We start from the raw sequence: 55,988 nt of genomic DNA on the forward strand, positions 1-55,988 counted from the left end.
AAACAAACCGGGTCGATCCGGCTCGGCGGGATCGTCCGCCGCAGCGCCCACCCGGCCGCGCCGAACCAGCCGCTTGCCGGCGGGCCCCAGATGGTCGAGATCAGCCGTAATGGTCGGCGGGTCTACCTCACCAACTCGCTCTATAGCGCGTGGGACGACCAGTTCTACCCGGATGGGGTCGGCGCCTGGATGGCCGTGATAGACACCGATCCGGACGGCGGAATGACCATCGAGGAGTCGTTCTTCCCACACGACGAGGACTTTCGAGGTCTGCGGGTACATCAGGTGCGCCTCCAGGGCGGCGACGCATCCTCCGACTCCTATTGCTACCGGTAGTCGGGTCGAGCCGGGACCGCTGGATCTCGACCGCGTGCGCCCGGTCGGCGAAGCGTCCGTACCAGCAGAAATTGCTGGTCCTAGCGTGAGCCGCGACCAATGCTCGACTGCGAACTCGCGCGCTGTCAGCTGGCTGCGCTCCACTCGGCGGTATCCGATGCCGAGATCTGATCAGCCCGAGAGGTGAGCGGCCGCAGCTTGTGTCAGGGCGGGTCCAGCGCAGTTGCCGGGACGCCATAGGGCAGGAACCGCACGCGACGGCGTTCATCGGTATTGTCGCGGTGCGCACGCAAGGCCTCGAGCTCGCTCGGAAAAACCTGCTCGACCCTGGCCTCGCCGATGTCGTCGATGCTGTAGATGACCCATACCCCACTGCCGGTCTCGCCGGTGGTCTCGCCCTCCGGCTGCGGCGGCCGCGTACGCTCCGGCTGAACAAACTGACCGAGCAGCGACGCCAGTGTGCTCCCGCTTGCGCGATCGATGTACTCGCCGGCCTTTCCGAGAAGGTCGCGGAATTCGATCCCCACCTCCCGTAGCGCGCGTTCGAATTCTTCCGGATCGATTCCGAAAGGCCCGTCGGGTGCCATCACATTGCTCCTGGAGACGAATTCGGTGCTACGCCTTCAGTGTCCTCGCGCAACCCCGATTTCGCCACGCCTGGCAATGACCATGACCCGACGTGGCGAACTCGGCTCACCGGATCGGCTGTGTCATGCCGCGTGTCTGCCAGCAATGGAGTGCCGGTCATCGAACCGCAGCCGTACCCGTCACCCCTGGGTGACGTCCAGCGCAGAGTGCTCGACGGCGTCTTGCCACCGGTCGTCTTGTGTATTCACCGTCCGATGGTGTCGCCAACGTAGCGCTGGCGATACTCTTTCGATATCTTTTGCGATACCGATAATTCGGTCACTGGCTTTATCGTCAGGAACTGCATGGACAACTACGGTTGAGATGGCCGATCGATCTCGGAAATTCGTTCTGGTCATTTCGCCCAAAATTCCCACTGATAAAGGAATCCATTGTCCTGGAAACAATTTCGACGTACCGCCTGTGCGATGACAGCAGCGGCCACCGTTCTCGCGATCACAACATCGTGCGCGGAAGGCACCTCCGATGACTCGAATGCGACCACTGCGGCGGAGCCACCAGAACTGCGGAGTGCGCTGGATGATGCTGTTCGGCAGGGGATTCCGGGTGTTCAGGTGGTTATCACCCAGGATGGCCGCCACCGCGCCGTCACCTCGGGCGCCGCTGACACGGCATCCGGCCGCGCCTTCGCACTTGACGATCGGATCCGGATCGCCAGCAATACCAAGTCGTTCGTCGCGACGGTCATGCTGCAACTCGTCGGCGAGGGGAAGGTCGAACTCGATGCGCCGGTCGAGCGCTACCTGCCCGGGTTCGTCCACGGCAACGGGTACGACGGACATCGGATCACCGTGCGAAATCTGCTGCAGCACACCGCCGGATTGGCCGACTATATCGAACCCGAGAAGATGGCGAAGAGCGCAGGAAATTTGCACCGGCAGCCGTTCGACGCCGCCACGTTGGTCGGCGAGGTCCTGGCGACGAAGCCGCCGCTGGCGGAACCCGGCGAGCGGATGATCTACACGAACGCTGGGTATCTGCTGGCGGGCCTGGTAATCGAGAAGGTCACCGGACGCCCCGTCGGGACCGAGATCACCACTCGAATCATCCAGCCTTTGGAACTGGCCTCGACGTACTATCCCGAGCCCGGCGAAACCGCCCTCCGCGGCCCCCATGCGCACGGCTATCTCGTGATCGACGGACAACGCACGGACGCAACGGAACTGGATCCCTACGGGATCGGCGGCGCCGACGGTGCGATCGTATCGACCGGGGCCGACCTCAATCGCTTCTTCACTGCATTGCTCGGCGGCAGGTTGCTGGCGCCGCACCTGCTGGAAGAAATGCAGCGCACTGTACCCGCCGACGCGCTGCAACCAGGCGCCCAGGCCGGTCTTGGTCTCATGCGTATTCCGGTGTCCTGCGGCACAGCGGTCTGGGGACACGGCGGCGCCACACTCGGGTTCGCGACGCGCGGCGGCGTGACGGCGGACGGCGTCGCGGCGACCGTGACCGCCAACCTGCTGCCGCAGCCCACCGAGGCGGCCACGGCAATGAAGGCTGCCTTCGACGCCGCGGTGTGCCCGCCCGAGTCGATCCCGCCCCAGCTGGCTCGGAACTTGGATGAGATTGTCCGGCAGGGCATCCCGGGAACACAGGTGGTCTTCACCGCCGCCGGCCGCGATCGCCAGGTGGCCGCGGGCGTCGCGGACACTGCCTCCGGTCGGCCGTTCGCCCTCGATGACCGTGTCCGGGTGGGCAGCAATACGAAAACCTTCGTGGCGACCGTGGTGCTCCAACTGGTGAACGAGGGCAAGATCGAACTGGATGCGCCGGTGGAGCGCTATCTGCCGGGCACGTTGCAGGGCAACGGATTCGACGGCAATCGCAGCACCGTGCGCCAACTGCTCCAGCACACCGCAGGACTGCCCGACTACGCCGACGAAGAACTGCTGGAGAATTTCGACACCGTCCGCACGCAGCAGCTCGAAGCAGCCGATCTGGTGCGCACCGTGCTGGCGAAGAAGCCGCCGTTGTTCGAACCGGGAACCGGCTGGCAGTACTCGAACACCGGATACCTGCTCGCCGGCATGCTGATCGAGAAGATCACCGGACAATCCGTCGGCGCCGAGATCGCGCGTCGCATCGTCGAACCACTCGGGCTGAATTCCACCTACTATCCGCAAGACGGCGAAACCATCATCCGCGGGCCACACGCCCACGGCTATCGCGATGCCAATGGCACGTTCGTCGACGCCACCGATATGAACACATCCTGGGCCGGAGCCGCGGGAGCACTCGTCTCGACCGCCGCCGATCTGAACCGATTCTTTATTGCGCTACTGGACGGCCGCCTGCTGCCACCGCACCTGCTCGCCGAGATGAAGCACACCGTGGCCGGTCCGCCGGATTCCCGAATGCAGTACGGGCTGGGCCTCATGCGACGGCAAGTGAGCTGCGGTAAGGAAGCATGGGGACATGGCGGAGACCTCGAAGGCTTCACGACACGATCCGTGGTCACCCCCGATGGGCGCGCCGTGCACCTGACCGTCAACCTGCTGACCATGGAAGACCAGCCGCGCGCGGCGATCGATGCCGCCTTCGACACCGCGGTCTGCTCGCAGTGAGGGCCGCGGGTGGCTCGGCGTCAGGCGTCGAGGTAGGCGAGCACGGCCTGGACGCGGCGGTGCACCCGATCCTCGCTGCCCAGATCGAGTTTCGCGAAGATGGCGCGAATGTGTTTGTGCACGGCGGCATTGCTGACCAGCAGGTGTTCGGCGATGGCGGTGTTGTTGTGGCCCTCGGCCATCAGCGCGAGCACCTCGCGTTCCCGAGTCGTCAGCGCCGCGAGCGGGTCGGCGCGATAGCCCCGCACGATCCGCGCGAGCACCTCGGGGTCCAATACCGTTGCGCCGAAAGCGATTCGGCGCAGGACATCAAGGAAGTCCGCCACCTTCTCCACCCGCTCCTCGAGTAGGTAGCCGACGCCGCCCGCACCATCGGCAAGCAGGTCGCCGGCATGCTCAGGCTCGATGCTGCTCGACAGCACCAGCACCGGCAGCCCGGGATGCACCCGCCGCAGCTGGATCGCGGCGCGCAACCCGTCATCGGTGCGCGTCGGCGGCAGCCGGACATCGACGATCACCGCGTCGGGTCGGTCGGCGGTGACCGCGGCGATGAAATCGACGGCATTGTCACAGGCCGCCGTCACCTCCATACCGGAACTACGCAGCAACAGCACGAGCCCCTCCCGCATCAGGGCATGATCCTCGGCGACTGCAACCCGCATGGCGGCTCCGGCGGTTCTCGCGCTCGCGGCCATTACTTGATCAGTCCAACGAGCACGGCGACGGCGTCGGTGCAGTAGTCGAGGTCGATGCCGCCGGGGGCGAACAGCAGCTCTTGCGACAATCCGCTCAGCAGCGCGGTCACGGCGGGCACTAAGCGGGCAGCCTGCTCGGGTGTGGTGCGGGTGCCCGAGCTATCGAGCTGCCGGTCGGTCAGCAGCCGCGCGAGCGCCGTATCGGTCCGCTCGACCATGGTCACCGATGTCAGCAGGTCGCGGTCGCGCATACCGGCGACCATCGTCTCGAGCTGGAACGATGCGCGCACGTTCGCCAGGTCGCCGGTCGCCGCCTCGTAGCTGATCCGCGCCAGCTCGTGCAGTACCTCGGTCAGCGTGAGTTTCGGGTCCGCCAGCCGCTCCAGGACGTCGAGCTGCTCCTCTCTCATGCGCTCGGCGGCGGCGATCAGCAGCCCACGCTTGCTGCCGAAGATCGAGTACACGGCGCCGGTGGTCAGGTCGACCGCGTCGGCAATGGCACCGACGCGAGCCGCTTCGTACCCGTGCTGCGCGATGACGGCCACGGCCGAATCGAGGAGTGCGGCGCGATTGCGCGCACGGGTGACCTCCCGTCGCATCGAATCCGCTCCTCTCGCCCATCCAAACGATAATATGATTATTTCAATAACCAATCTACCGCATGTGAGCGTCCCGGTTTGCTCACCTCTGCCCGCGCCGAAATCTGGGCCAGGCCTGGTGTTCACCGCCGGAACCGCGGTCGGCAGTAGAAGCCCTTCGCGCCGCTAGGTGTCGGTGGGGTGCCGATTGCGGCGATGATCATCGAGCAGATGGCCAACTTCAAGCGGAACCAGGTGCCCGGCACCGGTCTCAGCCCCCGACAAAATGCTGCTCGCCAGTGGCTTCTCCTACGCCGACGCACACCGCGCCGCCTCGGAGTCGACTGCGAGCAGATCCCCGGCAACCGGCGATAGGATTGAAGTCGCAGTCGCAGTCCGCGACGACTCCTTGCCGGGGCGGTGAGATGTGGGGTAAGCGCGAGGACATGATTGTGCGGGGACGGCTGCCGTTCAACGCCGAGCCGCCGCCATCGGTGCTGGCGGGCAGCGAAATCACCGCGGTGGACGCGTTCTATGCGCGCAATCACGGTCCGTTCTCCGACATCCCCACCGAGCAGTGGCGGTTGGGCGTCGATGGACGGGTGGACAATCCGCTCACCGTGACCTACGACCAGCTGACGACCGGCTTTGAGCAACACAGCGTGGTAGCGACGCTGGCGTGTGCCGGCAACCGGCGCGCTGAACTGCTGGCGGTGCGCCCGATCCCCGGCAAGGAGCCATGGGAGCACGGCGCGATCTCGACCGCCGAGTGGGCCGGGCCCAGGCTGGCCGATGTACTGCAGGCGGCCGGGGTGCACCACGATGACCGACTGCACGTCGCATTCGCTGCCCCCGATGTGGCCCAAGAGGCCCGGCCGGTTCAGTCCTACGGCAGCTCCATCCCGCTGACCAAGGCGCTGCGCGAGGAGGTGTTGTTGGCCTGGCAGATGAATTCTCAGCCACTTCCGCGCGTTCACGGTGGCCCGGTGCGTGTGGTGGTGCCCGGCTACATCGGGGCTCGCAGCGTCAAATGGGTCACCGCCGTCACCGTGCAACCGGTCCCATCACAGAACTATTTTCAGGCCCTCGACTACCGCATTCTTCCGCCCGAGGCCGACCCAGGGGCGGTCGCACCGGGCGAGGGCATCTCGCTATCGTCGCTGGCGCTCAACTGCGACATCCTCGTGCCCACCGAGGGCGATCGGATTCCGCGTGGCTCCCGGACTGTTCGTGGATGGGCAATGGCCGGCGACGGCCACGGCATCAGACGGGTCGACGTCTCCGTCGACGACGGCCGCAGCTGGCGGCAGGCCGACCTGCACCCCGCACCCGGCCGGTGGGCGTGGCGGCCGTGGTCTCTGACCGTCGACATGCGACCCGGGCCCCTGAACATCACCGCCCGCGCCTGGGACGACGCCGGAGCCACCCAACCCGAATCCCTGGCATCCGTATGGAATCCCCGCGGATACGGCAACAACGCATGGGCCCACATCAAACTGACGATCCTGTAAGGCATCGCGGTGTGCAGGCCGTAATGGCGTCGCGCAGCAGGCCAGGATGGGTCGTCCCGACCGCCGTAGCGCAACGGCATGCGAGTACTCCCCATCACCCGAACAGGTGAGTGAATGTCTCGGCGACGATGTCCGACACTGACCGCACTGTCACTCGAGCCGCCCTGCGCAGTGTGGGTCGGTGATCGCGACACTGCCAACGCAACGAAGGAAGCAGCCGTCATGCCAATGATCGACGTGTACGCAGTCGAAGGAATCTTCAGCGATACCCACCAACTCGCCCGCGACCTCGCCGGCACCTTGATGGCCATCGAAGAGGTCCCCGACATCCCGCCGCCGGCAAAGCCTGACCGCTGGGAATTCCCGCAGGGGCCGCGAACAAGTGCATGCTGCGACTACACGAAAGCTGTTGCGCCCAACCGCTGACAGCGACTGATTCAGGCCGGATCGGCACAGACCAGACAGGTTCAGACATGGCCACCTCTCGCACGACCGAACACCAGACCCGCCGACTTCTTGTCGCGTTACCCCAAACCTATGAGGAGGCGCTGACGATCTACGAAAAGCTTGTTCCGCCAATGGATCCAGCCGCGTTCGCGCAGGCGGGATCCTGGGATGAAGTCCTCGACACAGCGGCGCTCAGCGCTCCGCACGGGTTCATGCGCTACTACCGCAGCGATATCGGTACCGCCATGGCGGGGTCGCCGTCGAAGTGGCGGGCCACGCAGTACCTGATGGGCAATCACACGATTGCCGAACGCATGTTCCGGCACGACCCAGCGGTCATGCTGCATGCGCCCCTGCGCACCCTGGTGTTCGTCGGCCCGGACGGCGAGACGACATTCGCCGTCGACCAGCCCAGTCTGCTGTTCGCCAGCTTCGACGATCCCATCATCGAGGCGGTCGGTCGTGAACTCGACGGCCTATTGGCCACCCTCATCCGATTGCTCGGCGGTCAGCTGCCGCCGGAGCTGAATGGCGGTATCGACCTCACACGAAATTGACTTGGGTACAGTCGAATTCGTGCCTGTGTCCGCTGCGATAGACGGGAACTCGGTCGTGCGGGCTGCCATCAGAGATTTCCGTCAGGCCCGCACTTGTTCATGGATCCACTGATCGGCCAGCGTGGTCCAGATCGCGGCGTCACCGGCGCCGCGCGCCAGGCCGAGGCTGTGGGGACCGTGCGGGAACACATGCACTGCATGGGGTACATGGTTCGCGGCCAGCGCAGAAGCCAATCGGTAGGTGTGCTCGGGCGCTACGTAGGCGTCCTCTGCGGTGTGCCAGACGAAAAACGGTGGTGATTGCGGCGAAACCAAGGCGTCCAGCGAGGTCGACCGGCGTAGTTCCGGGCTGGCATCCGCACCGAGCAGGATCAGCCGGGCAGGACGATAGGTCTCGGTCTCCATCGACGTGATCGGGTAGCCGAGCACGGCGAACTGTACTGCTTCGTCGGTGTCCGCTCCGGGCGCCAAGGCGGCCAGTCCGGCCAGGTGGCCGCCGGCGGAGAATCCGACGACCCCGACTCGGTGTGCGCCCTCGGCCCGTCGGCGCCGGATCTCGGCACGCAAGGCCTGCAACGGAATCGGGTGTCGGACATTGAGTGGATATCGGAAGACACTCGCCTGAGCGTCGATGGAGCGCAGCCATTCGACAACAGGTTCTCCCTCGTGCGGTGCGTGTTCGGCGTATCCACCGCCGGGCAGCACGATTATGTGCGTCCTGGTCATCAAACCTCCCTCGCGTCCATTCCCGGCCGGTAACCACTTCGTTGGCTGCTGGGCGCTCGACATGTTCTCACCCTGCAGCAGTCGATATAGCTGTCGCACTCACCTGAATGAGTGAGTGCGGCCTCAGCGCACCCGCCGTCACCCCAATCACCCGATCGAGGTGATGCACCTCGTCGTCCCGAACACGTACACATTCAGTGTGACCAGTACGGACCTTCGCCCAGGGAGAATTTTGCCCCCTCGGCTGCCGGATGTGGGCGACGACGGAATACCGGGCGTGCCGATTCACCGCACCCGTTTACCCGCCCGGCTCGAGCAGGACCGGCGGGTGCAGATGCCCGAGCCGGACGCACTGCAGCTTGGCAGCGGGCGTCTGGGGCAGCGCGTCGTGGCGGGCGTGCGCGATCGGCTGAGGGGGCTGTCGGGTTCTGCTCGTGAGGTTGTCACGGTGGCGGCATCGCTCGGGCGTTACTTCGAACTCGATGATCTGGCCGGTGTTCTGGGGTTGCCGGCATCGAGGCTGATCTCACCGGTGGAAGAGCTCCTACAGGCGGATGTTCTGGGCGAGATCGATGGGCGGATCGGGTTCGGGCAGGGCCTGGTGCTGGACGTGGTGCGGTCGTCTGTGCCGCGCTCGATGCGGCGAGCGCTCGATTTGCAGGCCGCCAGGGCGCTGCTCTCGCGTGGATCGCTGTCTGTCGAGGTGGCGATGCAGCTTGCGGATGGTGCGGAATTCAGCGACAACGCGGCGATCCGCACCCTGCTGGATTCGTGCGAGGTGCTGGGATCTGTAGATCCCTCAGCGGCGTCTGTCCTAGGCCGGCGCACGTTGGATCTGGCGCCGTCGCGGCACCCGCTGCGCGGGGCACTGGTCGCGGAAACCGTTGCCGGGTTGCATGGTTCGGGTCGGGTCGAGGAAGCGCTGGCTTTCGCTGACGCCGCGCTGCGTCGAGCATTGCCTCCCGAGCAGGAGGCGACGATTCAGTTGAGCGTTGCCGGGCTCTATTCGTCCTGTTCGGAGCTGCGTTGCGACCGGTCACGGAAGGCATTGGCACTCGACGGAATTCCAAGACATCTGCGGACGCGACACCGGGCGCTACTCGCCCACAACCTGGTGGATGCCGGTCGCGTGGCGGAGGCTCGAGCACTATCCGAAGAAGCCACCGTCGATCAACGAAATCATCCCGATGATCCGACACAGCGGCTGCTGGAGCTGACCGGTTCGAGCCTGGCCTATCTGGATGGCCGCTTCGAGTCCGCGCTGGAGCTCGCCGACAGTGTGGTGACATCCATCGGACATGAGAGACAAGACGCGAGAGTGCATGTCGCCCAGCAGTGGCGCTGCGTGGTGCTCGATGCGGTCGGTCGAGGGGCGGAAGCGGAGGAACTAATCGCCGAGTATGTCTCCGACGCGCAGCGAGACCGTCAGACAGCGGCCGTGCGTCTTTACGAGAGCACTCGGGGGCGACAGTTGCTCCAGCGCGGCCGTCTCGAGGAGGCTGCGGTCGTTCTCGATGCGCACTTCTCGTCATACGCGGGGCACGAACTCGCGAGCGCAACAGAGGCGGCTGCCGTCGTTGCAGGTGAAGTACGCGATCTGCAGCTCGTCCCATGCCGCGTCGTCGGTGTCGGTCGCGAAGGCCGCGCGCGGCTGGCTACGGGCCTGGTCCACGCGTCCGTCGTCGAACAGCACGGCGGCCAGATCAGGGCCATAGGAACTGCGGCGCTGTCGTCCGCCGAAGGGGGTCAACGAGGTTCGCTGATTGCCGGTTTCGACGGTCACTCGTGCCCGGCCGAGCGGGTGTTCACGTGTCTTGGCTGCCCAAACGATGCCGTCGAACTCGACCTGGGCGGTGACGAAGGCGACGCGCCGCCAACGGTCCAAGCCGCCGTGCGCGTCGAGTGCGGCCTGGACGACGTCGTTGTCCGGTGGCTGCGGTGCGCGGGTCATGATCGTCCCTTCCGGTTCACTCGGCATCGAGGAATTCGATGACGTCGGAAGCGAATTGCTCGTGGTGCTGGAAGAGGAACCCGTGGGCCGAATCGGGGTAGATGGTCACCTTCGCGTCGGGCAGCAGGCCGGCGACGAGGTAGGAGTACTTCGGCAGGATCATGGGGTCGCTGTCGCCGTTGGCCACGAAGACTGGTGCGGTGAGCGCGGTGAGTTCGGACAGCAGCGCGATATTCGGGATCCCCCACTTGGCCACGGCGTCGTACTGGGCAAGGCGCGTAGCCCAGTCGGTCGGCGCATCACGGTCTTCGGTGCGCCCGTAGATCCGCGACAGGGTTCCCATCCCGGCCGTGCGGCTGGACTCCGAGGACGTGAAGAACACATCCAGGTATTGCTCGCCGGAGGTCTCCGGCCCGCCGACGGCGTTGATGACGTCCGCGGCCCAGCCGTGCATGCCCGGCGCGCCCTGGGGCGCGGTGGACGCCAGCACCACCTTTCCGACGGAGTCGGGGCGGGTGAGAGCGACTCGTTGCGCGACGAAACTGCCGATGCTGAAGCCGAGCAGGTCGAACTTCTCCAAGCGCAGGGCGGTAGTGAAGGCCAGCACTTCGCGTGCCATCTGCTCAATGGTGTCGGCCGGGGTTCCGGTGCTGCCGCCCACGCCCTGGTAGTCGACGGTGATCACGCGACGGTGTTGTGCCAGGGCGTCGATCAGGACCGGATCCCAGTTGTCGAGGTTGCCTCGGAAGTGCACCAGCAGGACCAGGGGACGGGCGGTGCGGGGGCCGATGTCACGGTAGGCGTAGTCGACGCCGTCGCCGGCTCGGATGCTGAGGTTCGGCGCGGACCCGTAGCTGGTGGCCGTGTGGAGGTCGGTGGCGGTCATCGGTCTTCTCTTTCTCTGGTCGTTCGGATGGTCGGCGGTAGACAGGTTGTGCCTGGTTACGCCTCTCTCCGACTATCTGGTGAAGCGGTCGTGCATGGCATCGCACGAACAGGTGAGGCGAGGGGTGCGGTCACTGGTCACGCGAATGGGTGATGGTCTTTCCCCACCGGCACGCACCACACTCCTCACAGGAGAACCAGTGGACGAGGAGGACAGCATGACGGTGGCCGGTGCGGCAGGGCAGCTGATGCTCGGTGGGCGATATCCGCTGCGCCGGATCGGATACGGGTCGATGCAACTCACCGGGACCGGAACCTGGGGCATGCCGGCGGATCCGGATGCTGCGATCGGAGTGCTGCGGTTGGTAGTCGAACTCGGTGTGCAATTCATCGATACCGCGGATTCCCGGGACATCATCGGAAGCGCACCTGCGCGCGAACGTGGCCGCAGCGGGTCTACATCTGACGCAGGACGAGACCGATCGGCTCGACATCCCGACCTGAGCGCACGACCGACGTCGGGATCAAAGCGTTTGCAGGACAATCGATTACGAATAAACGGGAGCTGATCATCATGCCGGTTTCGAAGGGCACTGCCGAATGGAAGGGCGACGTGCCGACAGGTGCGGGCACGTTCACCGCGGGAACAGCACTCGCGGGCGGATACACCTACAAGTCCCGCTTCGAGGGCGGTCCCGGGTCCAATCCGGAGCAGCTCGTCGCCGCGGCCCACGCGTCGTGCTTCTCGATGGCGCTGAGCAATCTGCTCGCCGAAAGCGGCCACCCGCCTCAGCTCATCCACACCGAGGCCGAGGTGACGTTGCGGCCTGTCGACGGCGTGCCGACGATCACCAGGATCTCGCTGGTCACCCGGGGTATCGTCCCCGGACTGGACGAGGAGACCTTCAAGGAACGTGCCGCTGCGGCCAAAGCAGGCTGCCCGGTGAGCCGGGCACTGGCAGGCGTACCCGAAATCGTGCTCGACGCCGCACTGCACCGGGATTGAGTGCGGAGGAGTCGATATACAACCTTCGCTCACCGCGCAGGCGTGCGGGTTTCGGAGATCTCGCTGGGCAGCGGGAACCTCGGGACGCAGCGGCCGTCCCGCGCCGACCGAGCGAAATCTGGCGGCGTGCTCGACCCGATTCGTCGACGTCGGCGGCAGCGAAGGCCGGCTGACGCACTGATATTCCGGCGCTGGGGCGCGTCGCCTGCGCATCCTTGCCCGCGATCTCGAACTGGTCCCGCCGATCCGACCGGTGCATGGTCGGCGCGCGGCTATCGCTTACTGCGCGCGTAACCTACTCACCAGGAATCGTGCATGTTGACGATGTGCGCGCTCCGGCGATCGGTCACACTTTGGCCAGTGTCGAATCGTGAGGGGTGATCCATGCAGTCGGGATCGTTGTGGGGACGGACCGAGCCCATGACGCGGGCGCTGGCGGTAATACGCGGAGCGCAGCGGCACGGAATCGGCGGGATCGTCGTGATACGTGGGCCGGCCGGGGTCGGTAAGACGGCGCTGACCGCGGAGGTGGGACGGCAGGCGTCCCGGATGGGGCTGAGAGTCATTGCCGGGCACTGTGATCCGGCGCAGCAGGCGACGCCCGGGGCCGCCGTGATCGCGATGCTACGGGCCGGGCGCGAACCGTTGCTCGGTAGCGACGATTACGCGCAACTCGTGCATACGGCTGCGGAACCGCTTCTCGTCGCTGATCGAATCGGGGATCACCTGGCCGCCACCGGGGCAGGCGGGCCGCTGCTGATCGCGCTGGACGATCTGCATCGAGCCGACCCGACCAGTCGATTCCTCTTGCGCACCGTAATTTCGCGGCTGTCCGGACTGCCCATCGTCTGGGTGCTCGCCGGGCGTGACGACAACTTTTTCGGTGAGTTGGCCGGAGCGGACGGTCTTCGCCTCGAACAGGTTCGGCTACGACCGCTGGCCACAGTCGACCTGGTCGCCATGGCCATCGACCGGCTCGGGCACACGCCCGACGAGCGCACAGAGCGGTACCTCGACGCCACGGGCGGCAACCCCCAGCTCGCTGCGCGGATCATCGACAGCGTCGCGCGGGGGGCGATCGAGTCGGTACCGGCCGAGTTCCACGCCGCTGTCAGGAGCCGCCTCGCCCAGCTCGGCGACGCGGCCCAGCATGTTGTGCGGCTGCTGGCCGTGGCCGGCACACCATTGGCGATCGGCGAGATCGACGCACTGCTGCCGGACACCGCCGCCTATCGCGAACACGTGGTGTCCGAGGTCCTCGATTCCGGGTTGACCGCAGCAGCCAGCGGGGGGCTCGCGTGTCGCCACGAGCTGGTCGGCCAGGCGGTACGCGATTGCACGCGTGAGCCGGACGTCAGAAGGCTGCATCGTCGGCTCGCCGAGTACTACCTCACCGATGCCGGACGGCCCATGCAGGCGGTGGCCCATGCGCGTGCGGCTGCCGAGCCGGGAGATGTGCACAGCGGCATGATCCTGCTCGTCGCCGCGGAAGCACTCGCCGACACCGACGCGGAGTGCGCCAGCGAGCTGGCCACGCTCGCCATGCAAACGTTCCCGTGCGGAGACCGGGCCTGGCTGGAACTGAGCCAGCGTTGTCTGGCGGTGCTGTGCCGTACCCAACGCACGGCCGAGGCGATCACGGCGACGGAGCTGATCCTGGCCCGGGTTGATGACGACGAAATGATCGGTGCGGTGGAAACCGATGCCGCCCAGGCGTTCTGGTTGAGCGGGCGCGTCGCCGAGCTCGTGCGGCGCACCGATCGACTGCTCGCCCGGCCGGATCTGACGCCGGTCACCACCGCCCGGCTGCGGGCGGCACGAGCATTGGCCAGCACGCGGATCGCCACCGGCGAGGCTGCTGCGCGCGAGGCGGACGCGGTGCTCGAGCACTCCCATACCGTCGATGATCGCGAGGCCGTACTGCTCGCATTGCAGGCCGCCGGTGAGGCGGCGAAGAACGAGGGTCGCCACGATGTTGCGTTGCGGCACTTCCGTGAACTGCGCGCGATGCGCGGAACATCCTGTCTAGCAGAGGAAATCACCGAGCTGCAGATTCTGGACCGCTACGAGCATGCGCAGATATTGCTGGATCAGTCCGGGGTCAGCGGCCGTGGCGAGGTCGGTATGACGGTCCCCGCGCTGCAGTGCGCACAGATGTGGCAGCACTTCTACCTGGGACGTTTCGGGGACGCTGACATCGCGGCGCAGGCATTGCACGATCTCGGACACCAGCTGGGCAATGCCGAGCACACGCTGGATGCCGTGCTGGCGCGCACGGCCGTGGCGCTGCTGCGCGGGGACGTACCGGCCGCGACCGCGCGAATGCGGGTGGTCGACGAGCTCGTCGACACGACCGACGGTGTGCGCCGCCCCGCGCTGAACATGATCCGCGGCTGGCTGACCGCCGGACAAGGGGATCTCGCGGCAGCCCTGCGGATTCTTCGGCCGGTTGTCGCCGGTGCTGGAGAGCAGTTCAACTACTGGCCGCTGTGGCCGTGCTGGAGCGGATTGTTCTTCGACTTCGGCACCATGGCTATGGACGACCGATTCGCCGCTGACGCAGTGGAAACTGCGGAACTGGCGGCCGCCCGCAACCCGGGGGTTGCCAGCTTCCAGGGCATCGCGTTGAACCTGCGCGGATGCTACAAAAGCGATCTGGATATCCTGGCCCAGTCGGTGCAGGTGCTCGACCGCAGCCCCCGCCCGATCCTGCGGGCGCGCGGAGCCGAATCCTTCGGCCGCGCACTGCTGGCCGCGGGGGAGGTTCCCACCGGGCTCGCCGAACTCGATCGAGCCTGGGATGAATACCACCGGGTGGGTGCGTCGTACTGCTGCCTCGAGGTGCAGCGGACAATGCGCTCGGCCGGCGCGCGGCGCGCGAAATGGTCGAGCGAGGCCCCCACCGGCGTGGCCACCACCGGGTGGGATGCCTTGACACCGACCGAACGTCGCGTGGCCACACTCATCGCGGCGGGGAATACCAACAGATCCGCCGCCACCGAACTCGCTGTATCCACCAACACCATCGGAACCCATCTGCGGTCCGTGTTCGCCAAACTCGGTGTGCGATCACGCGTTCAGCTCGCGAACGTGATGAATCAGCATGCCGCCAGCTGAGTTCGGCTCCGATCCAGCGTGGCTGAGGCACGGAAATGCCGATGAGCGTGCGTGTTTTCCCGTTGGTTAGTAGGGAATGGGTTTGTTCGTCTCGGCCCAGCCGCGCTCGATATCACTGCCGGGCGCGGGCGGGAACAGTCCCGCGATCATCCAGGTGTCCCGGGGCACCTCGTTGACATTGAATTCGAGATGCAACCCGCGGTCGTGGGTGTACGGGGCCATGAGGTCGTGCAGGCGCTCGCTCATGCGCCTGCGCATATCGGGGTCGTCGACTTGGCGTGCCAGATGGTCGATGGTGATTCGCACGGAGGGGGTCGGTACGCCGCCGACGTAGAAGGAATCGGCCGGGACTTCGTGGAAGAGCGCCACCGCATAGAACTCGGGCAGCCCGAAGTGCGCGTAGTAGGCGGTGATGTCCTTGGCGAAGTTCTGTTTGTCTTCGGCCGTGAAGGTGTCGGCGGGGTGATAGATGTGCCACAGCGGCATGATGAACTCCCTTGAAAGAGAAGGATTTTCAGCGAGCGAATGGCAAAGCGAGGCCCTCGACCGGCCCGGACAGCGCAGCCTTCACCTGTCGGGTGAACTCGTCGACGAGCACCTCGGACGCTCCCTGCTCCAGCCCGTCGGCGACCGCCGCGGCGACCTCTGCCGGGCCGATCTTCGGCACCGCGATGGCCTTCACCATGTCGGTGTCGGCGAATCCGAGATGCACACCGACCACCTGTGTGCCCTGCTCCGCCAATTCGATCCGCAGCGAATTGGTGATCGACCACAGCGCGGCCTTGGACGCGCCGTACGCCGCGGCCCCCGAGCTCCAGGACAGCGCCGAGTGCATATCCACCAGCGCCCCACCGCCATTCGCCGCGAGGACCGGTGCGAAAGCCCGTGCGATCCGCAGCGGCCCGAAGACATTCGTCTCGAACGTCTCCACCACATCCGCCATCTCGGTCCGCAATAGCGGGCCCGGCCGCAGCACGCCCGCGTTGTTCACCACGATGCTCACATCGCCGGCCCGCTCCCTCGCTGCGGCGATCGAATCCGGGTCGGTTACCTCCAGCTCGAACGGCACTACCCGCGGATCGTCGCTCGCTTCCGGCTTGCGTGCGGTCACGTACACCTTGGACGCGCCCCGGTTCAGGAACTCCTGTGCGAGCGCGCGGCCCAGCCCGCGCTGCCCGCCTGTCACCAGGGCGATCGCACCTTCGATTGTCGTCATGTCTGCCTCCCTGATCTACTCTTGTGGCTATCTGACTATATATAACTATAGTTAACTAGGTAAGGGCAGGTCGCGTGAAGCTTTCATCCACACCGCCGCTATGGCCGTTGCGCGGCCAGAACGCCCGGCACTGCCCCGTGTGGAACTGCCTGAACTTGCCTTTCCTGATCGCATGGCCCGGATTCACCCTCGAATCGGTGGCCCCTTATCGATCCGGCTCGGGCGTGTCGCAGCGGATCGAGTGTTCCTATCCGGATCGCATCGCAACCCACGATCGCCTGCAGGCTCTGTGCATCGATGACACCCACCTATTGCGCCGGCTGGACTGCAACTCCCAGCTCTTCGGACGGCTCACATCCTGTCCGGCTTGCAACGATCGACGGGATCGCCTTCGCGACTGGCCGGGAGATCGTGCCGCGCTACCCGGATGGCGGCGCAGCATCCCGGTGCTGATCGGAATGACATTCAGCGATATCGAGATCGTCCGACAGTTGAACGCCGGTGGGGGTGCTGCCCGACCGGCACCGACTCGACCCGATCATGTCGGGTCGATCTCTCCTTCCGTCCAGGCGATCAGCTCTGGAATTGGGAATAGGCGGCGGCGAACAACGTGTAGGGATTCCCGTAGCCGGGAAAAAGGCCGGTCATTTCATCGATAACCTCCTGTGCCGAGGACAGTTTGGCAACAGCACGGTCGAATGCCTCGATGTAGGAACGGGATTGTGCGAGCTGCCGTTCGGCGTCGTCGTCGGGCGCGCCGGGATCCCGGTGTCCGGCGATGATCGTGGCGGGGCGCAGGTCGGCGATCTTGTCGATGGTCGCCAACCACGTCCGGCGGCTGTCGGGAGTCGAATTCCACAGCCACATATGGATGTTGTTGTACACGGCGTCGCCGGAGCAGACGGTATTCAACTCTGGAATGTGGACCACGGTATTGAGGACACCGTCGGCGCCCCCGACTTCGACCAAGCGCACCGGATGGCCGTCCACGGTCAGCGTGTCCGAATCCACCGGCTGCGGGAGTGCTGGCCGGCGGTCGAACCGATCGCCGAACCAGGCGATCCAGTTCTGTTGGACCTCGGGTCCGAGGTTGTAGCGCGCTTCCTCGATGACGGTGGTGTTCAAAGCCAGTAGCCGGGCCTGGGGGAATGCCTCGAGGACTGGGCCCGCGCCGAAGAAGTGGTCGCCGTGACCGTGGGTGACGACGATGCTGGTGAGGTTCTTGCCGGTTTCGCTGATCCACCCAGCGAGGCGGCGGCCTTCCTCGACCGTCATGAGAGCGTCGACCAGGATGGCGTCGCGCGCACCGGAGATCAGCGTGGCGGTCGACGCGGGCCAGGTGGCCGCAGTATCCGGATCCCACCCCGGTCCACCGTCGATGGGCAGGTATCCAGTGTTGAAGACATCGATCGTGACAGACATGGAATTAGCTTTCGCTCGCAATGGAGGCAATCGGTGGCCTGGACCACCTGAAAGCCGGATCAAGCTCGAGTATCCAAAGTCGGTCCTGGACGCTCCATCACCTGAATGCGTGACCCTGCTCGGCACTCCTGACCTCGGCGAGGTCGAACCACCGTGATCTGTGATATCCGTTTCCGCATACCGCGCTGACGAACCGGCCCGACACCATTGACCGCCGAGAAGGTGGTGGCCTTCGTCGACGTGCGATGAAACCCGCGGCTGTAGTCGTGCCCGGACGCTTGTGGGTGAGATGGGCGCGGGTCTTCTAGACGAGATCGTCTAAGTCTGTGGCGCGGATGTATTCGCCGCATGGGCAGCCGAGTCGTGTCTTCCGGGCGGGAAGTTCTTGCGGTGCGGAAGTAGCTGCGCTACCGGGATATTCGGGGCAGACAGACAGGTGCGCGCCTCGTGGAAAGGCGCGCACCTGTGGTCGACGGTAGGTCGGGTCAGCTGACCGCCGTGGTGGACGCGGCCACGGCGCCGGCAAAGTCGGGCTGGATGCCGAGTTGGGCGAGCATGACGCTGACGCCGACGTAGCAGTTGAATTCCTTGATCTTGCCGTCCTCGATGTACCAGAAGTCGGCGGTCGGGATGGCCAGCTTGGCGCCGGTGGGCTGGATGGTTCCGGCGGGCGTCTGGAATGGGCCGTTGAAGGTGCCCTCGATGGTCAGTTCGACGGCGACGACGTTGCCCATCACGTGGAACCGGTGCAGGTTGCGATGGACATCGGGGGCGAGCTGGCCCATGAAGACGACCAGGTCTCCGAGGTGTTCACCGCGGTAGGTCTCCCCGGCGACGATGTTGTTGAATACACCGTCCTCGGTGAACAGGTCTTTGAATCCCTGCACGTCCAGGACGCTGCCCTCGGCCGCGTGGTAAGCGGCGCGGACGACGGCTTCGGCGGTGGTGGTCATTGCACTCTCCTTGGGGAAAATCAAACGCTTGATTAAATACTCTGCCGCACAAGAAGGCTTGTCAAGCGATCGTTTGAATTGTTTTGGGGGAGAATTTGTTCGGCCTGGTCAGGCAGTGTGCTCGTGGCCGTGGAAGGCTCCGGCCACCACGGGCACGAGCAACCGCTCGATCTCCTCCGTGGGTGCGGCGGCGAGCTCGGCGCCGATGGGTGCCAGCGCGAGCCAGTTCAAAAGTCCGGCCGCACAACGGGTCCGGAAGATCAGTTCCTGCTCGTCGATCTCGGGCAGGTGGTTCGTGAGCACCCGCAGGCTCTCGGCGCGGGTCCGATCGAACTTCTCGTTCAATCGATCCCACCCCGCCGGCGGGTCGATTCCGACCCGCGCCACTGTCCGCATGACCGCCAGGTCCTGCCCACCGGCGGCAAGCGCGCGAATCATCGGCCGCGTGAACGCCGCGGCCAAGTCCTGAAGCGTCGCAGTGGATTCCACCGCGCCGAGCTCCTGGATCTGTGCGTCCAGGTACCGCTCCAACGCCTGTTCGATGGCCGCATGACACAGCGCCTTCAGTGATCCGAAGTGATAGCTCACCGCCGCCACATTGGCTCCGGCATTCTCGGTGAGCTCGCGCAGTGTCACCCCCTCCTGTCCCCGCTGCGCGAGCAACTCCAGCGCGGCGGCCAGTAACCGCTCGCGCGTCCGTTGCCCGGTCTCCCGCCGCAAATCCGTCTTCTGTTCCCGCACGACGAAAGTCAAGCAGTCGCTTGAATTCCTTGTCAAACGCCTGCTGAAAGCTGTTTCCGCGGTACGAGGCTGGTTACGCCCCCGGGCAGGACTTCGCGGCGGTGCGGATCACGTCGATCACCAGGCCGGGCTGGGACAGCATGGGGACGTGGCTGCTGTCCGCCTCGTAGGTGCCGGCGTCCATGCGTTTTGCGCAGAAGCGCTCCAGCTCCGGATGTACGGTGCGGTCGTTTCTGCCCACGATGTACCAGCTCGGTTTCGACTTCCACGCGGTGCCCGCGACCTGCTGGTCGAAGAGGTCCACGGCGGGTACGCCCTGGGTAGCCAGCAGGAGTTGCTGTTCCTGTTCGGAGAGATCGCCCGCGAAGCATTCGATACCCTCCGGCCGCAACCAGATGCGACCCTCGGCGATCTCGATGTGCGCGAACACATCCGTTGTGGGGAACTTGGCCTGCAGACTCTGCGACGTCTCGTCCGCGTCCGGGGCGAGCGCGGCGATGTAGACGAGCCCCGCGACACGGTCATCGGTCCCCGCGGCCGTAATGACGGAGCCGCCGTACGAGTGACCGACGAGGATGGCCGGGCTGCTGACCCGGCCCAGCGCCCGCTTGACCGCGGCGACATCGCCTTCCAGGGTGTCGAGGCTGTTCTGCGTGGACACCACCTCGTGTCCCGCCGCCTGCAATGCGGGAATCACCTTGTTGAAGCAGGACCCATCGGCCCACAAGCCGTGGGCGAATACGATGCTCGTTGTGGTCGGCGTCGACATGATGCGCACCCTTCCTCGGTACGAATCGGCGGGACCCGCACCGCTCTAGGTTTGTACTCTGTCTGCGATCTATGACGGCGGGGTGGGCCCTCGCCGCCACCATCCTCCTCCCGCGACCCGCATCGGGACCGTGCTCTCGTGAGGTAATCCCGGTCGAAGTCATTGCACCGCAATGATTCTCGATCTTGTTATCGCTTATCGCCGCGCTCGTGGCCGGGCTGGTTGGGGGAGCGGCCGGCACCCGCCGTTGTTGCGGCGGATGAGGAGGAGTTGACGGCGGGCATTGCAGGAGCGCGAGGTCGAGGTGGGCGATCTGCCTTCGAGGCACCGCGCGTTCCGGCGTTCGGCCGCGTCACCAATCATCAAGGCGCATAGTCGGTTTCGCTGAGCGGACTGGCTACCATGCGTGCAATACTGCGCGGATTAGATTACCACAGGGCTGATCGACTGCGCCGATGGTGGGGCAACTATGGATGATGGCACATCGAGAACCTCTACCGCCGGTTCCGCCCGCCGAGCAATTGACCGCCGGGCGTCGGCTGATTGATGGTTGGGCGGAGTGCTCGCAGGACGTTGGCGGCGCAACCGGGTGGCGGGATAGCGCGACCCGGGGCAACTACGCCTACTCGATGCCGAAGTCCTTGATCCTGCGGTAGATAGTCGCCCGCGACATCCCTAGCGCCGCGGCGGCTTCGACCTTGTTGCCGCTGTTCTCCTGCAGGCTGCGCACGATCGCGTCACGTTCCAGTGCTTCGATCCGGCTCAGTCTGCGCCGGGCCAGCGAACGGCATTGTGGTGGCAGGTCGTCGATGTGGATCAGACCGGATCGCTGCTGTGAAATGGTTTCGGCTAATACCCGGCGTAGTTGGGCGACGTTGCCTGGCCACGATAGCTTGTTGAGCTGGCGCATGGCGTCCGGGGCAAGCCGGACTTCGGCGCCCTTGGTCAGCTCGCCCAGCAGGAAGGGAACCAGCTCTTCGAGGTCTTCGATGCGGTGCCGGAGCGCGGGCACGCCGACGGTCTGGCTGAACAGTGGCAGCAGCGAATCGACAGCCGTAGCGGGCGTGGCCGAATGAATTGTTGCCGCGATCCATCCGCGACCGGCGCAGGTCTGGAGTATGTCCGCGATCGGCTCGACCGCCTCGGTCGGCAGGCAGTCCATATCTTTGATGACAACATTGAAATTACTGTTGCTGGTTTCGGCGCGTAGCGCGGCCAGTAGGCCCTCGGTGTCGGCGAAGTCGGCCGTCCGCAGCACCCGGGCCATCTTGCCGGGGCTGACGTGCGCGACGACAGATTTCGCGAGTTTTGTTCGTCCGGAACCCTTTTCGCCATCGATGACCACCCATTCGCGATCCCGGCAGCAGCGTTCGACCTGCTGGCAGCTGCGCCGCCACGAGCTGCTCCTACCGGCGATGCCGGGCAATGCGAGCGTGCCGCGTGCGACCGGGTGGTGCACGGTGCGGTCAACGATCAGCTGAACGTGCAGGACCATGTTGAAGCTGCTGCCACGTATCGAAATACGTTCGACCGCTGTCACTTTCGCGGTCTGACCGCTCGGCAGCGGGGCCAGGAGGGTATCGACGGCCCCGGGACGAACCAGGTCGGTCGAATATTGCAGCAACGCCCCTTGGTCGTGCGGGTCAAGAGCCTGGCGCAGGTAGTGGTTCATCAGCACCACGTCGCCGCCGATCGCGAGCACGCCGAGCGGATACTGGCGGCATTGGCGCAGATACGTCTCCAGCAGCGCGGTCTCGGTTTCGCTGGCGAGCACGCGGAGCCGGTCCTGGATCTGGCTGCTCGCGCTGTTGGCGAGGGCGAGCATCAGCGGATCGGATCTGCTGGCCCAGCAGGTGAGATCGATGACGCCCAGCACCGAGCGCGTCAGCGGGTGGCGAATGGGCGAGCCGGCACATGCGAGCCCGCCGAGGGTGCCGAGATAGTGTTCGCCGCCACGAATGAACGTCGGGGTGGCTGTTTCCAGGGTGGTGCCGATTCCGTTGGTGCCGACGAAGTCCTCGGCATAGCTGTAGCCGGGAGCGAGTTGCACACCGTCGAGTGTGCGCATGATTGTGGCATCGGCGGCGCAGCGCTCGAGCAAGAGTCCATCCGACGAGGTCAGGATGACGCTGACAGCCTGGTCGGCCAGGTCGCTCGCGAGCCGCTGCAGCACCGGCGCAGCGGCGCTCACCAGTGGGGAGTCGAGATTCGGTTCCCGCACATAAGGCAGCTCCACACGGTCGGGATGGATCTGCAGCGCGCGCGATCGGCACCACGAATCGAGCACAGTGTCGCGCACCGGCGGGAAATCGAGCGAACCCACGGTGAGGAATTGTTCGCGCGCCTTTTCTGGGCTCACGGCGACGTCGGCTCGAGGATCCGGCATCTGCTCATACCTCGGTGCTTGCTGCTCAACCCATGGTGGCGGCCGTCTCAATGGATGACGCGTCTCAGATTGAGACCGTCAGTCTATCGCTTCCGCTGTGTCATGGGCACAGGGAGAAGTGCTTGGCACAGCAAAACCAGGAGGAAGACGTTTGAGCCGCCAGAGCCTCAGCAAGGCTGATCGAAAGGTCACCGATCTATCGGGGGAGCCGACCTTCGCAGAGGTACGAACCCGCGCCGAGCTGCCGGATGAGTTCTTCGCACTGTTCCTCGACCCGACCTTCTTCTGGCCCCACCCGGACGACACTTTGGAACGAGCCCAGTTGGCGAAGATCGACCTCGCTCTGGCCCAGTGCGATCTGCGCCCGGGGATGACCTTGTTGGATGTCGGTTGTGGCTGGGGTACGACCATGTTGCGCGCCATGGACACCTACGGGGTGAATGCGATCGGGCTGACTCCCAGCCGTAACCAGTACCGGTATGTGCGGAATCTGCTGGTCGACCGGGTGGTCCGAGGGCGCCCCTATGGTGGGGTGCGGCTGCAAGGCTGGGAGGAATTCGACCGCCGCGCAGACCGGATCGTGTGCATCGGTGCGTTCGACCCCTTCGGACGAGACCGCTACGGCGAGTTCTTCGAATTCGCTTACCGCACACTGCGCGCCGATGGAGTGCTGCTGCTGCAGGCCGTCGTCGGCGACAACCGCGACGACCTGTGTGCCAACGGAATTCAGCACACCGGCATCGATGACGCGTTTATACGGTTTCTCACCGAAACCATCTTCGGCGGCGGCCCGCTGCTGCCCCCAAGCGGACGCGACCCCAAAGGTGTCACCGCATACGCCGAAGACGCCGGATTCACCGTTACCGGCATGCAGTCGATGGGGCCGCACTACGCGACCGCCCTCGATCAGTGGACCGATGCATTGCACGAGCACCGCGACCGCGCCATCGAGCTCGCCGGACCCGACACCTACGACGCCTACATCCGGTACCTGACCGGATGCGCCGACTACGCCCGCCGCGGCCGCATCGACGTCATGCAATTCACCTGCACCAAACCCGGCCCACCGCACTGAACCAGACACATGACCAGCGACGACAGATCGTCATATCGGTGGTTCTTGCTGCCGCAGACCGGGCAGATCCTGGTCAAAGTCCCCAACCGATACCGAGGCCCTGATAGCGGTAGTCGAGCTGGCGCTGGTGCTCGCACTGCGCCCCGCGCACGTGGGGATGATCCCTGGGGGTAGGTCAGGTGCTTGCCTCGATCACCCGCGGCCAGCTGCCGGGGCCTCGGAGTCGCCGACTGGTCCGCGTCGGCCCGGAAAAGTCCAACGGCCCCGGCGAGGCCTGGAATCCGCTCTATGAGTGGGCCCTGGCCGGATCTCGGCCGGAGACAGCGGTATTGACCGGGATGCTCGCCATGCAGACTGAGGCTGGCCGACCCGCCGCCGCCTCCCTGATGGGAGCTGGGATAACCGTCCTCGGTATCGGGCCCATGGAAGGGCGAGGACTCTGGACTCGCGAGCCATCGACGAACGGCTGAGTCCGCATATCCGAAACAGCGCCGGTCCTGTGATTTGCTTTCGCGCCGCGTCCGGTCAGCGTGGTGTGCGGTTAGAGGGTGTTCGCTGATGCTGCTAGTTGAGTGCGAAGGTGTCGGCAGCGACTGCTTGGCCGCAGTGCGCAGACGCGGGGCTGTGGTGGTGTCGGTTCTTGCCGATCAGCTGATGTAGGACAGGAACATTGCCGCCATCGCCGCCGCCATCATCGCTTGCATCGCGCCGGTTCGGCGATGGGCGTGGTCGGTGGGTGCCTGTCGATAGGTGTAGGCGACCCATGCGGCCGTCGTCGCGAGGTAGGCGAGTCCGATCGCCAGGTCGAGGTATCCGGCCCACGATGGTAGCTGCATCGTCATCGTCGTCGGCATGGACATCGTGGTGCCGCCGCCCATATCCATCGTGCTATCACCGGAGGACGTCTGGGTGCCGCCGACGATAGATTCGTCCATCACGGCGTACATCCACACCATTGTCGCCATCTTCAGCGCGTGATAGCCGTTCTCGATGTGGTGCTCGCGCTGGGTGGCGCGCAGCACCAGGAATATCGCCGCCGCCGTGGCGAAGACCGTCATGCCGGCCACCGTGGACACGTTTGGTAGGCGGGGCCACACCATCGCCAGCATCGCCGACGACATCACGATCTGCAGGACCCCGGTGATGCGGCCCGGGATCGTCGCGGACCGCGCGCCGGCCCGCATCGCCCAGAACACTGCCGCCACCACGAACGCGACAGTGGCGGCCCACTTCAGGAAAGGATCGGTGATCATGCTGCCGTCTGCTCCCGTCGCCGCCGGGACAGCTCACCGGCGACGACGTCGCCGAGGACGAACAACCCCAGTGTCGCGCCGAACAATGGAGCTAGCCAGCCGATGCCCACGAGAGCGGCGACCACGATCACTGCCTCGATCGGGTGCAGGCCCAGCAGCGCGCCGCGCCGCGGCGCCGTCGGCCACCCGCCCCGAATGGGACGCCGCTTCCACCACATCGCATAGCCGCGCACGACCACCGAGATCAGACACACGACGAGCAGGGCCAACGCGATCTGGTTCGCAAACCCGAACAGCAAACCCATGTGGGTATCGATCGCCCAATTGGTCAGCTTGGCGATGAGTGGCCAGTCCGCGAACCTGATCTCATCCACGATCGCACCGCTGCGGCCGTCGACCGCGACCGCATCGAATCGCGTCGGGAAATCGCGCTTGCGTTCGTATACCTGCCATGCCTCACCGGCGCTCGCCGGCGGTTTCATCCACATCGGCGGCTGCAGGCCCGCGGCTTGCGCACTGCGCAGTACCGTATCGGCGGCGGCTGCCGGATCGTTCGACGCGCCGATGTCGGTGTCCGGCAACGTCGTCGAGACCGACGGCGTGGTCCAGCTCAGTTGTGTCCGCAGCTGCTCGACGTGGTCACCGGTGAACCGTGACCACGTCAGACCGGTCACCGACAACCCCAGCAGACCGATCACGATCCATACTCCGACCGCGCCATGCCAACTCAATGTCCGCTTCCGCGACCCTTTCGGCGCACCTCTACGATCCGGAGTCACGAACCCTCGTGCCCCGCGCCGGCGTGCATGACCGATCCATAGTGCGAGGCCACCGAGTGCGATCACCCATAGCCAGCTCGCTGCGATCTCGCTGTAGTACCGGCCGATGACGCCCATGTGCAGAGTCCGATGCATCTCATCGAACCAGGCGCGGATCGGTAGCCACTGCCCGTAGGTGGTCAATGTGCCCTGCACGTGCGCGGTGTAGGGGTTGACGAACACGGTGCGGGTGTAGTCCTGCGGCACCTCCGGCGCCGCGAACGCGATCTGCGTAGTCTCGCTGGGCACTGTTGGCGGTTTCACGCTGGTGATCGGAGCATCGGGGTATACCGTGCGCGCGGCTGCTATCTGGTCGGCGAGGCTGCGCACCTGCGGCTCGTATCCGTCGACGGTGACCTCGTGCCGGAACACGATCGCGTCCAGCTGCGGGGTGAATGTGTACAGCAGCCCCGTCACCGCCGCGATCAGAATGAAGGGCCCGGCGAGCATGCCACCGTAGAAATGCAGCCGTAGCAGCAGCGGCCGCCATCGCGCCCACACACCGGGCATCGGCGGCTCCTTCGCATCGCGCCCGTCCGATGCCTCCGAAACCTGATCGACCATCTCGCGGTTCCTCACTCTCCGGGCACACTTCACCTGCCCTCGGCGAGGTAGTCGGGTCGGCGCCCTCGAAAGTTCCGGCGTGACACCCTATTTCCGTTCGGCAGCTTCCCCGGCTGCACTCCCCGCATTTCTCCATCGTCGAGGTTCGGCGATCGACGCCGGGGGGTCGGTTGTACCCACCCACGCGCAGCGCATCGAAGGTACGGCACCTGCTGTGTGGTCTGCGCAATTCGGCGATGCCTCTGCGACGTTCGCCGATAAGGAGCGGCATGGTACCGGGGTCACCACCGCGCCTGTCGGTGCGTAAAGACTCGATGCTGCTGACCGAACAGTTATCGGAAGCCTTCCCCGATGAGGAGTGCCGGCGTGTGTCGGAAGTCCGGTATGTGATCTTGGTCGGGTTAGTCTTCACATCGAGCCCCGAATCGGCGGGTCAGAGCCGGTCCCGGGTTGTCTCCACATTCGGTCCGACTGCTCGGAAGGAGCGCTGCGCGAATAACAGCGATCGCCTTCCAACCAGTTTCGGACACAAGCGCACCAACGTCGACTCGGTAGCGGGAGGATGCGTGAACTGGGAAGCGTGGCAACGGAGTTGGGATCGGCAGCAGGAGCTGTACATGCCCGATCGTGAGGAGCGGTTTCGGGTGATGCTCGAGGTCGTCGAGGCGACGGCCGGCAAGTCACCGCGCGTACTGGACCTGGCGTGTGGAACCGGCAGCATCACCAGCCGGTTGTTTGCCCGGCTGCCCGAGGCGACTTCGGTGGCAGTGGACAGGGATCCCACGCTGCTCGCAATGGCAAGGGGATCGTTCGCTGGAGATTCCCGCATTTCGTTGGTGGTCGCCGATCTGGAGGAACCAGGGTGGACGCCGGAACTGTCCGCCGAGCCGTTCGACGCCGTGCTGACCGCGACGGCCACACATTGGATGCAACCAGAAACGTTGTCCCGGCTGTACACAGACTTGACGGCACTGTTGCGCCCAGGTGGAGTATTCGTCAATGCGGATCACATGCCCGATCCCGAGACCCCGAAGCTCAACGCCATCGACGAGATCATCCAGCGCAGCCACCAGGAGCGTGCGCGGGCCGAGGGGGCACGCGATTGGGAGGAATGGTGGGCCGACGTCGCCGACGAGCCCCGGCTCGCCGCTGAATTCGCAGCCAGCCGTACGATTTTCGATAGCGGGGCCCAGGGCGTGCCCCAGCCGGTTGCCTGGCACCGCGCTCGGCTGCGCGAAGCCGGATTCGCCGAGACCGGAGTGGCGTGGCGATCGATCACCGACGCGGTGATCGTCGCTACCCGGTGACAGTTGCGGCCGCCTGCGGTCGGTGGAGCGGACCTCGGGCTGCTGCCGTCGGCAGGTTGACGGCGGGATCTACTCATGGTGGTGGCCGACAGATAGCCCGATCCGAGCTGTTCGGAGGTTGATCGTCGCTTCGATGCGATCAGTCGGCCGGTGTGGCGAGGTGCGGACTAAAATCGAGGCCGTCCGAGAAGGGAGATTTGTATGTCTAACCAGGTCTTTTCTGTCGACGGACTGCACTGCCGTGGGTGCGCGCAGACTGTCAAGGACGTTGTGATCAAGCTGCCCGGGGTCGAATCGGTGAGTGTCGATCTCGATACCAAGGGCACCTCGCGGGTGACTGTATCGGCCGATCACGAGCTTGCTGCTGCCGAGTTGCAGCGAGCGCTCGACCGTGACGGCGACAATTTCGCGGTCGTATAAAACCACTCCACCTCCGCTCACGCGCTGGCCGCTCGATTCGACGCGCCAGCGCTGGGTCGACCACGTCTCTCCATGATAAGCATCGAATCGGGGGACGAATTCACTACTCGGCCATTAACTCTCCGGGTCCAGCCAGTGGATGGTGACGGGGTTCGGTATCCACTGGCCCCACCGCGAGCGAATCAACTGCGCTTGGCGGCAACGGCATTCGCAATCGCAGGTCCGGTATTGGTTGCTCAACTCGACCCGCCGCGCGCCGTGGACCTCACGACTCGGCGTAATCGGTGATGGGTGGGTCGGGCTGACACCGTGGTGTAGTTCGTCGGACAAACGTCGGGTTCGGTTCGACGCGGGATGTGCTCAGCTGCGCTCGAATTCTGTTGTCCAACAATGGTAGCTGTGATGGCGAGGGCTGGACTTCGCGTCGTTGTGTTGATGTGTCGTCGAAACGGCGTTGATGTCGGACTGTCTCTGCTGAGTGTCGATTGCTTCGATGTTCTGGTCGGCGATGCCTGCTGGGTTTACCGTAGATGCCAGTAACTTGCAGATAGATCTCCCGAAGGAGTTTCGATGCACATTCCTGACGGGTATCTATCGCCGGCGACTTGCGCGGTGGGTTACGTGGTGGCCGTTCCGATGGCTGCGGTCGCGGCGCGGCGGGTCGAGAACGTTGTCAAGACCAGGCAGGTCCCGACGCTGGCGATGCTGTCGGCGGTGTCGTTTCTGGTGATGATGTTCAATATTCCGATCCCGGACGGTACGACCGCGCATGCGGTGGGCGGTGCGTTGATCGCGGTGCTGTTGGGGCCGTGGGCAGCGCTGATAGCCGTGGCCGTCGCACTGGGCTTCCAAGCGTTGTTGTTCGGTGACGGCGGTGTACTTGCCTTCGGGGTCAACGTGTTCAACATGGGCGTGGTGTTGCCGTTCGTCGCCTACGGGATCTACCGGTTGCTGACCAGGGGTGCCACCCTGACCTCATGGCGCCGGGTCGTCGGTGCCGCGGTCGGCGGCTACGTCGGTCTCAACGCTGCCGCGATCTGTGTCGGCATCGAGCTCGGCATACAGCCCGATCTGTTCCATGATGCGTCGGGCACGCCGCTGTATTCGCCCTACCATCTTTCGCAAGCGTTGCCCGCCATGCTGTTTGCGCATCTGTTGATCGCAGGGATCGCCGAGGCTGCGCTGGCTGGTGGCGTCGTGGCGTATCTGCAGCGGGCCAATATTCCGCTGCTGCAGGTCAACAATCCGGGAGTGCCTGTCGATGCGGCGGACAACGCGGTGCCGAAACCGAAGCTGCGTCCAGGTGTGGTAGCGCTGTCGGTGGTGGCGGTGCTGGTGTTGTTGACGCCGCTAGGTCTGCTGGCGCCGGGCGGCGCCTTCGGCGAAGATGCGCCAGAGGACTTGGATCTGGGTGATCTCGGGCTCAGCGCGGTGCCGACGGGGCTGGCGAAGTACGCCGGGTTCTGGAACCACACATTGTTCGGCGACTACGAATTCCCTAATGGTTCCCATCCCAATATCGGCTACCTGGTGTCGGCCGCGGTCGGGATCGTCGTGGTCGGAGTGACGGTCTACCTCATCGCTGTCGGTCTGCGCGCTCTCGGCTCACGGGGTTCTAGCCGGACAGGGACCGAACCGGCGCGCACCTCTGCCGACACCGGCTCATGACCGCTACCCCGTCCGCCGATCCGCGTCCGGTGTCCGCTCCGGACTGGTTACTCACTCGCGATGTCGCGTTGTGCCCATGCGGGTGTATCGGCAAGCGTCGCAAGGGATCCTACGTCGAGAAGACACTGACCGGCGGCGCGGATCTGTTGCGGCAGGTGATGTTCAGCGACGACACCTCCGCCCAACACGGTTTGCTGCAACGCATCGATGCCCGGGTCAAGATCGTCACCCTTTTCGCGCTGCTGCTGGTCGGGGCGTTCCTACACAACATCGCGACGCTGATGGTGTTGTATGCCGCCACGCTGATCCTGGCCGCGTGTAGTGCGCTGCCGGTGGGATTCTTCGTCAAACGGGTGTGGCTATTCGTCCCGATCTTCACCGGGATCGTGTTGATACCCGCAACGCTGAGTGTGGTCACCGACGGCGAGGTGATCGTGACGCTGTGGCATTGGCACGGCCGAGCCGAGGGGATCACCCGGCAGGGTCTGATGTCGGCGCTGCTGGTCGTGGCTCGGGTGGCGTCCTCGATCAGTTTGGTCGTGCTGTTGACGCTGACCACGCCGTGGACGCGGCTGTTGGCATCGCTGCGCACTCTCGGTGTCCCGCGCATGTTCATCCTGATCATCGGGATGGCCTATCGCTACCTGTTCCTGTTGCTGGCCACGGTCACCGATATGTATCAGGCGCGCAAAGCCCGCACAGTCGGTGCCGAGAAGCACGACAAGCACGCGCGTCGGTTCGTGTTCGCCACCGCTGGCGCGCTGATCGGTAAATCGATGGCGATGTCGGAAGAAGTGCATCAGGCGATGGTCGCGCGCGGGTATCGCGGTGATGCGAAAGTTCTTGCCCAGCCGCGGTTGTCGAGGACCGATGTGCTCTACGCCGCTGCTGTTGTGGTGTTCGGCGCGGCACTGCTGGTGGGTGAGCATGTCATCACCCGGTGAGGAATCCGAGTCCTGTCATCTGCCTGGCGGCGGGCCCGTCCTGGAGTGCGCGGATCTGCGATATCGCTATTACGGAAAATTCGAAGCCCTTGCCGGTGTGTCACTGAAGGTTTCAGCGGGGGAGAAGGTTGCGCTGATCGGCGCGAACGGTTGTGGCAAGTCCACGCTGCTGAAGATATTGGACGGCTTGGTATTTCCCGAGAGCGGAACCTACACAGCGTTCGGGGCACCCGTCACCGAGGACGCCCTGGAAGACGAGCAGATGAACACCGGGTTCCGGTCACGGATCGGGTTCGTATTCCAGAACAGCGACGCGCAGGTGTTCTCGCCGACGGTGCGCGACGAGCTCGCCTTCGGTCCACTGCAACTCGGTCTGGACCACGGTGAAGCCGCGGCCCGGGTTCAGGACGTTCTTGCCCTGCTCGGCATCGCCGATATCGCCGACCGTGCGCCGTTCCAACTCTCCGGAGGACAGAAGAAACGGGTCGCGATCGGCACCGTGCTGGTCATGAACCCGGAAGTGTTGCTGTTCGACGAGCCGACCGCCGCGCTCGATCCACGCACCAGCGAATGGCTGACCGGGCTCATCGAGGACCTCGCCGCGGCGGGCAAAACGATCGTGCTGGCTACCCATGACCTCGACAGCCTGGATCGACTCGCCGATCGCTGCATCGTTTTCGGCGAGGACCACAGGATCCTCGCTGAGGCGACACCGGCCGCCGCCCTCGCCGACCGTGAGCTACTGCTGAAAGCCAATCTCATCCATGCGCGCACCCGATTGCCGGTTCAGCCGCCTGGATGACGGCCCGGTCATCTCTGCATTCCCTTTCTGTCTCGAACTGGTTCTCTGGGCAGCGCGTGCAGATCGGTGCTGCCGCGGTGGTGTCCGGGGATACCCGGACCGGCATGTTCGGCGTTGTAGACCGCATCCAGTACCAGTTGACGCACGTGGTCGTTTTCGAGCCGGTAGATCACCTGCGTGCCCTTGCGACGGGTCCGCACGAGTCGAGCCATCCGCAGTTTCGCCAGATGCTGGGACACCGATGGCGCAGGCTTACCGACATGGTCGGCCAGATCGTTCACCGATAACTCGACATCGACCAGCGCCCACAGGATCTGAACGCGCGTCGAATCGGCGAGCATCCTGAACACCTCGACGACCAGCGCGGCTTGATCATCAGGCAACCGCGCTATCGGATCGTCTGCATTCATGCGCAGATAGTAGCGTTGTGGAACAACGTGTTCCGTGGCGAACGAGGTACATCATGAAAAACGTCGGCCGATCGGCGACACCCACTTCGCCACGTGTGGGCGATACCGGAACGACGCTCACTGCGGATACATCCAACCACCCAGCTGTCGAGCACGCCCGATCGATCCTGCGTGCTCACGGATTGCGGTGCACCGCACCACGTTTGGTTGTGCTGTCGGTACTGACCGGCGACCCCGGCGCGGGTCACCTCACAGCACAGGAAATCGTCGCTCAACTCATCGAATGGGGAGAACCCGTCGACCTGACCACGGTTTATCGAACGCTCACGCGGATGGTGGAGATCGGCGCGCTGCACATGCTCACCGTCGGAGCAAGAGGGGCCAGCTACGGGCTCACCGAGCGACCCCACCACCATGCCGTCTGCACACAATGCGCGGCGGTGAGCGAAATCCCCGCCGAACAACTGACAACCGCGCTGGACCACGCCAGTCGCGGCAGCCGCTTCGAACTCGCTGACACCGCCGGGCTGACCCTGCACGGACTGTGCCCCACCTGCCAAAAGGTCGCGCAATAGCCGAACCGGTGGGCCGATATCGCAGGTCGGCCGGCATCCGCCACCAGCATTGCGGGGTTCGGCGTACATTTGCCGGGCTTCTGACCACGTCGACGGGGGCCAACCGAGGTATCGCAAGATCCGCGAAATACCCTACCTCCGAAAAAGATTCGTGTGACAGCCAGCAAGCTCGATTTCGAGCGCGGCACCGGATCGACCGGTGGGATCGCTGACAAAAGCACCACATCCCCGATCGGAAACAGCGGTTCGAGGTCATTCGGTGACGTCCTGACCGAACTTGTCGACCGGACAGACCCGGTGATCGTCGATCTCGGGCATCGAGCCGAGACAATTGTCGGACCGGCTCCTGATGGGAATTTGTGCTGCGGGCGAGGGATGGATCAGTGCCGACTAGAGGCCGAACGCGCCCCCTCGATGAGGATGAGCAAGCAGATCCCGATGAGCACCAGTGGGAGCAGGATGTGTCCCCAGCGGCTGAGTGCGCGAGCGATGATCGGGCGAGTGGCGAAGTACGGTCGAGCTACTTCTCAAAATTGAATGCGACAAGCTCATCGCCGGAAGTCAACTTGGCATCGAATTCCTCGACCACATCGAAGATTTGATTGCATCCGGAAAAGAGCACTTGGATCCGTCACCATTCATGGATGACGACGAGAAGCCTGCGCTTCTAACAGACCTGAGAGACAGGTGCAGGCGCAAAACGCTGCCGCCCCCACGAGATCTCCAAGCTAGAAAATGACTTCACACCGAAAACTCTGGTCCGCCGGTTGGTAGTACGACCGCTGCGCAGATGGCAGGCGACTGTGACCCGATCGTTCAGCAGCACCGCCGTCGTATCTCCACACCCAATACCGGTTTACGGGCCGCAGTGGGCGATCCGGTCGGCCCTCCATGCAGTGGGCGGCATGCCGAACTCCGTGATGAACCAGCGCGTGAACGACCCGTGTGAGGTGTAACCGAGTTGGGTGGCGACGTGGGCGAGGGTCACCCGACGGTCCGCCAGGCATCGGACGGCCTGCTCGCAGCGGACGGCGTTGAGCAACGACGTGTAGGTCTCGCCGTCGTGCTCGAGCTCGCGCTGTAGCGTCCGGACGGTCCGGCCCAATATCTGGGCCACCGTCTTGATGGTGGCCTTACCCATCGGAAGCAGCAGGTAGATCAGTCGCTTGACGTCGGCGGCGGTTCCGGCCGCCGGGGTGGGCAGGGTCTCGAGGAATCCCTGCGCGTAGGTCGCCAGTGCCGGGTCGGCGGCGGGGTTCGCGCGGTCGAGGTCGGTGGCCGGAAACGATATGCCGTTGAACAGGCTGCCGAATTCGATGGGGCAGCCGAATCTGCGGCGGTGCTCGTCGAGCGAGGATGGCGCGCCGTGGGTGACATGCAGGGCCCGGGGGCGCCACCGCGGGCCGATGATCGCTCGGATCAGCTGCACGATGGCCGCCAGACCGAGTTCGTTCGACTGCGCCGCGGGCATCGGCGTGGTCGTCAGGACCTCCGCGCGGATCACGGCGGTGTCCCCGATCTCTTCCAGATAGACCGCGAGCGCCTCGTTGAGCAGGTGCCGGAACTGGAATCCCACCCGCAGGGCCTCACGAACCGTACGTTGCTGACTCAGCACCAGGCTGGCCACACCGAAATGGGCGAGCTGGCGCCGGCCGGCCATGCGCAGCGCCAGCGTCGGGCAGTCGGCGTGGTCCGCGGACTGCTCGAGCAGCCGGACCGCGGAGTCGGCGGGAACGAGCAGGTCCGGCTCGGCGAGCAGCCGCAGCGAAAGGCCCACCGCGGCGAGTTCGGCGGACGGGTCCAGGCCGAGCTCCCTGGCGACGGCCGGGTAGTCGGCCAGGATCCCGGCGCGCATGGAAGGCATGCCACCAAGTGTCGCAGAGTGAACAGTTTGTGTCACCAAATGAGAAGCGATGGGAGACGCCACAAGCCTAGCTTCGGAAGGGCCAGTGGGCGGAAGTTCCACGGGAACGTCGAACCCGCCCATCCCCGGACCGAAAGAGCATTGCTGTGAAGGTTGAACCACTCAGCTGCGCGCTGGGCGCCGAGATTCAGGGCGTCGAGCTGCGCGAAGCCGCGCGCGACGACGATCTGTTCGCCGAAGTGGAGGCACTGCTGTTGAAATACAAGGTGCTGTTCCTGCGCGACCAGGACATCACCCCAGCCGAACACGAGGCGTTCGCCGCCAAATTCGGCCCGCTCGAGGACAATCCGATCGCCGGCAGCGTTCCCGGTCACCCAGGCATCATCCGGCTCTACAAGGGCCCCGACGAACCGCCCATGCGCTATGAGAACGCCTGGCACACCGACGCGACCTGGCGGGAGACCCCGCCGATGGGCTCGGTGCTGCGCTGCGTGGAATGCCCGACCGTGGGTGGCGACACCATGTGGGCCAATATGGAATTGGCCTACGACCGGCTGCCCGATCGCGTCAAGTCCGAGATCGAGGGACTCCAGGCTCGGCACAGCATCGAGGCCAGCTTCGGCGCGGCCATGCCCAGCGAGCAGCGGCTGGCCCTCAAAGAGCGCTTTCCCGACGCCGAGCACCCCGTCGTGCGCACCCATCCCGTGACCGGTGCCAGATCGCTGATGGTCAACGGGTTCACCACGCACTTCACCAACTTCCACACCCCCGCCCGGGTGCGATACGGTCAGGACGCCTCCCCGGGCGCCGCGAATCTGCTCAGTTATCTGATCAGCCAGGCCTACATCCCCGAATATCAGGTGCGATGGCGGTGGCGGCCGGGCAGCGTGGCGATCTGGGACAACCGCTGCACCCAGCATTACGCGGTCATGGACTACCCGCCCGACACCGTGCGGAAGATGGAACGCGCCACCATCATCGGCGACAAGCCGGCATGAGGACTAACACCATGATCGAACCGACTCATCATTACGCCGATCTCGGCGACGTGCGCCTGCACTATGTCTGCGCCGGTGCGGGAGACCCGGTCGTGTTGCTGCACGGCTGGCCACAGACCTGGCGCACCTGGGCGAGCGTGCTGCCCGGCCTGGCCATGCGCCACCAGGTCGTCGTCCCGGACCTACGCGGCTTGGGCGACAGCTCGCGCCCGCTGGGGGGTTACGACAAGAAGACAGTGGCCCAGGACATCTGGCGCTTGATGCATGACTTCCTCGGTCACGAAAGGTTCCTGGTGGGCGGCCACGACTGGGGCGGGCCGGTCGCCTATGCGCTGGCCGCCCAGCACCGATACGCGGTCCGCGCGGTCGCCGTGTTCGATGCGCCGGTGCCGGGCGACGGCTCGCCGACGCCGCCCAGTCCGCGCTGGCATCACGGATTTCACAACGAGATCGACCTGCCCGAGGCGCTGGTCGTCGGCCGCGAAGACATCTACCTCCGACACTGCTACCGCAGTGGGGGCGCGCGGCCGGACGCCATATCCGAGGAGGCTCAGCGCGAGTACATCCGGGCCTATCGGCAGCCCGGTGCCATGCGTGCCGGATTCAACTACTACCGCACCATGGCCCAGGATGTGGCGGACAACCGAGCTTTCGCCACCCAAGGCAAGCTCGAGATGCCCGTGCTGGTCTACGGCGGCGGCGCGGCCGGTCGCGGCATGGAAGCACTCGAGTCATGGCGGCGCGTCGCGACCGACGTGCGTGGTGGAGTAGCCGAGACCTGTGGGCATTGGATCCCAGAGGAAGCCCCCGGCTGGGTCATCGAGCGCCTGCTGGAATTCTTCGCCGATGTAAGAGCCTAGGGCACCTCGCAACGACCATCCATCGCACCTTATGGATGCCGCTGCTGACCGAGGTCGCGGCGTTCGCCCGCGTGGTAGCACCCGATATGCCCGGCTGCGGAGGTGCTTTCCCGGCCCGCCGAATCGACACCAGCCCAACCCATTTCGGCGCAACCAAGCGAACACAGTAGAAACAGAAAGGAACCGTCATGAGCCGATTCGACATCACCATGACCAACATCGCCGTGCGGCGGTTGATCGAGACCACCGAGAACCCGCGGCACCGATACCTGCTGCACGCCTACGACCGGCACCGCAGCCTGGAAATGGCGGGCCGGTGGAAGGAGATCTTCGACCCGGAGATGACCGTCGAACACCCCGTGTACCACTTCAACGTCTTCGGCATCAACACCGTCCTCGACGGCGCCGAAGCAGTGCAGGCCCTCTACAGCGAGTGGGCCCGGACCGACCAAGGCATCTTCTACACCGACGACGAGAAACTTGCCGTCGGCGACAACATGATCTGCTCGACGGCAACGATCTACCAGCAGACACCCGGCACGATCCTCGCCCAGAGCGGAGTCGACATCGACCCGCAGGCAACCTATCTCGTCAAAAACGTCGAGCACATGATCTGGCCCTACGACGACCAGGGTCGGTTGATCGGCGAGGACGTATGGGAGATCGACGAATCCAAGCGCGAACTCGTCAAGCTGGACCCCTCCGAAGTGCTCACCGGCGAGCGATCAGGGCAACTGCTCGCCCCGCTCATCAAACCCCTGCCGCCCCGCCCCTTCTGATCTGTCGGCGTTCATGAAAATCTCCAGATGAGATCGATCCTCGTTCACGGAATTCCGCACGGTCTCGTTAATCGTGGTCGGTATCGTCGAGATCTTGATCCATTGGCATGCGGGCCGTTCGCAGAGTCAGATCGCGGCCAGTCTGGGGCTGGACCGCAAGACCGTGAAGAAGTATGTGGATCCGGCGATCGCGGCTGGGTTGTCGCCGGGCGACCCGGCGTTGTCGCCGGATGAGTGGAAACAGCTTGTGGCAGACGGCCGACGACCTGGCCGCAGTTCGAAGAGCATCGCGACTTCATCGTGGTAATGACGCGCGCCGTACCCGCCGGACGATCTGGCAGCCTGCGGGATGAGCATGGGCTGGCGGCTTCGGTGTCGTCGATCAAGCGGTTCATGGAGGCCAACCTGCGCGTGGAGAACCTTCGTGTTCGATGAGGTCTACGCCGACACCGACGACGCGTTGGCCAAGATCGGGTTCCCCCCCAACCGCAAACCCGGCCAGGTTGGCTTCCTCCACCACGTCTGATTCCAGCGGGCAGCGCGCGGCTCGCGCGCTGCCCCACCACCCTCTTCTGTTCGTCGTTGTCGTTCGACAGTGCCGGCTCCGGTCGCCGGCCCGTCGGTTCCGCCAGGCTCGAGGAAGCGCCATGGATATTCATCCCACTGCCGTCGACTGTTCAGTGACAGCTCCGGTGCGGGCTGCTCGCTCGCGGATGTTTCCGTGGGTGGTGTTCGGATTGACCTATTGGCGCCGGAATGATCGTGTGCGGCATCATCACTGACCGGATCGGTCGCCGGGACCCGGTCCGTCAGTGGAGCAGCGCGCTGGTCTGGTGTCGGTACCGCAGGCGGCCAATCTTTGGGTTCGACATTCGCTGGTTTGTTGGAACCGTCCTTGCGTCAATCGAATTCCGGTGTCGGCGGCCCCCACTGCCTTGGCTCGGTGCAAACGACTCGTCCGGAACCGAAGTCGGTAGCGGCGAAACTGGTCCGGCCTGCGAGCGTAACTTTGTCGATAGCGGCGCGAGCACTGAACCTGGCCCGTGGAACCCGGCGGTACCGCCGAACGTGGCGTCACCGAAATCGACGGTACCGCCGAACGTTGCCGCGTCGAACTCGACGCCGCCGCCGAACGTGGCCCCGTGGAACTTGGCGTCGCCGCTATCCCATTGTCTCGTCGCTCGAGTGTGAGCGTGCGGTATATGCCCCAGTCGATGGCGGGGCGCAGGTCGTCGATGGGCATGGCCTTCTCTCCAAGGCTTGGTGTCGCCGGATATGGGCGGTCAGCTGTGGCTGTGCTCGTGCGGGCCGTCATGCAGCCAGATCTGTTCGGCGCGGATGCTGGCCTGCGGGGTGAAGTAGTCGCCGGTCCGTAGGTCTTCGAGCAGCGTGGCGTATTTCGGCGCCCACCCCAGCAGCGCTTGGGTGTGCTCGCTGGAGACGGGCACGTCGAGGGAGAAGAATCGGGCCAGGAACGGGTTCCCGAGATGCCCGGCGGCCTGTTCGAGGGTCAGCGAAGCGGTGGGGAGGTCGAGCATCTGCGCGACCTGTGCTGCAATGCTCTTGATTGTGACGGCGCTCTCGCCGACGCCGTGCAGCACGCTGCCGGCGGGAGCCTTCTCCAATGCCAGCCGGAATAGAACCGCGGCGTCGGCGCGGTGGACTGCCGGCCACCGATTGGCGCCGTCACCGATGTAGGCCGAGACCCCCGCCCTGCGCGCGGCCGCGATGAGAGCCGGAATGAACCCGTAGTCGCCGGGGCCGTGCACGGTCGGTGCGAGCCGCACGACGCTGGATCGCACACCCAGCGCGGCGAAACCCAGGCAGGCCTGCTCGCCCGGGATACGAAAGGCGGCGACCGAGTGGGGATCCGGTGCATCTTGCTCGGTGCTGACTCGCCCGGCCCTGACCACCAAGGTGCCCGAGGTGCTGACGAACGGCTTGCCGGACCCGGCCAGCGCTTGTCCGAGCGCTTCGATCGCGGCGCAGTCGCGGCGGATGAGGTCATCCGGATCGGCGTAGTCGCCACCATAGGCCATGTGCAGGACCCCATCGGCGGCTAGCGCGCCGCTCCGCAGGCTGTCGAGATCGTCCAGACGGCCGCGATGGGGTGTCGCGCCGAGCGACTGCAGCCGGGCGGCGGTGGTGTCCGAGCGGGCCAGGCCGGTGACGGTGTGGCCCGCCGCGACGAGCTCCGCGACGACGGTGGGGCCGGTCTGGCCAGAACCCCCGGTGACGAAGATATGCATGAAACACTTCCCATTAACGCCATTAACTGGCACTAAGTAGCGCCAGTCACTGACTCTACACATAGTGTCAGTCACTGGCGCAACGTGACGCCAGTCACTGACATATTGGGGTAGGCTCGTAGGATGCCACGGAGCGGAGCAGATGCGAGGCGCCGCCTGCAGCAGGCGGCCCTGGAGCTGTATCAGGAGCAGGGGTTCGACCAGACCACGGCGGCGGAGATCGCCGCCCGGGCCGCGGTCAACGAGCGCACCTTCTTCCGCCACTTCCCGGACAAGCGTGAAGTGCTCTTCGACGGCGAGGCCGATCTACGCGCCGCCCTGATGCAGGCGGTTGCAGAAGCTCCCGAGGGGCTGGAGCCGTTCGAGATACTGCTGTGCGCCTTCCGGAAATCCGCTCGGAATCTGGAGAACAACCGCCCGTTTTCCGAACCACGATGGAAAGTCATCGCGGTGACCCCGGCACTGCGCGAACGCGAGTTGGCCAAGCATGCATGGCTCACCGATGCCGTGGCGCAGGCGCTGCGGCAACGCGGTGTCGATCACGGGATGGCCGGCCTTGCCGCCGGGACCGGCTGGGCCGCCTATCAGCACGCAGTCCAAGCCTGGATCGACGACCCCGCAGACGGCTTGGACACGCATCTCTGCCGAGCCTTCCACGACCTACGCGCCCTCTTCACGTCCGCCCTCCCGATGCAGGCAAGGCCCGAACACTGATATAGCCCCGCCTGCGGTCACCGAACGTCACAGGTGGACCCACCGAAACCGAGATCAGGAAACTGATCGAATCTCTCGGCGACATCCGCGCTGTCCTCGCCGCCGGGAATCCCTCCGACAAGATCCTGTATTCAGCGCTGGACCTCCAGGTGCGTGCGCTACCAACCCAAGCTCGCAATCGTTGGTGTGACCCCTGTGGGGTTAGCACTGGTGTCCGGAGGGGTATCGACCAGTACGCCAACCTGCTGCAACACCGAAAACTGCTGGTCATCGGCAAATAGCGGTGGCGTGACGGTTCTGGTCCGGTTGCCGCAGGTTCGTGCCTCGGGCGGGGCACTGTGAACATGGGAACGGGCATGAACTGCGGTTTGCTGTCGGGCAGTTGGTGATTGAAGCCGAATTCCAATTGTAGGCAGGTGATGCCGCCATCTTCGCTGGCCGAGGGCAATGGCGGCCGCCGAGCAGTCTTCGGAGGTGAAGAAGGCACTGATCGAGGTCGCCCACGAAACCGAGAACGACCTCATCATCTGGCTGCTGCGATGGGAATTCAACGGCCAGCCCGCGGGGTCGCCGCCGTACACGAGCATCGTGGAGCGCCTCCCGACCACGACTCCTCACTTCGAGGCGGCCGCCGAATCGAAGCTTACGCCCATTCCGATACTCGCTCCGCCGTCGACCGGGACCACCGCGCCCGTCACAAATCTCAGGTTCGGTGATACGAGCGCACCGACCAGGTCGGCGAATTCGCGGGGTTGCCCGATGCGACCCATCGGCAGGCCGCTTCCGAGACGGGTTTTGGAGAGTTCCGGTTGTCTGTCGATTGTCTTGGCGATGAGGGGGGTGTCGAAGTATCCGGTCAGCAGGGTATTGACGTTGATGTTGTGCGGCCCGGCCTCCAGGGCGAGGGTTTGGGCGTAGCCGATCACGGCCGACCAGACGGTGGCCGGGGCCGCCATACCGACGGCTGGGCGTTGAGCGACTCCGGAGACCACGTTGAGGATGCTGCCGCCTTCGGTTGTCATGTGCGGCAGCGTCGCTCGTACGGATCGGACGACGTAGAAGAAGTGGCGTTCGAAGGCTGTCAGCCATACGTCGTCGGTGAGCTCGCAGATGCGGCGGATCGGCGGTCCACCGTCGTTGGTGACCAGGACGTGGACGGCTGGACCGAACCGTTCGAGCGTCGCGGCCGTGACGCGCTCGATGTCGGCGTCGACCGAGCAATCGGCGGCAAGCCCGAGGATCTGTTCTCGGCCGTACTTGTCGGCAAGCTGTGCTGCGGCGGCCGCGACCTTCTCCGCGCGACGCGCGAAGATCGTGACGAAGGCGCCTTCTGTCAACAGGCGATCCGCGATCGCGAAACCCAAACCATCGCTGCCGCCGCCGACGATGGCCACCTTCCCGGTCAGTCCCAGGTCCATCACTCGACTCCGATCGAGGTAAGAAATGATTCGGCATTGCCCGAGAACACGTCGTCCAGGACGTCCGGAGAGAATCCCTGCTCAAGCCACTCCTGCACCAGTCGCTCATGGCTGAGCATCGGGTAGTCGGCCCCGAAGAACACCCGCTTACGCAGGCGCTTGCCGATCTCGCGCTTCAACTCGTCGGAGAAGTAGCGCGGGGACCAACCATGCAACTCCATCCAGACGTTCGCCTTATGGAGTGCGATTGCGATCATCTCCGACTGCCAGGGCCACGCCACCCGAGCCGCGATCACGTTCAGATCGGGATATCTGGCTGCGATGCGATCGACGTAGCGGGGGTGGCAGCCCTCGAGTGTGATGCCCATGCCGCCACGGGTTCCGGCGCCGGTGGCAGACATACCGACATGGACCAGAACCGGGCGGTTGGCCTCGATGCACAGATTCAGGCACTTCTCCCACTCCGGCTGGTCCGGCGTGCCGGCCGGGGTGAACGAATGAACGGCCAGCCCGACCAGTCCCGGCCCCTCGCTCAGGCAGCGCTCGAATTCCCTGACATGATCCGGCCGCGTGGGATCGATGCCGATCCAATTGCCGAGCACGACGTCGGGATGTGTACGGGCGAAGTCGAACGCGTAGTCGTGCTGGTCGCGCAACGCACCGGCATGCATCTTGTAGGTGAAGGCGAAGTCGAGCATCACGGTGGCGTTGGCCCGGCGAAACCGGGCCGCCTGCTCTTCCTCGCTGACGAAACTCATGCCCCACTTGAAATAGCCCTGCAGGGCGGCACGGTCCTCGGCGGTCTCGTACGGGCTCCCCTTCCAGCCCTGCTCGGTACCCCAGTGGGAGTGGAAGTCGATCAGGTGGGGTGGCGACGCGTTCAACGCTGAATACCTTTCGTGAATGGTTGCTGGAATTGCTCAGTGGACATTGCGGGTCGAATCGCCCCAATACGGTGCGCGTAACGCCTGCTTGTCGACCTTCCCGACCGCCGTCTGCGGAAGTGAATCGACGACCACGACCTTCTTGGGCGCATACATCGAGCCCTTGACCTGCTTCACGAAGCCCTGGAGTGCGTGGACATCAACCTCCCGCCCGGGGCGCGTGACCACGAACGCGGTGACGATCTCGCCCCATCTGTCGTCGGGCACGCCGATCACCGCCGCCGAGCCGATCGAAGGGTGCCGTGTCAGGGCGGTCTCGACTTCGCTCGCGTAGATGTTGAAACCCCCGGAGATGATCATGTCCTTCTTGCGGTCGACGATGTAGAGCAGGCCCTCGTCGTCCTGCCGGGCCAGGTCTCCGGTGTGCAACCAGCCGCCCTCGAGCGCTGTCGCGGTCTCCTCGGGAAGGTTCCGGTAGCCGAGCATGACTCCGCGGTTGCGCATGACGATCTCGCCCACCTCGCCCGGGGGAACATCGTGACCGTCATTGTCGATCAGCCGGATGCGGTTCCCGACCACGGGACGACCACAGGAGGCGAGCCGCTCCACGCTCGCGGTCTCGTGCGCGGCCTTGGGCAGGACCGTCCCGATGCCGGTCGACTCCGTCTGCCCGTATATCTGGGCGAAGACCGGGCCGATCCGCTCCCGAGCCTCGGCCAGGCGCACCGGGGACATCGGCCCGGTGGCATACCAGATCACCTCGAGGCTGGACAGGTCCCTGGTCTCCGGACGCTCGTGGTCCAGCAGCGTGTAGATCATCGTCGGCAGGCCGCTGAGACAGTTGATGCGCTCGGTTTCGATGATGTCGAGGAATCGGCCGGGTTCGAAGCCCTGCTCGATCACGACGGTACCGCCGCGAAGTAGCGTCGGGATGACGCCGAGCCCGGCGGCATGGGTGAGCGGGGCCGAGGCCAGATATCGTGGCAGGTGCGGCTGTTCGAAGTCGGCCATCTGCGCATACACCATCTGCACCATCGACCGGTGCGGCTGCATCACACCCTTGGGTCTGCCGGTCGTCCCCCCGGTGTATTGCAGCCATGCGACGTCCGTCTCGGTGGCCGGGCCGGGGTCGAGTGGTCGAGCCGCGTGCGACTCGCCCTCGGGCAGGCCACCTGCGGCCGGGATAACCAGCAAGTGTTTCAGCGAGCCGACCTCTGCGAGGACTTGGCGCCCGTGCTCCTCGAGAGCAGCGGTAACGACCAACACCGTGGCCTGCGCATCCTCGCAGACGACGATGTGGTCCTCAACCGAGGCCAGGGCCTGAAGGCCGGTGAAGCGCCCGCCTATCAGGTAGGTCGCAGCCTGGATAATCCATGACTCGGGCGTGTTCGGACCGAGCATCGTGACACCCACTCCGAGCCCCACCCCCCGACATGCCAGCGCGGCCATGTACTGCGAGGCGAGATCTCCGACTTGCGCGTAGGTCAGTCGCCGATCACCGGCGACGAATGCCTCGGACGAGCTGTGCCGAGTGAGGGCCTGCACGATCAGATCACCCAGCGTCACCCCAGAGGTGGCCGCCGTGGCAGTTGCCGAAGCGGAAGCGCTCGGCACGTCGACGAAATGAGACATACCTCAACGATGGGCGCCTACACCACGGGCGTGCCACCGATGTTCCGCCTGGAATTACGGATAACCCGCCACATTCACGCTAGTCATGGGTTGTGCGCGCCGTAGCGCGGTAGTGACCGGGTGTCTGGCCGACGAGATTGGTGAAGGCATCGATGAAGCTGCTCGGATTCGCCCAGCCCAGTCGCACCGCGGTGTCGGTGACCGAGGTGCCTTCGGAGAGTTCGATCAGTGCCCGCTGAATACGCAGCAAGGTGCGCCACTGATGGAAGCTCATCGACAGTTCGCTGCTGAACAGCCGGCTGAGAGTTCGTTCGCTCGAACCGGTTCTGTGCCCCAGCTCCCTCAGCGTCGCTGGGCTGGCCGGGTCGGCGTGCAGCAGATCGGTCACGGCCTTGAGGCGAGTGTCGCTCGGCTCTGGAAGGCGCAGTGGTTCCTTCGGGGCGCGAGCGAGTTCCGTGACGACGACCTCGAGCAGCAGCCGGGCGCGGGGGCTGTCGACGGGTTCGCGGTCGCTGACCACCGCCAGGTATGCCTCGCGTATCAGCGCACTGGCCACGAACACCGACGGTTCCGCCGACAGTCGCTCGGCCAGTGCCGCCGGAACCCCGAGCACTCGGACATCGGTCTCGCCGTACGAGCGACTGCTGTGAACATAGAAAGGTGGCACCCAGGTAATGCGGTTCGCCGGCGCCACCCAGGTGCCGACCTCGGTCGCAGTGACCAGCGCTCCGGAAACGGCGTACCTGAGCTGCCCGAAGTCATGGAAGTGCGCGGCGACGTCCTCGCCGTGGGTCAGGAGTTCGCAGACCGAAGAATCGTCGGTCCAGAACACCGGCTCGGGGACAAGTTCGGCCATCAGCACCCACTCTAGGCGGCGATCGGATCGGCAATACTGGCGGGTTATCAGGATTTTCTGGCGTGACACCGGTGGTACGCCTGTCTTCTGGCGGTCATCGTTGAATTATGCGAGCAATTACCCAGCGCACACTCGGGGGCCCGGAGGTCCTCACCATCGCGGAAGCGCCCGCGCCCCAGCCCCTGCCGACCGAAGTCCTCGTTCGGGTCGAGGCGATCGGGCTGAACCCACTCGAACCGCGCCTGCGCGCCGGTGAATTCCCGCTGCTCGGTCGGCCGCCGTTCATTCTCGGCTGGGATATCAGCGGTGTGGTCGAGACGGCGCGGACGTGGCGCTTGCGGCCCGGCGACGAGGTGTTCGGGATGCCGCTGTTCCCGCGGGCGGCCAACGCGTACGCCGAGTTCGTGGCAGCACCGGCATTGCACCTGGTGCGCAAGCCGGCATCGCTCTCACACGCCGAGGCTGCGGCGTTGCCTATCGTCGGGCTGACTGCGTGGCAGGGCCTGGTCGACCTCGGCGGCGTGACCGAGGGCACCCGCGTCCTGATCCACGCCGGTGGTGGCGGTGTCGGTCACGTAGCGATCCAGATTGCGAAATCACTCGGCGCGCATGTGATCACAACCGTCAGCGCGAGCAAGCGGGAGTTCGTCGAGGAACTCGGCGCCGACGAGGTCATCGATTACACCGCGGTCGACTTCACTGAGGTCGTCAGCGACATCGAAGTGGTGCTCGACACGCTCGGTGACGACACCGCCGCGCGCTCGCTCGAAGTGCTCCGCCCCGGGGGCCACCTCGTGACTGCGGTCGCCGACGAGGATACGGAGCTCATCGCGAAGTTCGAGGCGGCTGGCATGCATTTCAGCGGCATTGCGGTCGACCCCGATCCGGTCGCCCTGCGAGGACTCGTCGACCTCGTCGAACAGGGCAAGCTCCGGGTCCATGTGCAGGCGACCTTCCCGTTCGAGCAGATCACCGACGCGCACCGGCTGATCGAGGGCGGTCACCTCCAGGGCAAGGTCGTCCTCACCGTCTGATCCCCCATGGGACCTCACGCGAACGGAGATATGGCTGGGGCGGTGCTGGACTCGGCGAGGTGACCTCGAGGTTTCGCTGAAGCAGCTTTCGTTGGACCGACTGCTGAACTGAGCCGTCGAGTGGCTGGCGTCGGCAGGTCTAGTGCATCGAACCCTCGGCGACTTATTGTGCTGGCACAATGAGTCGCCGAGCTTCGACCTGAAAGTTCGCATCGCTCCAGCCGAATTGGCACGCAGGTTCTCTAGCCGGTCCGTGCGTGAAATGTTCCGGATTCTGTTGCACAGCAATCGGTCCGGTGGTGCCGTCGATTGTTGTTATGCCGACTGGTCGAGGATGAGGTGGCCGCCGGCTGCGATGGCGAGTTCGGGCCCGAACACTTCGGCCGGGGTGTGCACACCGGGCCGGCCCTCGCCGCGTTGCAGGCGGGCGGCGATCTCGGCAGCGACCGCGGCGGTGAAGGCCATAGCGTCGCCGGCGCGCAGCCAGCCCTCGCGGACGCTACCGTCGCTCCACTGGATCCGGGCGTGAGCCCAGGTGAATTCACGGGGTCGCGGGCGATGCGCGAGGTGGACCCGGGCGAGCCGGTGAGTCGCGGTGGTACGCAACACCCGCACCGACAGCAGAGCCGCCGCCACCGGCAGAACCGCTCGGATCAGCCGCCCGGTCGGAGCCTCGCTGGAGGCGGCGACGACGAACGCGGCGCCGCTGGCGTGCTGGGCTGCCACCAACTCGCCCGAGGGCAACGCGGCGGTTCGCACCGTCGATCCATCGGGCAGGGTGAGCTGCTCACATCCGCCGCCGAGGCGCATACGGGTCATCCGGTCGTGCTCGTAGCGGCGGCCACCGGCCGGGAGCAGGTCGAGAATGCTTGCGGCCAAGGCGGATCCGAGCGGTCCGGGCTCGATCTCGACCGCGGGAACCGCGGCCACCCGCACGCGCTGTGGTGTCGGACGATTCGCGCACAGCGCGCTCACGACGCTCTCGGTGGCGAGCACACCGAAGCCCGCGCCCGGTATCACGCAACTGCCCGCGGCGGCGGTCTGCTCGTGCAGCGCCAGTAGGTCGATCATGGTGAAGGCGTCGTTGGTCAGATCCAGGTAGTGCGTGCCGGGTGGGCAGGCGTGCACGATTGGTGCCGCCGTGCGTGCGAACGGGCCGATCGTGTTGACCACCACGGCTGGGCGTTGCCGACTCACCTGCGCCGCGACGTCGAGGGCCGAACCGATTTCCAGCGTCCGCGCTCGGCCGCCGATTTTGGCGGCAACCTCGCGCAACCCGGCGGTGTCGCGTCCCACCAGCACCGGCGACAACCCCCGGGCCGCCAGTTCGATGCTGATCGCGCGACCGGATCGCCCGGTAGCGCCCAGAACCCAGATCTCATCCACTTCTCATCCAATCTGACCAGTGAAATACGCTGCGCACGAGCATGATCCGGGGCAAACCGAGGGGTTCCGCTCCGGTGGTGGTCCGTGGGCAGCAGGTGGTTTCACCGTGCGCCCCGGGCGTGCCGCGGGTCCAATGAATGTTCGGCAATACGCATCCCGTTCTGCGCAACACCCCAGTTCAGGCCCTGCCGGAGCGACTGCGCGCCCGGAAGCGGCGGCCTACGCTGAACACATGCCCGATTCGACCTTGCCGCCGATCGACCTCGACCTGCGGCTGGTCCGTTGCTTCACGGTTCTCGCCGAACACCGGCACTTCGGCCGCGCCGCCGCGGCCCTGCACCTCACCCAATCGTCACTGAGCAGGCAGATCGACCGTCTCGAAGGCCAAGTCGGCGCGCGGTTGCTGGCCCGCACCCCGCGCGGAACCACGCTGACCGAAGCCGGGACGGTCTTCCTTCCGCTGGCGCACGCGGTACTGCGATCGACCGAGCAGGCCGTGGCCCGCACTCGCGCCGCCGCCGACCCCCGCCGCGTCACCATCGGCTACACCGCGAACATCATCATCACTCCGGCTGTGCGAGAGCTGCGCCGCCGCCATCCCGATGCCGACGTGCACACCGTCTACCTCCCTTGGAACGAAGCACACACGGCACTACTCGAACACCGAGTCGACGCCGTCGTGGCCCGTCTGCCTTTCCCGATCGACCGACTGCACGTGACCGTCCTCTACGACGAACCCCGCGCTCTGCTGGTACCTGTCGGCCATCGCTTCGCCGGCAAGGACTCGGTCACCCTCGACGACATCGCCGACGAACCGCTCCCACGCGGCGGCGACCCCACATGGGACGCGTTCTGGCGCATCGACCCTCGCCCGGACGGCCGCCCCGCCCCCGACGGCCCCCGCATCGACTCCATCGAGGACAAACTCGAACTCGTCGCCGACGACCAAGCCATCGCGATCATCCCCGCCGTCCCCACGGCCAGCGCGCTGCGCCCAGACCTCACCACGGTCCCGCTCGAGGATGCCGAACCCAGCCACGTCGTGCTGGCTACCCGCGCCGACGACCGCAATCGCCTGATCACCGCCTTCGGCAAATACGCCCGCGCTCACCTCACCGGACCCGAACCCGCGCGGCCCGAATGAGGCACACGACATCACCGCTGGACAATCACGTGCCGCATGCCGACGTTCGCGATCCGGGCGGATGTGTGGGATGTGGTGTCGGGCAAGCGATCCGTGAGGGCAGCGTGACAACCGCGGACGCTTCGCCGGGACTCGGAACTCGCCGTGCGCTAGTGGTCGCCGGTCGATCCCGTCGGCGCGGGCACGCGGAAGGTGATCAGAAGCGACGACACGGTCTGGTATTGGCCTAGCAGGGCGAGCAGGGCGATCATTCCTGGCTCGCCGAACAGGCCGTGTAGCTCGCCATAGAGTTCGTCCGGAACGTCGTGGTGGCGCAGCAGGCTCGTGGCGAGCCGTTGGGCCGATGCCGCGGCGGGTGTCAGGTCGGTGGGTGGTGTTCCCCCGAGGATCGCGTCGATGGCGGCGTCGCTGATTCCGGCGGTGCGTGCTGCGGCGGTGTGCGCGTAGATCTCGTACGGCGCGCGCCAGTGCGCGGCGACGGTGAGGATGACCGCCTGCCGAACCTCTTCGGGCAGGCCGGTTTCGACAATGGCTCGCACCCACTCGCCGAATCCGGCGGTGATTCGCGGGTTGCGCAGCATCGCGTTGAACGGGCCGATGAATCTGCCGTCCGCCAGCCGGGTGGTGAATCCGCTGTGGTGGCCTTCCGGCACAACGAGATTGCTCAGCGCCTCGTGCACGGCTCGCTGGTCTGTGCCGAGTTGATGGGGATACCGCAGCGGAAGGCGCCCGCCCAGGTGATCGGGGTTCTCGATCGGGGTTTCCCGCTGCTCACCGCCGGTCACGATCGGCCAGGGATCTTGTCGGCGGCGATGCGCTCGTCGAATCCGGTCCGCGAGTCGAGGACTCGGCCGTCGGCCCACCAGTTCTCCGATGGGGACGGCACCACATTGAGATAGATGTCACGGGTTTCCAGGTCGGTCAGATCGGTCAAGTAGCCGACGACCGACTTGTAGAGTGCGGTGAGCACCTCGGCGGGGCGTTGCCCGAAGTAGAACTGGATGAACACGGCTTCGCGACGCCGTTCCAGCCCGAATGCCACCGGCGCCGAGATCAGGTTGTCGTCGTCGAGTTCATGGAACACGTGGTACCGGTCGTCCTCGGGGATCCCCAGCACCTCGACGAGCGCGCGGTGGATGGACTCCGAGATGGCGACGCGGTGTTCGGGCAAGGATCCCTTGCGTAGGTAGATCTTCGTCATCGGCATGGCATTACCTCCTGTTGCGGGGCCGGTTGTCCGGCGCGTTCTCAGTCAATCCTGTCGGCAGACATGCGGGAAGCGAAGGTTCGGAACCTAGGGCATGCGTGACACGCATACCATTGCCTAGGCTGACGGTGTGGAGTGGTCGTCAACACCGCTGCGGGTCCTGCGGGCGGTGGCCGAGTACGGTTCGTTCACCGCGGCCGCCGGTGTCCTGGGATACACGCAGTCGGCGGTCTCGCGTCAGATGGCCGCATTGGAACATGCTGTCGGAGAGACGCTGTTCGAACGCGGTGCCGCCGGGGTGCGCCTGACACCCGCGGGCCGGGTGCTGCTGCGGGGTGCGTCGGTCGCGCTCGACGAGATCGATCGGGCCGCGCAGTCGATCCGCACAGGTGAGCGGATCGAGACCGTGGTCCGGCTGGGGATGTTCTTCAGTGCCGCGCCCGTGCTGGTACCCGAGATGTTGGCTCTCGTTCGCCAACGCGCGCCGCACATTCGGATCGTCACGCGCGAGGGCTCGACTCCCTCGCTGACGAGGAGTCTGCGGGCGGGAACCCTGGACCTAGCGGTGCTCGGCGCGCAGCCGCCCTACCCGCCGCCCGACGCCGAGGATCCGCCGCTGGAACTGGAGGTACTGCTCGAAGGCGAGCTCGCGGTGGCCGTCGCCGAGGACAGCGACCTGGGCCGCGACGGCACCGTCACCATCGCCGAACTCGCGACGATGCCATGGGTATCGAGCACCGAGGGCGTCGCCGATCCCGCGTTCGGGGTATGGCCCGCTCTACCGCGGCGACCGGAGATCGCACACCGTACCCGCGATTGGCTCAGCAAGCTCACCCTGGTAGCGAAGGGCTACGGGATCACCACGGTCCCACCGTATCTGGCGAGCGTGCTGCCCGGTGCAGTCCGCCTGGTGCGGGTGGTCGACGGGGTTTCTGTGACGCGGCGCGCGTCGTTGGCGCGCATGCCCGCCACCACGAATCAGGCGGTCCAAGTTGTGAGCGCCTGCCTACATGAGGTAGCGCGGAACCTGCCCACTCTGTGACTCGCCGCGTAACTCCTACGGAGCCACTGTGCTCGGCTGCTGTCACACCCACGCGGGACTCGCATGCCCAAGAGACCGTGACCCTGCCGGACGAAACGTGCCTGAGCGTGGTGGTCTACAGCGCACCTTCCGGAAGTGCCGCCGAGGACGGCCTGAAGCTGCTAGCCAGCTGGTGCGCCACAACCGGACAGACGCGGAAATCGGCATCGGGATTCGAGCCGGAGGCGCTCGACGAAGCCGAATCGGAACCCAACATGGGCTGATCACGGGCGCGAACTGAGGACGTATCGAGGAGACGTGAGGTGTTGAGTCGACCAAATCGTTTGATTCGGAACATCTTACGGCGCAAAGACGTCCATCCGGACCGGCCGAAACACCAATCTTGCTGGAACGGCAAGCAGGCTTGCCTCGTGAAACCGTATTCCGGGAACGTTCGGATCCATGATCAGCAGTCATCTCCTCGATCCCGCACTCGAGCCGATACTGGCGAACGTGTCCCGCGTCGACTTGTCGAACCGGACACTGCCGGAGGCTCGGGCGTGGATGGGATCGTTGTTCCAGTCATCCGAATCCCGTGAGGACGTCGTCACGGTCGAGCGCTGGCTACCCGGCGACGACGGCGGACCCGATATCCGGGTCCTGATCACGCGGTCGGCCCGGGTTGCCGAGCACGCCGTCGCCGTAGTGCTGTGGGTACACGGCGGTGGTTACTGTCTCGGCGATGCCGCCCAGGATCAGGCGCTGCTCGACCGGATCGTTGTCGAACACGACTGTGTCGCGGTCAGTGTCGATTACCGGCTCGCCCCCGAGAACCCGCATCCCGGCCCGCTGCGTGATTGCTACCTCGGCCTGCGGTGGATCCACGAGCACGCCGCCGAGCTGAATATCGACCCCGGCCGCATCGTCGTCGCGGGCGAGAGTGCGGGCGGTGGATTGGCGGCGACCCTGACGCAGCTGGCTCGCGACCGCGCGGAAGTCGCTGTGCGGCTACAGGTTTTGCTGTATCCCATGCTCGATGATCGACCGGCCGCCGAGCCGCATCCCTACACCGGCGAATTCATCTGGACCCGCGCCGACAACGCCATCGCCTGGCGGCATCTGCTCGGCGCCGAATCGGGCACTGCCCACGCCACCGCGTATGCGTCGGCCGCGCGTGCCGACGACCTCAGCGGTCTGCCGCCCGCATTCCTGATCGTCGGCGCCCTGGATCTGTTCCTCGACGAGAATCTCGCCTACGCGCAACGGCTCCTGCGAGCCGGAGTCCCCACCGAACTGCACGTGCACCCCGGTCAGGTGCACGGGTACCGGGCCTTCGGCACCGATTCCGCCCGGCGGTTGTCCGCCGATCTGGATGCCGCACTGCGCGTCGCCCTCGATCGGTAGATCGCGAATCAGCCGGTGGACCCGGATGATTCAGCGCGATCGGGCTCGTAGATGGGCCCGCTCGCCCTGGCGGCCGAACAAGATGAGCAATTCCACCGGTCGGTCGTCGGCGGCTCCCAGCCAGTGCGGCAGATGGGTGTCGAATTCGGCCACCTCACCGGGACGTAGCACCACATCCGCGTCGCCGACCAGCAGGCGCAGCCGGCCGTCGAGGACGTAGAGCCATTCGAAGCCCTCATGGGTCTTTAGCTCGGGTTCGCCGCGGTCGGGTCGCAGCACCAGCTTGTGCGCCTGTAATCCGCCGGGCCGCCGGGTCAGCGGGACGAAGATCATGTCATCGCGACGCACCGGACGCAGATGCACTCGAGGGTCTCCGGTCTGCGGGGCTCCGACCAGGTCGTCGAGTGGCACGGCGTATGCGCGCGCCAGCGGGAGCAGCAGCTCGAGATTGGGGCGTCGGCCGCCGCTCTCCAGCCTGGACAGGGTGCTCTCCGAGATTCCGGTCAGTTCACTCAGTTCGGCCAGGGTCGTGCCGCGCTGCCGACGCAGCGTGCGCAACCGGGGTCCTACGGCAGCCAGTACGTGGGTCAGATCCTCCATACAGCCAGCTTGCCGAAACGGCAAGAGATCTTGCAACGCGGCGCAGCCGCAGTCCACTCTCGGTGCGGCGACCGGCAGCGCGAAATCGCGAGCCGCGCATCATCATCGCCATCTATCCAAAGGACAGTCATGAGTGCCGATCCGAATACGACGCTGCAGGAGATACCGCTCCGAACACCTGATCCGCGACGCTGGCTCGCGTTGGGCGTCATCAGTGTGGCCACCCTGATGGTGGTGCTGGACGCGTCCATCGTGAATATTGCGCTACCGCACGCCCAGCGCGACCTGGGCATCGACGACGCCGACCGCCAATGGGTGATCACCGCCTACGCCACGGCCTTCGGCGGGCTGCTGCTGCTGGGCGGACGCATCGTCGATCTCGCCGGGCGCAAGCGCACCTTTCTGATCGGGCTGCTCGGTTTCGCCGCCGCCTCGGCGCTCGGCGGTCTGGCCCCCGATGGACCGGTCCTGTTCGCCGCCCGCTCGCTGCAGGGCGCATTCGCCGCACTACTCGCTCCCGCGGCGCTGTCACTGATCAGCGTCACCTTCACCGACCCCGCCGAACGCGCCCGTGCCTTCGGCGTCTACGGGGCGCTGCAGGGCAGCGGCGGAGCTATCGGGCTCATCGCGGGCGGGTTGCTCACCCAGTACACCAACTGGCGGTGGTGTCTGTTCGTGAACGTCCCGATCGCGATAGTCGTTGCGCTCGCCGCGATTCCGACCGTCCGCGAGAGCCGCGCCGAGGGCGAACAACGCCTCGATGTCCGCGGCGCGGTGCTAGTTACCGCCGGACTAGTCGCGCTCGTGTACGGATTCACCACGGCCGCACAGGGAACCGGCTGGGTTGCCCCGACGACCCTGAGTGTGCTCGCCCTGGCGGTGGCGCTGCTGGGCGCGGTCGGCATCCTGGAGTGGCGAACCGCCCATCCGTTGCTACCGCCGCGGGTGGTCGCCGACCGCAACCGCGCCGCAACACTGCTGTCGTCGGTACTGATCGGTGCCGGGATGTTCGGCATGCTGCTGTTCCTGACCTACTACTTCCAGGTCAATCTTGGATACTCACCGATCCGCGCCGGAACCGCCTTCCTGCCCTTCGCCGGCGGCATCGTCGCCGCCTCCGTGCTCGGCGCCGGACTCGTTCCCAGGCTGGGTCCCAAAGTCATTATGCTGAGCGGCCTTTCGGTGACCGTGCTTGGCGCACTATGGCTGGCCGCGCTGGGCAGTGGCACCGGATTCGTCGCGGGGATCCTCGGCCCGGAGCTGGCGAGCGGTCTCGGTCTCGGTCTGTACTTCCTCGCCCTGCCCACCGCCGTGCTGTCCGATGTGGAGCCCCGCGACACCGGGGTAACGAGCGCACTCATCAGTGCAACCCAACAAGTCGGCGGTGCACTCGGGCCCGCATTGCTCAACACCCTCTATGTGACCGCGCTCGATGGCTATCTGAGCGCACACCACGCATCCCGCGCGAGCGCCGGGCCAGTTCTGCTCGACGGCTACCTGCACGGTTATCGACTTGCCTTCGTGGTCGCGGCGGTGCTGTTCACGATCGCTGCTGCAACCGTCGTGATCACGAAACATAATGCACCCCAACGACGTTAACCGGAATCCGCGCCCTGTGCGGATACCTGTCGCCCGGTGCGGGGTATCCCTTCATTCGATCCGACCGAGCCACTGATCGTCGTCTGCCGCGGCGGACGACTCGGCGTCGCTGCTGGCTGCGTTTGTCGGAATCGCACTCGCGACAACATCGAAGAGGTGATCGGCGCGCGGTGGGAGCGAGTGTTTCGCCGAACGTGAGCGCCCCGGCCAGTGTCAAAAGGTCGGTGCCGTCGATGTCGTTCCCCGCGTCGCCATCTCGATCGAGCTCGCAGCTGAAACCGTCACGCAGATCAGCGAATTCGGCCGCGCCGGCTGATCCGCAGCGACGGACCGAAACGGCGCACAGCTCAACCGTGCCTGTTCGATTCTCGAGCCGATCGGGACGTGCCAGATCGGGCGCCCTCGTCGGTGACCAACCCACGGGGTGCCGCTGGGGGCAGTGTGGCGGATGCGAGGAGCGCGAGCTTTTCGGCGTCGCCGCTCCCGGCGTCGGCGTGGTACATGACGAGCATCATTTCCTCGGTGCCGGTGATGAGGAGCTTCTCACGGTTCAGGACCAGTCGGCCGACCTGGGGATGGTCGAAGCGCATGAGCGCGCCCTGTCTCGTTTTCACGTCGTGCCGGGCCCAGAGCCGACGGAAGCGTGGGCTGGCCAGGGAGAGTTCGCCGACGAGCTCGATGGAACGGGGATCGTCGATGTCGGTGCCGACGGATCGGCGGAAGCCCGCGATCAGACCCTCGGTAGCAATCTCCCAGTCCGGGAAGAGGGAGCGTTCGCCGGGGTCGAGAAACACATCGCGCAGCCGGTTGGCTCCTACCGTCAGGCACGGCGACAGTGCCGTGGCCAGAGGGTTAGCGGCGAGGACGTCGAAGTAGCGCCCTTCCACGAACGCCGGCAGCGGAAGCGTCCCGATGAGCTTCATGATGCTGGGTGGCACGGTCTCTTTGTGCGGTCGCCGTCGGCGTCGGGGCTTGTCGGCGGTGAGCCCGAGCAGGTAGGCGCTCGTGTCCTCGTCGAGTTGCAGGACGCGCGCGATGGACTCGAGGATCTGTATCGAAGGATTGCGGTCGCGGCCCTGCTCGAGGCGTAGGTAGTAGTCGGCGCTAATGCCGGCGAGCATCGCGACCTCCTCACGGCGCAGGCCGGGGACTCGCCGCACGCCGAGGACGGGGATGCCGACCTGCTCGGGGGTGACGAGCTCACGGCGCGCGCGCAGGTAGTCGCCCAGCAAGTTCTGTTCGTCGGCCATGTCTCCCACCGTAATCCGGCAGTTGGTGAACGTGCCTGGTCCTGACGCCCCCAGGAACGCCAGGGTGCTGGCGGTGGGTCTCGCCATCTCGGAACATGATGCCTATGACCCAGCAACGCGTTCTAGTCACCGGCGGGTCCGGGTTCATCGCCGGTCATTGCATCCTCCAACTCCTCGAACAGGACTACCTCGTGCGCACCACGGTCAGGTCCCTGCGCCGCGAGCCCGCCGTGCGATCCGTGCTCGCCGATGCGGGCATGGCAAACGGCGACGGCCTGAGCTTCGTCGCCGCCGACCTCACCGACGACACCGGCTGGGCCGAAGCCGTCGCTGATGTCGACTTTGTGCTGCACGTCGCTTCCCCGGTCCAGCCCGGGCATGTCCGAAACGAGGACGACCTCGTCATCCCGGCGCGCGAGGGCACCCTGCGCGTCCTGCGCGCCGCGCGTGACGCCGGCGTCGCGCGCGTCGTCCTCACCTCTGCGTTCCACGCCGTGAGCTGGGGCCACCCGCACGACGGCCACGTCTTCACCGAGGCCGACTGGACCGTCCTCGACGGCCCCGGCGTCGAGGCGTATGCCAAGAGCAAGACCCTCGCCGAGCGGGCCGCCTGGGCCTTCGTGGAAACCGAGGGCGGATCGCTGGAGCTGACCACGCTGCTGCCCGTCGCGGTGATGGGACCTGTCATGGGCGCGGACGTCTCGGGCTCGAACCACCTCATCCAGACGATGCTCGGCGGCGA

The 55,988-nt window shown here is 65.7% G+C and carries 54 protein-coding genes and 1 pseudogene (2 of these 55 only partly in view); 27 read left to right on the forward strand and 28 right to left on the reverse strand.

Annotation, left to right across the window (positions count from 1 at the left end; all coding sequences use genetic code 11):
* Positions 1–336, forward strand: partial view of a selenium-binding protein SBP56-related protein gene (locus ABZ293_RS20715; RefSeq protein ID WP_355182859.1) — the final stretch only. Its footprint begins 1,071 nt before the window's first position; 336 of the gene's 1,407 nt are visible here — the last part of the coding sequence; the start codon falls outside the window, past its left edge; its stop codon occupies positions 334–336.
* Between the two features lie 203 nt (positions 337–539).
* Here ABZ293_RS20715 and ABZ293_RS20720 read toward each other — a convergent pair whose 3' ends face one another.
* Positions 540–923 carry a hypothetical protein gene (locus tag ABZ293_RS20720; protein WP_355182861.1) on the reverse strand — a complete coding sequence of 128 codons (384 nt, stop codon included), beginning with the start codon at positions 921–923 and terminating at the stop codon, positions 540–542.
* 468 nt (positions 924–1,391) lie between these two features.
* Here ABZ293_RS20720 and ABZ293_RS20725 point away from each other — a divergent pair, with 468 nt between their 5' ends.
* Positions 1,392–3,551, forward strand: coding sequence for a serine hydrolase domain-containing protein (locus tag ABZ293_RS20725; RefSeq protein ID WP_355182863.1), 2,160 nt, complete (start codon positions 1,392–1,394; stop codon positions 3,549–3,551).
* Between the two features lie 20 nt (positions 3,552–3,571).
* Here the strand turns inward: ABZ293_RS20725 and ABZ293_RS20730 are convergent, their stop codons facing one another.
* Both ABZ293_RS20730 and ABZ293_RS20735 read right to left on the reverse strand, forming a co-directional pair.
* The gene (locus tag ABZ293_RS20730) at positions 3,572–4,213 is read right to left on the reverse strand and encodes a response regulator transcription factor (RefSeq protein ID WP_355182865.1); all 642 of its coding nucleotides are present in this window, start codon (positions 4,211–4,213) and stop codon (positions 3,572–3,574) included.
* 32 nt (positions 4,214–4,245) lie between these two features.
* Entirely contained in the window at positions 4,246–4,845 is a 600-nt protein-coding gene (locus ABZ293_RS20735) for a helix-turn-helix domain-containing protein (RefSeq protein WP_355182867.1), read from the reverse strand.
* Between the two features lie 404 nt (positions 4,846–5,249).
* On the opposite strand from ABZ293_RS20735, the gene ABZ293_RS20740 reads away from it, so the two are divergent.
* From ABZ293_RS20740 to ABZ293_RS20750, 3 genes are all read left to right on the forward strand, one after another.
* Entirely contained in the window at positions 5,250–6,335 is a 1,086-nt protein-coding gene (locus ABZ293_RS20740; RefSeq protein ID WP_355182869.1) for a sulfite oxidase, read from the forward strand.
* 222 nt (positions 6,336–6,557) lie between these two features.
* Entirely contained in the window at positions 6,558–6,761 is a 204-nt protein-coding gene (locus ABZ293_RS20745) for a hypothetical protein (protein WP_355182871.1), read from the forward strand.
* A gap of 47 nt (positions 6,762–6,808) precedes the next feature.
* Complete coding sequence (locus ABZ293_RS20750; protein ID WP_355182873.1) at positions 6,809–7,339, forward strand: DUF302 domain-containing protein; 531 nt, start codon at positions 6,809–6,811, stop codon at positions 7,337–7,339.
* A gap of 81 nt (positions 7,340–7,420) precedes the next feature.
* On the opposite strand, the gene ABZ293_RS20755 is transcribed toward ABZ293_RS20750, so the two are convergent.
* Positions 7,421–8,065 (reverse strand): prolyl oligopeptidase family serine peptidase, encoded by a 645-nt coding sequence (locus tag ABZ293_RS20755; protein ID WP_355182875.1) that lies wholly within the window; start codon positions 8,063–8,065, stop codon positions 7,421–7,423.
* 253 nt (positions 8,066–8,318) lie between these two features.
* Between ABZ293_RS20755 and ABZ293_RS20760 the strand changes: the two genes are divergently transcribed.
* Complete coding sequence (locus tag ABZ293_RS20760) at positions 8,319–10,058, forward strand: hypothetical protein (protein ID WP_355182877.1); 1,740 nt, start codon at positions 8,319–8,321, stop codon at positions 10,056–10,058.
* Here the strand turns inward: ABZ293_RS20760 and ABZ293_RS20765 are convergent.
* A complete protein-coding gene (locus tag ABZ293_RS20765) occupies positions 10,033–10,902 on the reverse strand; it encodes an alpha/beta hydrolase (RefSeq protein WP_355182879.1) in 870 nt (289 codons plus the stop codon). The genes ABZ293_RS20760 and ABZ293_RS20765 overlap by 26 nt on opposite strands.
* Before the next feature lie 573 nt (positions 10,903–11,475).
* Here ABZ293_RS20765 and ABZ293_RS20770 point away from each other — a divergent pair.
* Both ABZ293_RS20770 and ABZ293_RS20775 read left to right on the forward strand, forming a co-directional pair.
* Positions 11,476–11,907: an OsmC family peroxiredoxin gene (locus ABZ293_RS20770; protein WP_355182881.1), complete on the forward strand. Its 432-nt coding sequence runs from the start codon at positions 11,476–11,478 to the stop codon at positions 11,905–11,907.
* A gap of 384 nt (positions 11,908–12,291) precedes the next feature.
* Positions 12,292–15,024 (forward strand): AAA family ATPase, encoded by a 2,733-nt coding sequence (locus tag ABZ293_RS20775; RefSeq protein WP_355182883.1) that lies wholly within the window; start codon positions 12,292–12,294, stop codon positions 15,022–15,024.
* Positions 15,025–15,090: 66 nt separating this feature from the next.
* On the opposite strand, the gene ABZ293_RS20780 is transcribed toward ABZ293_RS20775, so the two are convergent.
* From ABZ293_RS20780 to ABZ293_RS20810, 7 genes are all read right to left on the reverse strand, one after another.
* Positions 15,091–15,510 (reverse strand): tautomerase family protein, encoded by a 420-nt coding sequence (locus tag ABZ293_RS20780; RefSeq protein WP_355182885.1) that lies wholly within the window; start codon positions 15,508–15,510, stop codon positions 15,091–15,093.
* Between the two features lie 28 nt (positions 15,511–15,538).
* Positions 15,539–16,240, reverse strand: a complete 702-nt coding sequence (locus ABZ293_RS20785; RefSeq protein WP_354957471.1) for an SDR family oxidoreductase — start codon at positions 16,238–16,240, stop codon at positions 15,539–15,541.
* A 573-nt stretch (positions 16,241–16,813) separates the two neighbouring features.
* Positions 16,814–17,662, reverse strand: coding sequence for an MBL fold metallo-hydrolase (locus tag ABZ293_RS20790; protein WP_355182887.1), 849 nt, complete (start codon positions 17,660–17,662; stop codon positions 16,814–16,816).
* Positions 17,663–18,147: 485 nt separating this feature from the next.
* Entirely contained in the window at positions 18,148–18,615 is a 468-nt protein-coding gene (locus tag ABZ293_RS20795) for a nuclear transport factor 2 family protein (RefSeq protein WP_355182889.1), read from the reverse strand.
* Between the two features lie 108 nt (positions 18,616–18,723).
* Positions 18,724–19,356: a TetR/AcrR family transcriptional regulator gene (locus tag ABZ293_RS20800; RefSeq protein WP_355182891.1), complete on the reverse strand. Its 633-nt coding sequence runs from the start codon at positions 19,354–19,356 to the stop codon at positions 18,724–18,726.
* Positions 19,357–19,429: 73 nt separating this feature from the next.
* Positions 19,430–20,125, reverse strand: a complete 696-nt coding sequence (locus tag ABZ293_RS20805; protein ID WP_355182893.1) for an alpha/beta hydrolase — start codon at positions 20,123–20,125, stop codon at positions 19,430–19,432.
* 622 nt (positions 20,126–20,747) lie between these two features.
* Positions 20,748–22,511, reverse strand: a complete 1,764-nt coding sequence (locus tag ABZ293_RS20810) for a helix-turn-helix domain-containing protein (protein ID WP_355182895.1) — start codon at positions 22,509–22,511, stop codon at positions 20,748–20,750.
* Positions 22,512–22,662: 151 nt separating this feature from the next.
* Here ABZ293_RS20810 and ABZ293_RS20815 point away from each other — a divergent pair, with 151 nt between their 5' ends.
* The gene (locus ABZ293_RS20815; RefSeq protein WP_355182897.1) at positions 22,663–23,586 is read left to right on the forward strand and encodes a class I SAM-dependent methyltransferase; all 924 of its coding nucleotides are present in this window, start codon (positions 22,663–22,665) and stop codon (positions 23,584–23,586) included.
* 647 nt (positions 23,587–24,233) lie between these two features.
* Here the strand turns inward: ABZ293_RS20815 and ABZ293_RS20820 are convergent.
* Together ABZ293_RS20820 and ABZ293_RS20825 are read right to left on the reverse strand one after the other, a co-directional pair.
* On the reverse strand, positions 24,234–24,839 hold the full coding sequence (locus ABZ293_RS20820) for a DUF5134 domain-containing protein (RefSeq protein WP_355182899.1): 606 nt from the start codon (positions 24,837–24,839) through the stop codon (positions 24,234–24,236).
* Positions 24,836–26,221: a PepSY domain-containing protein gene (locus ABZ293_RS20825; protein WP_355182901.1), complete on the reverse strand. Its 1,386-nt coding sequence runs from the start codon at positions 26,219–26,221 to the stop codon at positions 24,836–24,838. The genes ABZ293_RS20820 and ABZ293_RS20825 overlap by 4 nt, the downstream gene beginning before the upstream one ends.
* 617 nt (positions 26,222–26,838) lie before the next feature.
* On the opposite strand from ABZ293_RS20825, the gene ABZ293_RS20830 reads away from it, so the two are divergent.
* From ABZ293_RS20830 to ABZ293_RS20850, 5 genes are all read left to right on the forward strand, one after another.
* On the forward strand, positions 26,839–27,528 hold the full coding sequence (locus ABZ293_RS20830; protein WP_355182903.1) for a class I SAM-dependent methyltransferase: 690 nt from the start codon (positions 26,839–26,841) through the stop codon (positions 27,526–27,528).
* A 201-nt stretch (positions 27,529–27,729) separates the two neighbouring features.
* Positions 27,730–27,948 carry a heavy metal-associated domain-containing protein gene (locus ABZ293_RS20835; RefSeq protein WP_355182905.1) on the forward strand — a complete coding sequence of 73 codons (219 nt, stop codon included), beginning with the start codon at positions 27,730–27,732 and terminating at the stop codon, positions 27,946–27,948.
* Between the two features lie 570 nt (positions 27,949–28,518).
* Complete coding sequence (gene cbiM / locus ABZ293_RS20840) at positions 28,519–29,616, forward strand: cobalt transporter CbiM (protein WP_355182907.1); 1,098 nt, start codon at positions 28,519–28,521, stop codon at positions 29,614–29,616.
* Positions 29,613–30,560: a cobalt ECF transporter T component CbiQ gene (gene cbiQ / locus ABZ293_RS20845; protein ID WP_355182909.1), complete on the forward strand. Its 948-nt coding sequence runs from the start codon at positions 29,613–29,615 to the stop codon at positions 30,558–30,560. Before cbiM ends, cbiQ begins: the two co-directional genes overlap by 4 nt.
* The gene (locus ABZ293_RS20850; RefSeq protein ID WP_355182911.1) at positions 30,544–31,362 is read left to right on the forward strand and encodes an ABC transporter ATP-binding protein; all 819 of its coding nucleotides are present in this window, start codon (positions 30,544–30,546) and stop codon (positions 31,360–31,362) included. Before cbiQ ends, ABZ293_RS20850 begins: the two co-directional genes overlap by 17 nt.
* Positions 31,363–31,370: 8 nt before the next feature.
* On the opposite strand, the gene ABZ293_RS20855 is transcribed toward ABZ293_RS20850, so the two are convergent.
* Positions 31,371–31,772, reverse strand: coding sequence for a metalloregulator ArsR/SmtB family transcription factor (locus ABZ293_RS20855; RefSeq protein ID WP_355182912.1), 402 nt, complete (start codon positions 31,770–31,772; stop codon positions 31,371–31,373).
* Between the two features lie 53 nt (positions 31,773–31,825).
* Between ABZ293_RS20855 and ABZ293_RS20860 the strand changes: the two genes are divergently transcribed.
* Positions 31,826–32,347, forward strand: a complete 522-nt coding sequence (locus ABZ293_RS20860) for a Fur family transcriptional regulator (protein ID WP_355182914.1) — start codon at positions 31,826–31,828, stop codon at positions 32,345–32,347.
* A 390-nt stretch (positions 32,348–32,737) separates the two neighbouring features.
* Here the strand turns inward: ABZ293_RS20860 and ABZ293_RS20865 are convergent.
* Positions 32,738–32,859: pseudogene (locus ABZ293_RS20865) on the reverse strand (cadmium transporter); the annotation flags it as partial.
* Between the two features lie 344 nt (positions 32,860–33,203).
* Positions 33,204–34,211 carry an AraC family transcriptional regulator gene (locus ABZ293_RS20870; protein WP_355182916.1) on the reverse strand — a complete coding sequence of 336 codons (1,008 nt, stop codon included), beginning with the start codon at positions 34,209–34,211 and terminating at the stop codon, positions 33,204–33,206.
* A gap of 146 nt (positions 34,212–34,357) precedes the next feature.
* On the opposite strand from ABZ293_RS20870, the gene ABZ293_RS20875 reads away from it, so the two are divergent.
* From ABZ293_RS20875 to ABZ293_RS20890, 4 genes are all read left to right on the forward strand, one after another.
* Complete coding sequence (locus tag ABZ293_RS20875; RefSeq protein WP_355182918.1) at positions 34,358–35,209, forward strand: TauD/TfdA family dioxygenase; 852 nt, start codon at positions 34,358–34,360, stop codon at positions 35,207–35,209.
* Positions 35,210–35,220: 11 nt separating this feature from the next.
* A complete protein-coding gene (locus ABZ293_RS20880) occupies positions 35,221–36,069 on the forward strand; it encodes an alpha/beta hydrolase (RefSeq protein WP_355182920.1) in 849 nt (282 codons plus the stop codon).
* A gap of 188 nt (positions 36,070–36,257) precedes the next feature.
* Positions 36,258–36,848, forward strand: coding sequence for a hypothetical protein (locus ABZ293_RS20885; RefSeq protein WP_355182922.1), 591 nt, complete (start codon positions 36,258–36,260; stop codon positions 36,846–36,848).
* Positions 36,849–36,921: 73 nt separating this feature from the next.
* The gene (locus ABZ293_RS20890; RefSeq protein WP_355182924.1) at positions 36,922–37,155 is read left to right on the forward strand and encodes an integrase; all 234 of its coding nucleotides are present in this window, start codon (positions 36,922–36,924) and stop codon (positions 37,153–37,155) included.
* 502 nt (positions 37,156–37,657) lie between these two features.
* Here ABZ293_RS20890 and ABZ293_RS20895 read toward each other — a convergent pair.
* Both ABZ293_RS20895 and ABZ293_RS20900 read right to left on the reverse strand, forming a co-directional pair.
* Entirely contained in the window at positions 37,658–38,125 is a 468-nt protein-coding gene (locus tag ABZ293_RS20895; protein WP_355182999.1) for a pentapeptide repeat-containing protein, read from the reverse strand.
* 6 nt (positions 38,126–38,131) lie between these two features.
* Positions 38,132–39,097 (reverse strand): SDR family oxidoreductase, encoded by a 966-nt coding sequence (locus ABZ293_RS20900; RefSeq protein WP_355182926.1) that lies wholly within the window; start codon positions 39,095–39,097, stop codon positions 38,132–38,134.
* A gap of 123 nt (positions 39,098–39,220) precedes the next feature.
* Here ABZ293_RS20900 and ABZ293_RS20905 point away from each other — a divergent pair, with 123 nt between their 5' ends.
* A complete protein-coding gene (locus ABZ293_RS20905; protein WP_355182928.1) occupies positions 39,221–39,811 on the forward strand; it encodes a TetR family transcriptional regulator in 591 nt (196 codons plus the stop codon).
* Positions 39,812–40,425: 614 nt separating this feature from the next.
* On the opposite strand, the gene ABZ293_RS20910 is transcribed toward ABZ293_RS20905, so the two are convergent.
* The 4 genes from ABZ293_RS20910 to ABZ293_RS20925 form a co-directional block, all read right to left on the reverse strand.
* Positions 40,426–41,229 carry an SDR family oxidoreductase gene (locus ABZ293_RS20910; protein ID WP_355182930.1) on the reverse strand — a complete coding sequence of 268 codons (804 nt, stop codon included), beginning with the start codon at positions 41,227–41,229 and terminating at the stop codon, positions 40,426–40,428.
* Positions 41,229–42,113, reverse strand: coding sequence for an amidohydrolase family protein (locus tag ABZ293_RS20915; RefSeq protein WP_355182932.1), 885 nt, complete (start codon positions 42,111–42,113; stop codon positions 41,229–41,231). Before ABZ293_RS20915 ends, ABZ293_RS20910 begins: the two co-directional genes overlap by 1 nt.
* A gap of 36 nt (positions 42,114–42,149) precedes the next feature.
* A complete protein-coding gene (locus tag ABZ293_RS20920; RefSeq protein WP_355182934.1) occupies positions 42,150–43,745 on the reverse strand; it encodes an AMP-binding protein in 1,596 nt (531 codons plus the stop codon).
* A gap of 79 nt (positions 43,746–43,824) precedes the next feature.
* Positions 43,825–44,601, reverse strand: coding sequence for a helix-turn-helix transcriptional regulator (locus tag ABZ293_RS20925; RefSeq protein ID WP_355182936.1), 777 nt, complete (start codon positions 44,599–44,601; stop codon positions 43,825–43,827).
* 107 nt (positions 44,602–44,708) lie between these two features.
* On the opposite strand from ABZ293_RS20925, the gene ABZ293_RS20930 reads away from it, so the two are divergent.
* Positions 44,709–45,635 carry an NADP-dependent oxidoreductase gene (locus tag ABZ293_RS20930; protein ID WP_355182938.1) on the forward strand — a complete coding sequence of 309 codons (927 nt, stop codon included), beginning with the start codon at positions 44,709–44,711 and terminating at the stop codon, positions 45,633–45,635.
* Between the two features lie 315 nt (positions 45,636–45,950).
* Here ABZ293_RS20930 and ABZ293_RS20935 read toward each other — a convergent pair whose 3' ends face one another.
* Positions 45,951–47,021, reverse strand: coding sequence for a hypothetical protein (locus tag ABZ293_RS20935; RefSeq protein ID WP_355182939.1), 1,071 nt, complete (start codon positions 47,019–47,021; stop codon positions 45,951–45,953).
* 232 nt (positions 47,022–47,253) lie between these two features.
* Here ABZ293_RS20935 and ABZ293_RS20940 point away from each other — a divergent pair, with 232 nt between their 5' ends.
* Positions 47,254–48,165, forward strand: coding sequence for a LysR family transcriptional regulator (locus ABZ293_RS20940; RefSeq protein WP_355182941.1), 912 nt, complete (start codon positions 47,254–47,256; stop codon positions 48,163–48,165).
* Between the two features lie 149 nt (positions 48,166–48,314).
* On the opposite strand, the gene ABZ293_RS20945 is transcribed toward ABZ293_RS20940, so the two are convergent.
* A complete protein-coding gene (locus ABZ293_RS20945; protein WP_355182943.1) occupies positions 48,315–48,950 on the reverse strand; it encodes a carboxymuconolactone decarboxylase family protein in 636 nt (211 codons plus the stop codon).
* Positions 48,947–49,372 carry a tautomerase family protein gene (locus ABZ293_RS20950; RefSeq protein ID WP_355182945.1) on the reverse strand — a complete coding sequence of 142 codons (426 nt, stop codon included), beginning with the start codon at positions 49,370–49,372 and terminating at the stop codon, positions 48,947–48,949. Before ABZ293_RS20950 ends, ABZ293_RS20945 begins: the two co-directional genes overlap by 4 nt.
* A 130-nt stretch (positions 49,373–49,502) precedes the next feature.
* Between ABZ293_RS20950 and ABZ293_RS20955 the strand changes: the two genes are divergently transcribed.
* The 3 genes from ABZ293_RS20955 (at position 49,503) to ABZ293_RS20965 (ending at position 51,797) form a co-directional block, all read left to right on the forward strand.
* Positions 49,503–50,414, forward strand: coding sequence for a LysR family transcriptional regulator (locus ABZ293_RS20955; protein WP_355182947.1), 912 nt, complete (start codon positions 49,503–49,505; stop codon positions 50,412–50,414).
* Positions 50,415–50,491: 77 nt separating this feature from the next.
* Complete coding sequence (locus ABZ293_RS20960; RefSeq protein ID WP_355182949.1) at positions 50,492–50,677, forward strand: hypothetical protein; 186 nt, start codon at positions 50,492–50,494, stop codon at positions 50,675–50,677.
* A 178-nt stretch (positions 50,678–50,855) separates the two neighbouring features.
* On the forward strand, positions 50,856–51,797 hold the full coding sequence (locus tag ABZ293_RS20965; protein ID WP_355182951.1) for an alpha/beta hydrolase: 942 nt from the start codon (positions 50,856–50,858) through the stop codon (positions 51,795–51,797).
* A gap of 30 nt (positions 51,798–51,827) precedes the next feature.
* On the opposite strand, the gene ABZ293_RS20970 is transcribed toward ABZ293_RS20965, so the two are convergent.
* A complete protein-coding gene (locus ABZ293_RS20970) occupies positions 51,828–52,397 on the reverse strand; it encodes an XRE family transcriptional regulator (protein WP_355182952.1) in 570 nt (189 codons plus the stop codon).
* A gap of 129 nt (positions 52,398–52,526) precedes the next feature.
* Here ABZ293_RS20970 and ABZ293_RS20975 point away from each other — a divergent pair, with 129 nt between their 5' ends.
* Positions 52,527–53,996 carry an MFS transporter gene (locus ABZ293_RS20975; RefSeq protein ID WP_355182954.1) on the forward strand — a complete coding sequence of 490 codons (1,470 nt, stop codon included), beginning with the start codon at positions 52,527–52,529 and terminating at the stop codon, positions 53,994–53,996.
* A 347-nt stretch (positions 53,997–54,343) separates the two neighbouring features.
* Here the strand turns inward: ABZ293_RS20975 and ABZ293_RS20980 are convergent, their stop codons facing one another.
* On the reverse strand, positions 54,344–55,246 hold the full coding sequence (locus tag ABZ293_RS20980) for a helix-turn-helix transcriptional regulator (protein ID WP_355182956.1): 903 nt from the start codon (positions 55,244–55,246) through the stop codon (positions 54,344–54,346).
* 104 nt (positions 55,247–55,350) lie between these two features.
* On the opposite strand from ABZ293_RS20980, the gene ABZ293_RS20985 reads away from it, so the two are divergent.
* Positions 55,351–55,988, forward strand: partial view of an aldehyde reductase gene (locus tag ABZ293_RS20985; protein ID WP_355182958.1) — the 5' portion only. The gene runs 400 nt beyond the window's last position; only the first 638 of its 1,038 coding nucleotides appear in the window; the start codon lies at positions 55,351–55,353; the stop codon falls past the right edge of the window.

This window comes from Nocardia sp. NPDC005998 (assembly GCF_040614395.1).
Classification (GTDB): Bacteria; Actinomycetota; Actinomycetes; order Mycobacteriales; family Mycobacteriaceae; genus Nocardia.

Coding starts and splice junctions, on each gene's coding strand:
- ABZ293_RS20720 (WP_355182861.1), bottom strand. CDS start 923: ATGGCACCCGACGGGCCTTTCGGAATCGATCCGGAAGAATTCGAACGC.
- ABZ293_RS20725 (WP_355182863.1), top strand. CDS start 1,392: ATGACAGCAGCGGCCACCGTTCTCGCGATCACAACATCGTGCGCGGAA.
- ABZ293_RS20730 (WP_355182865.1), bottom strand. CDS start 4,213: ATGCGGGTTGCAGTCGCCGAGGATCATGCCCTGATGCGGGAGGGGCTC.
- ABZ293_RS20735 (WP_355182867.1), bottom strand. CDS start 4,845: ATGCGACGGGAGGTCACCCGTGCGCGCAATCGCGCCGCACTCCTCGAT.
- ABZ293_RS20740 (WP_355182869.1), top strand. CDS start 5,250: ATGTGGGGTAAGCGCGAGGACATGATTGTGCGGGGACGGCTGCCGTTC.
- ABZ293_RS20745 (WP_355182871.1), top strand. CDS start 6,558: ATGCCAATGATCGACGTGTACGCAGTCGAAGGAATCTTCAGCGATACC.
- ABZ293_RS20750 (WP_355182873.1), top strand. CDS start 6,809: ATGGCCACCTCTCGCACGACCGAACACCAGACCCGCCGACTTCTTGTC.
- ABZ293_RS20755 (WP_355182875.1), bottom strand. CDS start 8,065: ATGACCAGGACGCACATAATCGTGCTGCCCGGCGGTGGATACGCCGAA.
- ABZ293_RS20765 (WP_355182879.1), bottom strand. CDS start 10,902: ATGACCGCCACCGACCTCCACACGGCCACCAGCTACGGGTCCGCGCCG.
- ABZ293_RS20770 (WP_355182881.1), top strand. CDS start 11,476: ATGCCGGTTTCGAAGGGCACTGCCGAATGGAAGGGCGACGTGCCGACA.
- ABZ293_RS20775 (WP_355182883.1), top strand. CDS start 12,292: ATGCAGTCGGGATCGTTGTGGGGACGGACCGAGCCCATGACGCGGGCG.
- ABZ293_RS20780 (WP_355182885.1), bottom strand. CDS start 15,510: ATGCCGCTGTGGCACATCTATCACCCCGCCGACACCTTCACGGCCGAA.
- ABZ293_RS20785 (WP_354957471.1), bottom strand. CDS start 16,240: ATGACGACAATCGAAGGTGCGATCGCCCTGGTGACAGGCGGGCAGCGC.
- ABZ293_RS20790 (WP_355182887.1), bottom strand. CDS start 17,662: ATGTCTGTCACGATCGATGTCTTCAACACTGGATACCTGCCCATCGAC.
- ABZ293_RS20795 (WP_355182889.1), bottom strand. CDS start 18,615: ATGACCACCACCGCCGAAGCCGTCGTCCGCGCCGCTTACCACGCGGCC.
- ABZ293_RS20805 (WP_355182893.1), bottom strand. CDS start 20,125: ATGTCGACGCCGACCACAACGAGCATCGTATTCGCCCACGGCTTGTGG.
- ABZ293_RS20810 (WP_355182895.1), bottom strand. CDS start 22,511: ATGCCGGATCCTCGAGCCGACGTCGCCGTGAGCCCAGAAAAGGCGCGC.
- ABZ293_RS20820 (WP_355182899.1), bottom strand. CDS start 24,839: ATGATCACCGATCCTTTCCTGAAGTGGGCCGCCACTGTCGCGTTCGTG.
- ABZ293_RS20825 (WP_355182901.1), bottom strand. CDS start 26,221: ATGGTCGATCAGGTTTCGGAGGCATCGGACGGGCGCGATGCGAAGGAG.
- ABZ293_RS20830 (WP_355182903.1), top strand. CDS start 26,839: ATGCCCGATCGTGAGGAGCGGTTTCGGGTGATGCTCGAGGTCGTCGAG.
- ABZ293_RS20835 (WP_355182905.1), top strand. CDS start 27,730: ATGTCTAACCAGGTCTTTTCTGTCGACGGACTGCACTGCCGTGGGTGC.
- cbiM (WP_355182907.1), top strand. CDS start 28,519: ATGCACATTCCTGACGGGTATCTATCGCCGGCGACTTGCGCGGTGGGT.
- cbiQ (WP_355182909.1), top strand. CDS start 29,613: ATGACCGCTACCCCGTCCGCCGATCCGCGTCCGGTGTCCGCTCCGGAC.
- ABZ293_RS20850 (WP_355182911.1), top strand. CDS start 30,544: ATGTCATCACCCGGTGAGGAATCCGAGTCCTGTCATCTGCCTGGCGGC.
- ABZ293_RS20855 (WP_355182912.1), bottom strand. CDS start 31,772: ATGAATGCAGACGATCCGATAGCGCGGTTGCCTGATGATCAAGCCGCG.
- ABZ293_RS20860 (WP_355182914.1), top strand. CDS start 31,826: ATGAAAAACGTCGGCCGATCGGCGACACCCACTTCGCCACGTGTGGGC.
- ABZ293_RS20870 (WP_355182916.1), bottom strand. CDS start 34,211: ATGCCTTCCATGCGCGCCGGGATCCTGGCCGACTACCCGGCCGTCGCC.
- ABZ293_RS20880 (WP_355182920.1), top strand. CDS start 35,221: ATGATCGAACCGACTCATCATTACGCCGATCTCGGCGACGTGCGCCTG.
- ABZ293_RS20885 (WP_355182922.1), top strand. CDS start 36,258: ATGAGCCGATTCGACATCACCATGACCAACATCGCCGTGCGGCGGTTG.
- ABZ293_RS20900 (WP_355182926.1), bottom strand. CDS start 39,097: ATGCATATCTTCGTCACCGGGGGTTCTGGCCAGACCGGCCCCACCGTC.
- ABZ293_RS20905 (WP_355182928.1), top strand. CDS start 39,221: ATGCCACGGAGCGGAGCAGATGCGAGGCGCCGCCTGCAGCAGGCGGCC.
- ABZ293_RS20910 (WP_355182930.1), bottom strand. CDS start 41,229: ATGGACCTGGGACTGACCGGGAAGGTGGCCATCGTCGGCGGCGGCAGC.
- ABZ293_RS20920 (WP_355182934.1), bottom strand. CDS start 43,745: ATGTCTCATTTCGTCGACGTGCCGAGCGCTTCCGCTTCGGCAACTGCC.
- ABZ293_RS20925 (WP_355182936.1), bottom strand. CDS start 44,601: ATGGCCGAACTTGTCCCCGAGCCGGTGTTCTGGACCGACGATTCTTCG.
- ABZ293_RS20930 (WP_355182938.1), top strand. CDS start 44,709: ATGCGAGCAATTACCCAGCGCACACTCGGGGGCCCGGAGGTCCTCACC.
- ABZ293_RS20940 (WP_355182941.1), top strand. CDS start 47,254: ATGCCCGATTCGACCTTGCCGCCGATCGACCTCGACCTGCGGCTGGTC.
- ABZ293_RS20950 (WP_355182945.1), bottom strand. CDS start 49,372: ATGCCGATGACGAAGATCTACCTACGCAAGGGATCCTTGCCCGAACAC.
- ABZ293_RS20965 (WP_355182951.1), top strand. CDS start 50,856: ATGATCAGCAGTCATCTCCTCGATCCCGCACTCGAGCCGATACTGGCG.
- ABZ293_RS20970 (WP_355182952.1), bottom strand. CDS start 52,397: ATGGAGGATCTGACCCACGTACTGGCTGCCGTAGGACCCCGGTTGCGC.
- ABZ293_RS20975 (WP_355182954.1), top strand. CDS start 52,527: ATGAGTGCCGATCCGAATACGACGCTGCAGGAGATACCGCTCCGAACA.
- ABZ293_RS20980 (WP_355182956.1), bottom strand. CDS start 55,246: ATGGCCGACGAACAGAACTTGCTGGGCGACTACCTGCGCGCGCGCCGT.